Origin of the sequence: Caballeronia ptereochthonis, from assembly GCF_001545075.1 — a bacterium.
Lineage (GTDB): Bacteria > Pseudomonadota > Gammaproteobacteria > Burkholderiales > Burkholderiaceae > Caballeronia > Caballeronia ptereochthonis.
Genome location: NZ_FCOB02000003.1, coordinates 1 through 57671 on the forward strand (window position 1 = coordinate 1; position 57671 = coordinate 57671).

Annotated in this window: 49 protein-coding genes and 1 pseudogene (1 of these 50 running past the window's edge); 14 read left to right on the forward strand and 36 right to left on the reverse strand. The window is 64.2% G+C overall.

The genetic code is table 11. From position 1 onward, the window contains the following. Positions 1-227, reverse strand: a pseudogene (locus tag AWB83_RS03490) (class II aldolase/adducin family protein); the annotation flags it as partial. Between the two features lie 146 nt (positions 228-373). Between AWB83_RS03490 and AWB83_RS03495 the strand changes: the two are divergent. After that, a complete protein-coding gene (locus AWB83_RS03495) occupies positions 374-1285 on the forward strand; it encodes a LysR substrate-binding domain-containing protein (protein ID WP_087042877.1) in 912 nt (303 codons plus the stop codon). Positions 1286-1298: 13 nt separating this feature from the next. Here AWB83_RS03495 and AWB83_RS03500 read toward each other — a convergent pair whose 3' ends face one another. The 3 genes from AWB83_RS03500 to AWB83_RS03510 all read right to left on the reverse strand — a co-directional run bounded on the left by AWB83_RS03500 (position 1299) and on the right by AWB83_RS03510 (position 5001). Next, complete coding sequence (locus AWB83_RS03500; RefSeq protein ID WP_087042878.1) at positions 1299-1694, reverse strand: hypothetical protein; 396 nt, start codon at positions 1692-1694, stop codon at positions 1299-1301. 1034 nt (positions 1695-2728) lie between these two features. Continuing rightward, positions 2729-4273 (reverse strand): sensor histidine kinase, encoded by a 1545-nt coding sequence (locus AWB83_RS03505; protein WP_087042879.1) that lies wholly within the window; start codon positions 4271-4273, stop codon positions 2729-2731. Beyond that, a complete protein-coding gene (locus AWB83_RS03510) occupies positions 4270-5001 on the reverse strand; it encodes a response regulator transcription factor (RefSeq protein WP_087042880.1) in 732 nt (243 codons plus the stop codon). Before AWB83_RS03510 ends, AWB83_RS03505 begins: the two co-directional genes overlap by 4 nt. A gap of 219 nt (positions 5002-5220) precedes the next feature. Here AWB83_RS03510 and msrB point away from each other — a divergent pair, with 219 nt between their 5' ends. Genes msrB through msrA form a run of 3 tightly spaced genes read left to right on the forward strand, consistent with a single transcriptional unit; the run spans position 5221 to position 8346 of the window. Beyond that, complete coding sequence (gene msrB, locus AWB83_RS03515) at positions 5221-5736, forward strand: peptide-methionine (R)-S-oxide reductase MsrB (RefSeq protein ID WP_087042881.1); 516 nt, start codon at positions 5221-5223, stop codon at positions 5734-5736. Between the two features lie 38 nt (positions 5737-5774). After that, on the forward strand, positions 5775-7601 hold the full coding sequence (locus AWB83_RS03520; RefSeq protein WP_087043118.1) for a cytochrome c biogenesis protein DipZ: 1827 nt from the start codon (positions 5775-5777) through the stop codon (positions 7599-7601). A 31-nt stretch (positions 7602-7632) separates the two neighbouring features. After that, positions 7633-8346: a peptide-methionine (S)-S-oxide reductase MsrA gene (gene msrA, locus AWB83_RS03525; protein WP_087042882.1), complete on the forward strand. Its 714-nt coding sequence runs from the start codon at positions 7633-7635 to the stop codon at positions 8344-8346. Here the strand turns inward: msrA and AWB83_RS03530 are convergent. After that, entirely contained in the window at positions 8310-9437 is a 1128-nt protein-coding gene (locus tag AWB83_RS03530) for an aminotransferase class I/II-fold pyridoxal phosphate-dependent enzyme (protein WP_087042883.1), read from the reverse strand. The genes msrA and AWB83_RS03530 overlap by 37 nt on opposite strands. Positions 9438-9533: 96 nt before the next feature. On the opposite strand from AWB83_RS03530, the gene AWB83_RS03535 reads away from it, so the two are divergent. After that, a complete protein-coding gene (locus AWB83_RS03535) occupies positions 9534-10427 on the forward strand; it encodes a LysR family transcriptional regulator ArgP (RefSeq protein WP_087042884.1) in 894 nt (297 codons plus the stop codon). Between the two features lie 15 nt (positions 10428-10442). Here the strand turns inward: AWB83_RS03535 and AWB83_RS03540 are convergent, their stop codons facing one another. From AWB83_RS03540 to AWB83_RS03550, 3 genes are all read right to left on the reverse strand, one after another. Continuing rightward, the gene (locus AWB83_RS03540; protein ID WP_087042885.1) at positions 10443-10820 is read right to left on the reverse strand and encodes a DUF427 domain-containing protein; all 378 of its coding nucleotides are present in this window, start codon (positions 10818-10820) and stop codon (positions 10443-10445) included. Positions 10821-10982: 162 nt separating this feature from the next. Beyond that, the gene (locus AWB83_RS03545) at positions 10983-11336 is read right to left on the reverse strand and encodes a DUF4148 domain-containing protein (protein WP_087042886.1); all 354 of its coding nucleotides are present in this window, start codon (positions 11334-11336) and stop codon (positions 10983-10985) included. A gap of 104 nt (positions 11337-11440) precedes the next feature. Beyond that, positions 11441-12334: a ketopantoate reductase family protein gene (locus tag AWB83_RS03550; protein WP_087042887.1), complete on the reverse strand. Its 894-nt coding sequence runs from the start codon at positions 12332-12334 to the stop codon at positions 11441-11443. A gap of 477 nt (positions 12335-12811) precedes the next feature. Between AWB83_RS03550 and AWB83_RS03555 the strand changes: the two genes are divergently transcribed. Next, positions 12812-13522 carry a FadR/GntR family transcriptional regulator gene (locus AWB83_RS03555; protein WP_087042888.1) on the forward strand — a complete coding sequence of 237 codons (711 nt, stop codon included), beginning with the start codon at positions 12812-12814 and terminating at the stop codon, positions 13520-13522. Positions 13523-13733: 211 nt separating this feature from the next. Further along, complete coding sequence (locus AWB83_RS03560) at positions 13734-14207, forward strand: ferritin-like domain-containing protein (protein WP_087042889.1); 474 nt, start codon at positions 13734-13736, stop codon at positions 14205-14207. Positions 14208-14283: 76 nt separating this feature from the next. On the opposite strand, the gene AWB83_RS03565 is transcribed toward AWB83_RS03560, so the two are convergent. Further along, entirely contained in the window at positions 14284-14940 is a 657-nt protein-coding gene (locus AWB83_RS03565; RefSeq protein ID WP_087042890.1) for a peroxiredoxin, read from the reverse strand. Between the two features lie 456 nt (positions 14941-15396). Between AWB83_RS03565 and AWB83_RS03570 the strand changes: the two genes are divergently transcribed. Continuing rightward, positions 15397-16905 carry an amino acid permease gene (locus AWB83_RS03570; protein ID WP_087043119.1) on the forward strand — a complete coding sequence of 503 codons (1509 nt, stop codon included), beginning with the start codon at positions 15397-15399 and terminating at the stop codon, positions 16903-16905. A gap of 68 nt (positions 16906-16973) precedes the next feature. Here AWB83_RS03570 and AWB83_RS03575 read toward each other — a convergent pair whose 3' ends face one another. From AWB83_RS03575 to AWB83_RS03640, 13 genes are all read right to left on the reverse strand, one after another. Further along, complete coding sequence (locus AWB83_RS03575; RefSeq protein WP_143750005.1) at positions 16974-17276, reverse strand: hypothetical protein; 303 nt, start codon at positions 17274-17276, stop codon at positions 16974-16976. Then, positions 17269-19101: a carbamoyltransferase family protein gene (locus tag AWB83_RS03580; protein ID WP_087042892.1), complete on the reverse strand. Its 1833-nt coding sequence runs from the start codon at positions 19099-19101 to the stop codon at positions 17269-17271. Before AWB83_RS03580 ends, AWB83_RS03575 begins: the two co-directional genes overlap by 8 nt. Positions 19102-19106: 5 nt before the next feature. After that, positions 19107-20108, reverse strand: coding sequence for an SGNH/GDSL hydrolase family protein (locus AWB83_RS03585; protein ID WP_087042893.1), 1002 nt, complete (start codon positions 20106-20108; stop codon positions 19107-19109). A 54-nt stretch (positions 20109-20162) separates the two neighbouring features. Then, positions 20163-21293 carry an amidohydrolase family protein gene (locus tag AWB83_RS03590; RefSeq protein ID WP_087042894.1) on the reverse strand — a complete coding sequence of 377 codons (1131 nt, stop codon included), beginning with the start codon at positions 21291-21293 and terminating at the stop codon, positions 20163-20165. Positions 21294-21835: 542 nt separating this feature from the next. Further along, positions 21836-23860 (reverse strand): acyl CoA:acetate/3-ketoacid CoA transferase, encoded by a 2025-nt coding sequence (locus tag AWB83_RS03595; RefSeq protein ID WP_087043120.1) that lies wholly within the window; start codon positions 23858-23860, stop codon positions 21836-21838. Between the two features lie 113 nt (positions 23861-23973). Next, the gene (locus AWB83_RS03600) at positions 23974-25899 is read right to left on the reverse strand and encodes a potassium transporter Kup (RefSeq protein ID WP_208636694.1); all 1926 of its coding nucleotides are present in this window, start codon (positions 25897-25899) and stop codon (positions 23974-23976) included. Positions 25900-26026: 127 nt separating this feature from the next. Further along, the gene (locus AWB83_RS03605) at positions 26027-26863 is read right to left on the reverse strand and encodes a shikimate dehydrogenase family protein (RefSeq protein WP_087042895.1); all 837 of its coding nucleotides are present in this window, start codon (positions 26861-26863) and stop codon (positions 26027-26029) included. Positions 26864-26975: 112 nt separating this feature from the next. Further along, entirely contained in the window at positions 26976-27710 is a 735-nt protein-coding gene (locus tag AWB83_RS03610) for an ABC transporter ATP-binding protein (protein ID WP_087042896.1), read from the reverse strand. A 146-nt stretch (positions 27711-27856) separates the two neighbouring features. After that, the gene (locus tag AWB83_RS03615) at positions 27857-29800 is read right to left on the reverse strand and encodes a branched-chain amino acid ABC transporter ATP-binding protein/permease (protein ID WP_087042897.1); all 1944 of its coding nucleotides are present in this window, start codon (positions 29798-29800) and stop codon (positions 27857-27859) included. A 10-nt stretch (positions 29801-29810) separates the two neighbouring features. Further along, entirely contained in the window at positions 29811-30683 is an 873-nt protein-coding gene (locus AWB83_RS03620) for a branched-chain amino acid ABC transporter permease (RefSeq protein WP_087042898.1), read from the reverse strand. 732 nt (positions 30684-31415) lie between these two features. Further along, complete coding sequence (locus tag AWB83_RS03630; RefSeq protein WP_374729084.1) at positions 31416-32627, reverse strand: ABC transporter substrate-binding protein; 1212 nt, start codon at positions 32625-32627, stop codon at positions 31416-31418. Positions 32628-33062: 435 nt separating this feature from the next. Next, positions 33063-33803, reverse strand: coding sequence for an anti-sigma factor family protein (locus AWB83_RS03635; protein ID WP_087042901.1), 741 nt, complete (start codon positions 33801-33803; stop codon positions 33063-33065). Continuing rightward, positions 33793-34464: an RNA polymerase sigma factor gene (locus AWB83_RS03640; RefSeq protein ID WP_087042902.1), complete on the reverse strand. Its 672-nt coding sequence runs from the start codon at positions 34462-34464 to the stop codon at positions 33793-33795. The genes AWB83_RS03635 and AWB83_RS03640 overlap by 11 nt, the downstream gene beginning before the upstream one ends. Positions 34465-34784: 320 nt before the next feature. Here AWB83_RS03640 and AWB83_RS03645 point away from each other — a divergent pair, with 320 nt between their 5' ends. Both AWB83_RS03645 and AWB83_RS03650 read left to right on the forward strand, forming a co-directional pair. Continuing rightward, a complete protein-coding gene (locus AWB83_RS03645) occupies positions 34785-35774 on the forward strand; it encodes a metallophosphoesterase family protein (RefSeq protein WP_087043122.1) in 990 nt (329 codons plus the stop codon). Further along, positions 35771-36193 (forward strand): cupredoxin domain-containing protein, encoded by a 423-nt coding sequence (locus tag AWB83_RS03650; RefSeq protein ID WP_087042903.1) that lies wholly within the window; start codon positions 35771-35773, stop codon positions 36191-36193. The genes AWB83_RS03645 and AWB83_RS03650 overlap by 4 nt, the downstream gene beginning before the upstream one ends. A gap of 31 nt (positions 36194-36224) precedes the next feature. On the opposite strand, the gene AWB83_RS03655 is transcribed toward AWB83_RS03650, so the two are convergent. From AWB83_RS03655 to AWB83_RS03665, 3 genes are all read right to left on the reverse strand, one after another. Next, a complete protein-coding gene (locus AWB83_RS03655; RefSeq protein ID WP_087042904.1) occupies positions 36225-37319 on the reverse strand; it encodes a 4-hydroxyphenylpyruvate dioxygenase family protein in 1095 nt (364 codons plus the stop codon). A gap of 180 nt (positions 37320-37499) precedes the next feature. Beyond that, a complete protein-coding gene (locus AWB83_RS03660; protein WP_087043123.1) occupies positions 37500-37748 on the reverse strand; it encodes a hypothetical protein in 249 nt (82 codons plus the stop codon). A gap of 37 nt (positions 37749-37785) precedes the next feature. Then, positions 37786-38289 carry a lecithin retinol acyltransferase family protein gene (locus AWB83_RS03665; RefSeq protein ID WP_087042905.1) on the reverse strand — a complete coding sequence of 168 codons (504 nt, stop codon included), beginning with the start codon at positions 38287-38289 and terminating at the stop codon, positions 37786-37788. Between the two features lie 473 nt (positions 38290-38762). Between AWB83_RS03665 and AWB83_RS03670 the strand changes: the two genes are divergently transcribed. Then, positions 38763-39086: a hypothetical protein gene (locus tag AWB83_RS03670; protein ID WP_087042906.1), complete on the forward strand. Its 324-nt coding sequence runs from the start codon at positions 38763-38765 to the stop codon at positions 39084-39086. A gap of 104 nt (positions 39087-39190) precedes the next feature. Beyond that, positions 39191-39961: a PP2C family protein-serine/threonine phosphatase gene (locus AWB83_RS03675; protein ID WP_087043124.1), complete on the forward strand. Its 771-nt coding sequence runs from the start codon at positions 39191-39193 to the stop codon at positions 39959-39961. 6 nt (positions 39962-39967) lie between these two features. On the opposite strand, the gene AWB83_RS37590 is transcribed toward AWB83_RS03675, so the two are convergent. From AWB83_RS37590 to AWB83_RS03725, 10 genes are all read right to left on the reverse strand, one after another. Further along, complete coding sequence (locus AWB83_RS37590; protein WP_341866675.1) at positions 39968-40129, reverse strand: BrnA antitoxin family protein; 162 nt, start codon at positions 40127-40129, stop codon at positions 39968-39970. Next, positions 40126-41436 carry a sigma-54 interaction domain-containing protein gene (locus AWB83_RS03685; RefSeq protein ID WP_087042907.1) on the reverse strand — a complete coding sequence of 437 codons (1311 nt, stop codon included), beginning with the start codon at positions 41434-41436 and terminating at the stop codon, positions 40126-40128. The genes AWB83_RS37590 and AWB83_RS03685 overlap by 4 nt, the downstream gene beginning before the upstream one ends. Beyond that, positions 41433-44492, reverse strand: a complete 3060-nt coding sequence (locus AWB83_RS03690; protein WP_087042908.1) for a peptidase domain-containing ABC transporter — start codon at positions 44490-44492, stop codon at positions 41433-41435. Before AWB83_RS03690 ends, AWB83_RS03685 begins: the two co-directional genes overlap by 4 nt. 31 nt (positions 44493-44523) lie before the next feature. Then, positions 44524-45276, reverse strand: coding sequence for a peptidylprolyl isomerase (locus tag AWB83_RS03695; RefSeq protein WP_087042909.1), 753 nt, complete (start codon positions 45274-45276; stop codon positions 44524-44526). A gap of 73 nt (positions 45277-45349) precedes the next feature. Next, a complete protein-coding gene (locus AWB83_RS03700) occupies positions 45350-46723 on the reverse strand; it encodes a beta-barrel domain-containing protein (RefSeq protein ID WP_087042910.1) in 1374 nt (457 codons plus the stop codon). Beyond that, positions 46701-49208 carry an FHA domain-containing protein gene (locus AWB83_RS03705; protein ID WP_167389067.1) on the reverse strand — a complete coding sequence of 836 codons (2508 nt, stop codon included), beginning with the start codon at positions 49206-49208 and terminating at the stop codon, positions 46701-46703. Before AWB83_RS03705 ends, AWB83_RS03700 begins: the two co-directional genes overlap by 23 nt. Before the next feature lie 274 nt (positions 49209-49482). Continuing rightward, positions 49483-50958: an efflux transporter outer membrane subunit gene (locus AWB83_RS03710; protein ID WP_244197558.1), complete on the reverse strand. Its 1476-nt coding sequence runs from the start codon at positions 50956-50958 to the stop codon at positions 49483-49485. 317 nt (positions 50959-51275) lie between these two features. Further along, a complete protein-coding gene (locus AWB83_RS03715) occupies positions 51276-51578 on the reverse strand; it encodes a hypothetical protein (protein ID WP_087042912.1) in 303 nt (100 codons plus the stop codon). Positions 51579-51920: 342 nt separating this feature from the next. Further along, the gene (locus tag AWB83_RS03720; protein WP_087042913.1) at positions 51921-52379 is read right to left on the reverse strand and encodes a DUF4399 domain-containing protein; all 459 of its coding nucleotides are present in this window, start codon (positions 52377-52379) and stop codon (positions 51921-51923) included. A gap of 48 nt (positions 52380-52427) precedes the next feature. After that, a complete protein-coding gene (locus AWB83_RS03725) occupies positions 52428-52865 on the reverse strand; it encodes a DUF4399 domain-containing protein (protein WP_087042914.1) in 438 nt (145 codons plus the stop codon). 374 nt (positions 52866-53239) lie between these two features. Between AWB83_RS03725 and AWB83_RS03730 the strand changes: the two genes are divergently transcribed. After that, complete coding sequence (locus AWB83_RS03730; protein WP_087042915.1) at positions 53240-55156, forward strand: SUMF1/EgtB/PvdO family nonheme iron enzyme; 1917 nt, start codon at positions 53240-53242, stop codon at positions 55154-55156. A gap of 6 nt (positions 55157-55162) precedes the next feature. Here AWB83_RS03730 and AWB83_RS03735 read toward each other — a convergent pair whose 3' ends face one another. Next, the gene (locus tag AWB83_RS03735; RefSeq protein WP_374729057.1) at positions 55163-57064 is read right to left on the reverse strand and encodes a DUF3857 domain-containing transglutaminase family protein; all 1902 of its coding nucleotides are present in this window, start codon (positions 57062-57064) and stop codon (positions 55163-55165) included. Between the two features lie 233 nt (positions 57065-57297). On the opposite strand from AWB83_RS03735, the gene AWB83_RS03740 reads away from it, so the two are divergent. Further along, on the forward strand, positions 57298-57671 hold the 5' end (the start) of the coding sequence (locus AWB83_RS03740; RefSeq protein ID WP_087042916.1) for an HPP family protein. 781 nt of this gene lie beyond the right edge of the window; only the first 374 of its 1155 coding nucleotides appear in the window; it begins with the start codon at positions 57298-57300; its stop codon lies off the right edge, out of view.

The window sequence follows — 57671 nt, forward strand, 5'->3', positions numbered from 1 at the left end:
TCGGGATCGCGCACGGTGAGGTGACCGGCGAAACCGTAATCGAAACCTTGCTGCGCGAACGCGCGGCACGCGCCGACAAGGCGCTCCTTCAGATGCTGACGATGCGCGGCTGCGCTCGTGAACCCGGGGATTTCGGGAAAGATCAGCCCCTCCTGCTCGGGCTGATAGATCGACACCTTGCCTTCCTTGACGATCGACGGGGGGCTCTGTTCGAGAACTTCGGACATGCGCGGACTCCTTTGCTGGAACGGGTGAACGAAAGCGACGAATACGGATGTGTCTCGATCGTTGTCATGTTCGTAGCCCGCCACACGAAACACAAACGATGCCTGTTCATAGAACCATGACAGGCATTCATGCATGAGGTATCACCATGAGGCGCATCCCCAACTTCGTTCTCCTGCGCGCATTCGAAGCCGCCGCGCGTCTGGAGAGCTTCACGCTCGCCGCAAGCGAGCTTCATCTGACGCAATCGGCGATCAGTCATCAGGTAAAGGAACTCGAGCAGTATTTCGGCAGGCCCCTCTTTCACCGGCGCAATCGGCGTGTGGAGACGACGTCCGAGGGCCGCCGTCTGCATGAAAGCCTGGGACGCGTGTTCGATGTGATCGAAGCCGCCTGCGCCGAAGTCGCGCTGGAGCCGCAGGCGCAAGTGCTCGCCGTCCACTGCGCGCCGAGCTTTGCGGCGAAGTGGCTCGGGCCGCGCCTGCCCGAATTCATGCAGGCGCATCCGAACGTGACGATCCGCCTCTCCTCGGACGCGGAGCCCGCGGACCTCGCACGCGTGCGCGAAGTCGATGTCGCGGTGTCGTATGGGTTCGCGCATGAGCGCCCGGGCGTCGCCACGCGCGCGCTCGGCGCCGAGCAGATCATCCCGATGTGCTCGCCGTCGCTATTGCGCGAAGACGTGCTGGTTCAGGACCAGATCAGCACGATGACACTCATCGACTCGCAACTGAGCCGCGTGACCTGGCCCGGCTGGTTCGCGCTCAATGGACTGGAAATGCCGCGCGGGCCGCGCCCTTCGTTCGACCGCGCGGCGCTCGCGATATCGGCGGCGGTGGACGGCATGGGCGTCGCGCTGGAAACGACGCGGCTCGCCGAACGCGAGCTCGCGCGCGGCGATCTGGTCGAGTTGGGCGCGGGGGTGTTCGCGCCGCTCGAAAGGGAGACGCACTTTCTTTCCTATCGCGTCAACGAACGCAATGTCGAGAAAGTGAAGTGCTTCTGCGACTGGCTGCTGGCGAAGGCCGGCCTCGACGAAACCGCCGAGGCCAGCGCGTGAGCCGCTCGTGGATTCAGGCCGCCTGTTTCGCGCGCTCCTCCCCGATCACGCGCGCATGCTCATAGACGCGGTCGCGTTCGCGCGCGACGAGCGTCCGCTTGCGCGCGAGCGTCTGTCGGTGGTATTTCGGGTCCCCCATCTGCATCACATAATCGCTGTGACGGTGGCGCAGGTAACGCTGGAAGAATTCCGCGCCGGGCAAGCCGCTGTCGAGCGCCATCAACACGCCGTAATCGATGTCGCGCACGTCGCCGAGCGTCTCGACCGCCGATTCCAGCGCCGCATAGCGCTGCGGCAACGGCACCCCCTTGTCGCACAGCGCGTGAAAGCGCTGATAAGTAAGCACCTGACCATGCGATGCACAACGCCATAATGCCTTCGCGAGCCGTCGACTGAGTTCCGTTTCCACGTTCCCTCCCGCATGTTGCTCGGATCAAATGCGTGAGACATCCCGCCGTCATCGACGCAAATCGATGTCGGTAACCGACTGCCTGGAAATCACCTGCAACGCCAAGAGCGGTGCGCGACATTCATGAGTGCTGTGAACCCTGCTTCGCGCACATTGCTTTAATACCGTCGTGTAAATGCGCTCTGTGTAACACCGGCAATAATTAAGCCGAGTCTCGCCATGAATGCGGCCTGACAAGCTTTATGAGTTCGCGTGTTTTTTATTTCTCGCGTTGAAAGAAACGACGCGAATGACCAAAAATACGAAATACGCCAATCGTCTGTGCTTATCTCCTCGCCTTGCGTCACGCCACTGCGACACCGCGCGCAAGCGCCGACAGGCGCCTCGTGCGGCAGCAATTCGGATAATGCGGTTGTCACGCGCGGTCGGCGCAAGGCGCCATATCGCGCGTTCAGCTTATGATCGGCCACGAAAGACCGTTTGGATTCCCACGCCGCAGCGTCGTACTTTCTGACAGAAAACCCGACGCGACGGTTGCGGCTCGATTACATGCTAGCAAACATATTGCGGGAAACCAAGGAACGTTTTCCGCATGGAAGAACACCAGGTACTTTCACTGCACTGTCATTCGGCATATTTTCCCGAGGCGCTTCGCCATTTAATGATGCATGCGGTTTCGCATCGCCCGGCGTAGTGCGTCCGCTAAAGAAATCACTATCCCCATAAACACGCGTGCCAGGGCAGCCCTTAAGTACGCTGGAGAAAATCTGCTTGTCTTGAACGCGTTGCAAGGGGACAGCCTGATGCGTCGTGGGCTCTTAAGACTGGTTTAAGCATAGGCGGCTAAAACGTGTCACATGACGCGGGCAAAATGTCCCTCCGACGCATTTGCCTTGCATGTCATTGCAATTCCGCTTTCACTCGGACGTCCACGCGGATGGTCAGACCGGGCAACGCTTCACGTGCATCCCAACGGCGCGCAAGCGAGGCGATGACCATCCCATTCAGCCCGGCGGCAATGCCGGGCTTTTTTTTCAGCCGTGCCGGCCGCGCTCTTGCAGAGCGCCATTGCCTGTCTGCGCGACTGCGGCGGGCAAGTCGAAGCGGAACGTCGTGCCTTGCCGCTCCGTATCGATCAGGCGGATCTGACTGCCGTTCAATTGCAGCATGCGCTGCACGATGAGCAGGCCGAGGCCGCCGCGATGCGCGCCGCCCGACGTGAACGGGCGCTGAAAGAGCGCCTCGCGCATCGCGGGCGCAATGCCCGGGCCCGTGTCGCTTACGGTGACTTCGACCCTGTCGCTCTTCTCGTCGGCGTTCGCGAGCGTGACTTCGACCGAGCCTTGCTCGGGTGTATGGCGAATCGCGTTGTCCAGCAGATTCGTGAGCACGCGCTCGATCATGCCCAGGTCCGCGAGCACGCTCGGCAGGCGCGGCGCGATATGCGCGTTCAGTCGCACGCCGCGCGATTGCGCGGGCAGATCGAACTTCTCGAAGACATCCTGCACGAGATCGGCGAGGGAGAACGGTTCGGCTTCCGGCGCCACCATCCCGTGTTCGAGCCTCGCAAGCTCGAAGAGCGATTGCGCGAGATGGCCGACCTTGGCGCTTTGCGCAAGCGCGATCGACAGATAGCGGCGGCGCTCCGCGTCGGCGAGAGAATCGGCCTTGAGTGAAAGCGTCTCGAGATAGCCGTGCAGCGACGAAAGCGGCGTGCGCAGATCGTGCGAAATATTGGCGACCATCTCGCGCCGCTCGCGGTCCTGCTGTCCGAGCGCGCGCCATTGCTCGCCGATGCGCTCGGCCATCTGCGCGAACGCGCTTTCCAGCACGACGATCTCGTCGCGCTCGTTCTTCCGCGCATCCGGCTCGTCGATCTCGCGCTTCGAAGACACGACCGGCAGCGAAGCCCCGGCAGGCTCGCCGCGCGCGTCGAACCTGCGCATCGCTTCGGTCAGGCGTCGCAGCGGACGCGTGACGAGCCCGAAGGCGACCACGCCCGCGACCAGCCCGAGCAGCGTGACGAGGCCCATCGACGCCAGCGTGGTGCGCAACACGGCGCTCGCCGATGCCTTCGCGGCCAGCGCGTCGTGCTCCTCGCCGAGCAGCACGACATAGACATAGCCGAACGGCGGCTGTCCGGGAGCGGCGAGCGGCGCGGCACTGAAGACCTTGCGCTTGTCGTCGCTGCGCGGATCGTCGCCGAGGATGGGCAAGGCCTCGCCGTTCAGAAAGCGGCGCACCGGCGCGAGATCGATCCGGTCGCGTTTCAGATGGCCCGGCGGTGCATCGTCGGCGCGAATGCGGCCGGTGTTGTCGAGCAGATAGACCTCGACGCTCGGATTCACCACCATCAGCTGGCTGAAGAGCCGGCGCACGGCGGGCGCGTCGGTGTCCTTGGCGTCGGCGAGCGCGCCGTCACGCGCGATATGCGCCGCGAGCCCGCGCGACAGGCTCTGAATGACTTCCTTCTCGCGCAGATCGCTCGCGCGGATCTGCAGCCATGCCGACGCGCCGCAGCAAGCGAGCAGCAGCACGCAGAACACGGCGAAGAGCCGTTGCGACAGCGTGAGCTTCACGATGCGGCACCCTCGCCTTCGGGCGCTTGCACCGCGAGCTTGTAGCCGTGGCCCCATACCGTGAGAATGCGCCTGGGGTCGGACGCGTCCTTCTCCACTTTCGCGCGCAGGCGGTTGATGTGCGTGTTGACGGTGTGCTCGTAACCCTCGTGCCGATAGCCCCATACCGCATTGAGCAGATCCATGCGGGAAAACACCTTCCCCGGATGACGCGCGAAATGATAAAGCAGATCGAACTCGCGCGGCGTCAGTTCGATGCGCGCGCCGTCGACCCACGCTTCACGCGCGAGCGGATCCATTGCGATGCCCGCAACCTCGATGCGCCCGGCATCGAGCCGCGAATCCTTCGCCACCGCATCGACGCGGCGCAGCAGCGCCTTGACGCGCGCGACGAGTTCGAGCACCGAGAAAGGCTTGGCGAGATAGTCGTCCGCGCCGAGCTCGAGACCGAGAATCCGGTGCACCTCGCTCGAGCGCGCGCTCGTGATGATGATCGGCGTATAGCGCGTCATCGCCCGCGCGCGGCGACAGATCTCGAGACCATCGACGCCGGGCAGCATCAGGTCGAGAATCAGCGCATCCCAGCCGCCTTGCTCGAGCAGCCGCAGCCCTTCGGCCCCGTCGGCGGAGTGCACGACTTCATAGCGTTCGTCGCGCAGGTTGAGACTCAGCACATCGGCGATGTGCATGTCGTCTTCGACGATCAGAATGCGTTTCGGATGATCCATGAGTGAGTGTCATCGGCGAGCCGCGATAAATGCGCGCCAAATCAGCAGATCAAATAGCGGCAACGAATACACGAAAAAACCAAAAAAAGCGGGGCCGCCCCGCCATTGTGCAGAAAAGCGCGCGGCCAAGTATCACATTTAATTTAACTTTCGGTGAGGACTCGGGGATACGCGCGCGGCTACGATGCGCCTATCCCACACGATTACGAGGAGCGCATCATGCCAACCCGCCGCCGCTTTCTCCTGACGGGCGCCGCGGCCGCCACCGCAGCGTTCGCCTTGTCCGGGCGCCTGCGCGCGCGCGCCGCTGGCGCCGCGCCGCAAGCATCATCGCAGGAGCACTTCGAGATCGTCCATAGCGACGACGAATGGCGCCGCCTGCTCGATCCCGCGCAATTCGAAGTGCTGCGCCGCGAAGGCACCGAGCGCCCTTACACGAGTCCGCTGAACGACGAGCATCGCGCGGGCACGTTCAGCTGCGCGGGCTGCAAGCTCGCTCTGTTCTCGTCGAGCACCAAGTTCGACAGCCACACCGGCTGGCCGAGCTTCTGGGCGCCGCTCGAACACGCGGTCGCGACGCGCGAGGACGGCTCCTTCGGCATGTTGCGCACCGAAGTGCATTGCCGCCGCTGCGGCGGTCATCTGGGCCACGTTTTCGAGGACGGACCGAAGCCCACCGGCCTGCGCTACTGCATGAACGGCGTGGCGATGAATTTCACACCGGGCGCGGCGTGACGCGCGCGAACATCCAACAACTTCGACTCGACATCATCATGTTGCTCATCGTCTTGGCCTATCTCGGCGGTGCGCTGACGATCCTCAGTCCGTGCATCCTGCCCGTTCTTCCCTTCGTGTTCTCGCGGGCGGACCAGCCGTTCGTGAAGAGCGGCCTGCCGCTTCTCGCCGGCATGGGCCTGACGTTCGCCGCCGTCGCGACGCTCGCGGCCGTCGGCGGCGGCTGGGTCACGCAGGCCAATCAGTATGGCCGCTGGGCCGCCATCGTGCTGCTCGCCGTGTTCGGTCTCACGCTGCTGCTGCCGAGCTTCGCGGAACGCGTGATGCATCCGTTCGTCACCGCGGGCAATCGCCTGACCGCATTCGCGCAGCGCGGCGACGGCAAGCCGAGCGCCGGCGGATCGTTCGTGCTCGGCATCGCGACGGGCCTCTTGTGGGCGCCCTGCGCGGGCCCGATCCTCGGCCTCGTGCTGACGGGCGCGGCGCTCAACGGCGCGAGCGTCGGCACGACGCTGCTTCTGCTCGCCTATGCGGCGGGCGCGGCGACTTCGCTCGCTGTCGCGCTGCTGATCGGCGGACGCGTGTTCACGGCGATGAAGCGCTCGCTCGGCGCGGGCGAATGGGTGCGGCGCGGCATCGGCGCGGCGATGCTCCTGGGCGTCGTGGCGATCGCGCTCGGGCTCGACACCGGCGTGCTTGCCCGCGTGTCGACGGTGGCGACGTCGGGCATCGAGCAGCATCTCGTCGACAGTCTCTCGAATCGCAACGGCGCGATGATGTCCGCGCAAAACGCGATGAAGCCGGCGAATGCGAACCACGATTCGCCCGCCATGATGCGCGCGAGCACCGAACCGCCGACGTCCGCGCATCCCGCGCCGTTGCCGGTCGAAGGCACGCTGCCGCCGCTCGACGGCGCGGTGCAGTGGCTCAACTCGCCGCCGCTCACGAAGGACGCGCTGCGCGGCAAGGTCGTGCTCGTCGACGTGTGGACCTATTCATGCATCAACTGCCTGCGCACGCTGCCGTATCTGAAGAGCTGGGCGCAGAAGTATCGCGATCAGGGACTCGTCGTGATCGGCGTGCATGCGCCTGAGTTCGCGTTCGAGCGCAACATCGACAACGTGAAGAAGGCGATTCACGATCTCGGCATCGACTATCCCGTCGCCATCGACAACAACTATGCGATCTGGCGCGCGCTGAACAATCAGTACTGGCCGGCGCACTATTTCGTCGATGCGCAGGGCAGGATCCGCTATCACCATTTCGGCGAAGGCGACTACGCGCATTCCGAGCATGTGATCCAGGAACTCCTCGCGGAAGCGGGTCATGGCGCCGCGCCCGCGCCTGCGATAACCGGCAGAAGCAGCGATGAAGGAACCGGCGGTGGCGCGATGATGCAGGCCGACAATGCGGACATGCGCTCGCCCGAGACGTATATCGGTTATGAGCGCGCCGAGCAGTTCATGTCGCCGGGCGGGCAGACGCCCGACCGCATCCACGACTATGCCGCACCGAAGGCGCTCGATGTCAACGACTGGGGTCTCGCCGGAGCATGGAAAGTCGGCGCCGAGCACGCCACGCTCGAAAGCGCGTCGGGACGCATCGTCTATCGCTTCCATGCGCGCGATCTGCATCTCGTGCTTGGACCGTCGAAGGATGGCAAGCCGGTGCGCTTTCGCGTGAGCATCGACGGCGCGGCGCCCGGCGCCTCGCACGGCAGCGATGTGCAAGCCGACGGCAGCGGTACCGTGAAGGAAGAGCGCCTCTATCAGCTCGTGCGGCAAACGGGCCCGATCGCGGACCGCACGTTCACCATCGAATTTCTCGATCCTGGCGTCGAAGCCTATGCCTTCACGTTCGGTTGAGCCCCGGCCAGCGATTCAGCAAGGAGCAGTCATGTCGAAAACCACCAGCAGGACTTTCAAGGCCGCGAGCGTGGCCGTGCTGTTCGCGGGCGCGTTCGCATTGCAGCGCGTCGCGCATTCGAGCGAGGAGGCGGTGAAGATCCCGCCGCCCGCGCACGACGAAGCAGCCGGCGCGGTCCACACTGAAACCGCCGTGTTCGCGGGCGGCTGTTTCTGGGGCGTGCAAGGCGTCTTTCAGCACGTGCGCGGCGTGAAGGAGGTGATGTCCGGCTACGCGGGCGGCGCGGAGAACACTGCGCAATACGAGCGCGTGAGCGAAGGCGATACCGGACACGCGGAATCGGTGCGCATCACCTACGATCCGACCCGGATCACGTACGGCAAGCTGCTGCAGATCTTCTTCTCGGTCGCGCACAATCCGACCGAGCTGAATTACCAGGGCCCGGATCACGGCACGCAATATCGCTCGGCCGTGTTTCCGACCAACGCCGCGCAGCGCGATATCGTCACCGCTTATATCGCACAGCTCGACAAGGCGCATGTCTACGGCGGCAAGATCGTCACCAAGGTCGAGGATTACAAGGGCTTTTATCCGGCCGAAGGCTATCACCAGAACTACCTGACCGAGCATCCGGAAAGCCCGTATATCGCGATCAACGATCTCCCCAAGATCGGCAATCTCAAGCAGATGTTTCCGGATGCATACCGTCAGGATGCGGTGCTCGTCGCGGTCGCATCCAAATGAGCATCGAGGATCGCGAGCACGTCGGGCATGTTGCGCCTGCCGAAGCCAAGGCGGAAATGCGCGTCGCCGTAGTCGATCAGAGTGGAAGGAAGCAGCAGCACGCCCGTGCGTTCGAGCAGTTCCGCGCAGAACTGCTCGGCGTGCCCGTGCTTCAGTCGCACGAAACCGATCGTGCCTGCGCGCGGACGATGCCACTCGAAACGGTCCGCGCGCCGCGTGAAGAAGTCATCGAGCAGACACAGGTTGGAACGCACGATGTCGATACTGCGGGCGATCAGCGCATCGGTGTGACGTACCGCAATGGCCGCAAGATATTCGCCCGGCGCGCTATTGCTGATGGTCAGATAGTCCTTGAACGTGCTCATGCGCCGGAGCACTTCCGCGCTCTTCGTCGCGATCCAGCCCAGTCTCAGGCCTGCCAATCCATGTGTCTTCGACAGCGCGCCGAGCGAAATCGCGCGTTCGTACACATCGCACGCGGCGGGCAGGCGATCAGCGGGATCGTGTTCGAGGCCCCGATACACCTCGTCGCTGAACAGCCATAATTCGTGCCTGCGCGCAAACGCAACGATCGCGTCGAACACGTCGCGCGACGGCAGATAGCCTGTCGGATTGTGCGGAGCGCAGATCACGAGCGCGCGCGTCGCGGGCGTGACGAGCGCTTCGAGCTCGTCGGGATCGACCGCCCAGCCGGCTTGCTCGCGCGCCTTCCACGGCGATACTTTCACGCCCATCGCCTCCGCCACCGAATAGTGGGACTGATATCCCGGCATGTGGACGATCACATGATCGCCCGGCGCGAGCATCGAGCTCATGAACGAATAGATCGCTTCCTGCGCGCCCGTGTGGACGATGATCTCGTCATCGCGGACGTTCTCGCAGAGCGTCGCCAACTCGCGGCGCAGCGCGGGCGCGCCCGGGTGCTCCGTATAGCCGAGCCAGGTCTCGCGCAATCCGTCGATCGAACCGGGTTCGAAGGCGAGCAGCTCGCCGATCGACATCGATTCGGGATCGGAGCTGCAAAGCAGATGACGTGCGGTAAATTCGTGCTGCGCGAAGTAGCGCTCCAGTTTGAAGGGAGTCGGTTGCATGGCGTGTCGCTTGATCGGAGTCGAGGAAAGCCCTAGTCTCCGCTTTCTCCCTTCGATCAAAAAGCTAAACTTTCTAATTCCGATTAAGGAACGCTAATGCTCGACTATGCCCTTCTCGACGCGCTGCTCGCAGTCGTGCGCACCGGATCCTTCGAGCGCGCCTCGCGCGAGCTCAATGTCACGCCTTCGGCCGTGTCGCAGCGTGTGAAGCTTCTGGAGGAGCGCGTGGGAAGCCTGCTCGTCAAGCGCGGGCAGCCGTGCGAAGCGACGGCATCGGGTGCGCTGCTGTGCCGCCACACGGAACGGGTTCAACTGCTCGAAGCGGAACTCGGCGGACGCATGCCCACCCTGCCCGGCATGCCGAGCGAGCGCCGCGCGAAACTGCGCATCGCGGTGAACGACGACAGCATGAGCACCTGGTTCATGGATGTTGTCGCCGACTTTTGCGTCGAACGCGCGCTGCTTCTTGATCTCGTCGTGGACGATCAGGATCACACCGCCCGGCGCATCCGCGAGGGCGACGTGCAAGGCGCGATCACCACGTTGTCGGAGCCCGTGCCCGGCTGGCGTTCGGTGAAGCTCGGGCGCATGCGCTATCGCGCGGTATGCTCGCCGGCGTATTTCGTGCGTCATTTTGCGGACGGTCTCACGCGTGACGCGCTGCGCGGCGCGCCCTGCGTGAACTTCAACGAGAAGGACGAACTGCAAAGGCGTTTTGTCAGGCGCGTGAGCCGCACGGACATCGAGCCACCCGCGCATTTCGTGCCACATGGCGCGCCCTTCGTAGGCGCGTGCACCTCGGGCCTCGCCTGGGGCATGTGCCCGCAGCGGCTCGTCGCGCGCGAACTCGAAAGCGGCGAGCTGGTGGAGGTGCTGCCCCGTTCGCGCTTCGATGTGGATCTCTACTGGCAGAGCTGGCGTCTTTCGCTCGGCTGGCTCGACGATTTCAGCGCCATGTTGAAGAGCCGTGCCAGGTCGTCCCTCGACTGAACTTCAAACGCGCATTTAGGCCTCGCGCGTCTCGAAGGAATCCACGCGATCGCGATAGAACGCCAGATGCTCCTTGATCGCCGCAACCGATTCGTAAGGCATCTCGTAGGTCCAGACCGCGTTGGTTGCCTTTTGTCCACCCGCGGGAATGCTGTAATAGCTGCATTCGCCCTTGTAAGGACAATACGTGGTGTGCGAGCTGCGTTCGAGCTGCGACATGTCCACGTCCTTGCGCGGCACATAGAGCACTTCGGGATACGACGCCTCGCGTAGCGAAAGCGCCTCCGTCGTATCGGCGATGACGCGCCCGTCAACCTTCACGATCACGCGCAAGGGACTGCGCTCGATCGTGATCGGATGATCGGGCCCGGGAATCTTCACGGCTTTGTCCATGAGTGTCTGCCTGCTGATGCGCCATTGAAGCGCGCGGAACAATCATGGTAGCGCCCCTGCGCGGGATGCGCACGAATCGGCATCGCGCCGCATTCGATCTGCCGAACGAGGTATTCGCCGCACGCGATGCGCTCGCATGGCTTGGCGCTGCTTCACGCGGCATCAATGACCGAAGTAGACGGGCTTGGTGCCGTCATTGTTCATCGGTTGCGTCATGCGCATCCCGGAAGCCGACGTGCCGCCGGCTACGCCGCCATACGAGTTCATGTTGGCGTGGTAGGCATTGTCGGAGGCGGACGCCGCACCATTCTGGCGCGACGCGCGGCTTTCCGCCGCCTGGATGTCGGAAGGATACGAGGTCTGGTCGGAGCGCGACGGATCGTAGCCCGCGGCTTCGACCTGCCGCAGATCCTGCTTCACCTGGTCGCGCGTGAGCGACGAACCGGCTTGCGCGAAGGAAAGGGCCGGCGCCACCGCTACGGCGGCGACGGCCATGGCTTTGACGAACGATTTCATGGTGAACCTCCGGTTTGTAGGCGACGCGCAAAGTCTTCTGCACGTACTGCATAATCAGCATCGGCCGTGCCCACCTCTGTCCGGTTTCACCGCGAAAGCCCTGCCTATCCCGCCTTGTTTTCGATCAGCCTGACGAGCACGTGCAGCATGCGGTTCGCGGGGGTCGGCACACCGAGCGCTTCGCCGCGCCGCACGATCAGCCCGTTCAGGTGATCGATCTCGCTCGTCTTGCCGCGCGCCAGATCCTGCGCCGTCGACGAATACTGGTTCGGCATCGTCTCGGCGATGCGACGCACGGCGGCGTCCACGTCGCCGGGAATCGTCACGCCATCGGCCTTCGCGACCGCGAGGCATTCGTCGACGACATCGCGCATCGCGCGCGTGACGCCCTCGCCTTGCACGAGCTTGCCGTACGGCGTCTGCGTGATCGCGGAGAGTGCGTTGTACGCGCAGTTCAACACGAGCTTGGCCCATAGCGCGCCGCGCACGTTGTCGGAGATCTCGGTCGGCACGCCCGCTTGGGCGAACGCGCGCGCCACTTCCGCGCTCTTCGTCGACGGCTCGATCACGAGCTCCCCGCGGCCGTGATGCCGGATGTGTCCCGGTCCCGCCATTTCGGAGGCGACATAGACCACGGCCGCCGCCGTTTCCTGCGGCAGCAGTTCGCGCAGGCGCGCGGCATTCTCCACGCCGTTTTGCAGCGACAGAACGAGCGCGTCGCGTTCGAGATGCGGCGCGAGGGCCTGCGCCGCGCTGTCGGTATCGGTCGACTTCACGCAGAAGAGCACGAGCTGCGCGCCCTTCGCCGCGCTCGCCTCGGTGCTTGCGGCCACGCGCACACGCTCGTCGAAATGTTGCGTGTCGAGCCGCAGGCCTTCGCGCACGATCGCCTCGACGTGCTGCGGCCGCGCGATCAGCACGACCTCGTGACCCGCGCGCGCAAGCATCCCGCCGTAGTAGCAACCGACCGCGCCCGCGCCCATGACGGCGACTTTCATGATTCCCTTCTCCTCGTTGCGTTGGACTGGCTCGCCAAGGTAACACATGGGAACGGCATCGACTGAACCGGCTGATGCTTCGCATAACCGACCACGCGCAAACGCTTGCGCGCGGCGAACGGAATCACACCACGTGCCACGCCCGCGAAACTTTGTGGGCGGACGCACGATAGTCAGTCGAATTCGCGGTGAACCATATTGTTAAACCGGGCCACACGGATATACGCTTCTTTTCAGCGGATCGACGATGCTGTCCAGAAAAGAGGCCGACCGCTATGGGGTGGGTGCGGTTCAGTCCGCATCGCAATAGCTGAAACCTGGGGACCGATATACGGCATGCCGGAGGGCAAGCGCGTCGCGAACACATTCGTCGGTGCGGTGCACCGGCGCGCCGTAACAGACCATGCGCGGGCTGTTCCGTTCGGCGACGAGCGGCGAGCAGCCTGAAGCGCGGGCGTCATCACGAGAAAAAGAAATATGAATCATGGATATGAAACATCGCTCGTCAAGCGCGTAGTGAATCAACTCGTCGCGGGCATCGTGAGCGGCGAATACCAGGACAACGTGCTACCACCACAAGTGATTCTTTCCAAGAAGCACGGGGTGAGCCGCACCATCATGCGCGAGGCATTGAGCATTCTCATCTCGCGCCGCATGCTCGACGTACGGCCGAAAACGGGCACACGCATCAAGCCCGCGCGCGAGTGGCTCATCATGGATCCGGAAGTCGCCGAGTGGCGCCTGCGTGCGCTGCCCGATCCGGACTGCATACGCAGGCTGATGGAGTTCCGCTCGCTCGTCGATCCGCCGGCCGCCGCGCTCGCCGCGACGCTCGCGAACAGGCATCAGCGCATCGCGATCAATGCGGCTTATCAGCGGCTCGTGCATGCGAGCCCGTCGGAAGCGCTGCAGTCAGCGGCCGAGGATGCGTTGCAGGCCGCCATCGTCGAGGCGAGCGGCGACGAATTGCTGCGGCAGATGGGCAGCGTCGTTCGCGTCGGCATCAGGACGATGAAAGCCGCCCTGCGCACGCAGCCGCACGCACTGCCGCGCGTGCCGGAATCGCAGCTCGGCGATTACGGCCGGGTCGTGCGCGCCATCGAGACGAGCGACGCCAGCGGCGCGCGCGCGGCGATGTCGCAGGTTCTCGCGCGAACCGCATCGCTCTGGATCGAGGAAACCGTTTAAGCACCCTTCCCGTACTTCCATTCTCTTGTGCGGCCGCGAGGCCGTCGCACCGCCGCTTCTTCGCGCCGGGAGCGTATCTTCCGCGCCCCGACGCCGCAGTTTCGCCTCGCATGCGCCGCGCGCGTGACTACAATGTGTGAAGCCCCGCATGCGATGAGTCATGGCCCATCCGTCCCACGGAGCGCTTGGCGTTGGAAACACGGAGGCAAGAATGGCAGAGCTCGAAAAGGAAAAGGTCGTCGACGTCCTGAACCGGATTCTCGAATCCGAACTGGCGGGCGTCGTGCGTTACACCCATTATTCGTTTCTCGTGTTCGGCTTCGGCCGCATTCCGATCGTGTCGTGGCTGCGGGCGCAGGCCGACGAGTCGCTAACGCACGCGCATCAGGCCGGCGAGTGGATCACCACGCTCGGTGCGTATCCATCGCTGGAAATCGGCCCGCTGCTCGACAATCACACTTTCGACATTGCGACGATCCTGCGTGAATCGCTGCAAGCCGAGGAAGTCGCGCTGAATCTCTATCGCGACTTGCTGAAGCTCGTCGAGACCCGTTCCGTCGCGCTGGAGGAATATGCGCGGCAGATGATCCAGGTCGAGGAAATGCACGCGGGCGAGGTGGACAAGATGCTGCGCCGGCCGGGTGAAGTGGATACGCCGCCGGAGCGCCGCACGGGTCACCGCTGAATCTCCGGCTGCGGAATGAAAAACGCCGGCCCGCGTCGAGCGGGCCGGCGCCTGTCCGCCTGAAAAAGCGCGAGAGTTATTTCGGCTGCGCCACCGTGCGCAGATAGGGTTTCAGCGTCTTGAAGCCCTCCGGATATTTCTTCTTCGCATCCTCGTCCGATACGGAGGTGGGGATGATCACATCGTCGCCCGGCCGCCAGTTCACCGGCGTCGCGACCGTGTGCTTCGCGTTCAGTTGCAGCGCGTCGAGCAGGCGCAGCACCTCGTCGAAGTTGCGGCCCGCGCTCATCGGATACGTGAAGGTGGCCTTCACCTTCTTGTCGGGGCCGATCAGGAACACGGCGCGAATGGTCGCGTTGTCGTTCGCGGTGCGCGGGCTGGCGCCGCTCGCGTTCGGATGGATCATGTCGTAGAGCTTCGCGACGTTCAGATCCGAATCGCCGATCATCGGATAATTGACCGCGGTGCCCTGCGTTTCCTCGATATCCTTCGCCCACTGCGAGTGATTCGTGACCGGATCGATCGAGAGGCCGATCACCTTCGTGTTGCGCTTGTCGAATTCGGGCTTCAGCTTCGCCATGTAGCCGAGTTCGGTCGTGCAGACAGGCGTGAAGTCCTTGGGGTGCGAGAACAAGATCGCCCACTGGTCGCCGATCCACTCATGGAAGCGGATCGTGCCTTCGGTCGTTTCGGCCGTGAAATCGGGAGCTTCATCACCAATGCGTATAGCCATATCAAATCTCCATATAAGGAAGGATCCGGCGAACGGTCCGCGTGTCGAAGCGGAACGGTTTCCGGGCCAAAAACGTAACTTTCAAGCCGATTATAGTGCGCGGCGCACCCACCGCGTTCGCGTCAGGGAAAGTCCCCGTGCACCGTGGGGCCTTGCGCCACGTCGAATGAAATCCGCTCACCAGCCGTGCGGCACGCTTCCTGCTGCGGGCCGCAGGGCGTGAACGAGCGTGCCCCGCCATACCGGACCGACATCGGTGCCGCGCGCATTTCACATGAGCCCTTGCTCGAATTCCCCGGCAAAATCTGCTATCACGGAACGACAAGACGTCAGAACGAACGTGCAGGCGTGAAGCGGCAGGAACGCGGAACATCCCGCACTCGAACGGGCGACAGACTTCGCCGCGCCAACTGGCGCGGCCGCGCTGCCGCCGCACAGGAGGCGATCGTGACCGTCATGCAAAGAAAGAGCGTCGCTGCACTGCAAAGCGAAGCGGCCGAGACCGAAGAAGTTCTACAGGAACACGGCGGCCACGCGCTGAAACGCTCGCTCACCGCACTCGATGTCACCATGCTCGGCATAGGCTGCATCATCGGCGCGGGTATTTTCGTGCTGACCGGCCACGCGGCGGCGACCAACGCGGGGCCCGCCATTGTGCTCTCGTTCGTGCTCGGCGCGATCGTCTGCGCGCTCGCGGGCCTCTGCTATGCCGAAATGGCCTCCACCGTGCCGGTCTCGGGCAGCGCGTACACGTATGCGTATGCGACGATGGGCGAACTGGTCGCCTGGCTCATCGGCTGGGATCTGATTCTCGAATACGCGGTCGGCGCAACGACGGTCGCGATCGGCTGGTCCGGCTATGTGGTGAGCTTTCTGCATTCCATCGGCATCGACATACCCGAGCGGCTCTCGAAAGCGCCCTTCGCCTACGAGCCCGGCCACGGCTGGAGCCATGCGGGCGCGGTGCTCAACGTCCCCGCGATGGTGATCGTCGGGCTCATCACGATCCTGCTCGTCATCGGCATACGCGAGTCGGCGCGCGTGAACAGCGTCATCGTGATCATCAAGGTGCTGATCGTGCTGGCGTTCATCGGCGCGGGCATCGCGTATGTCGACACGGGCCACTGGGTCACGGCAAAGAACCCGACGGGCGCGTTCATTCCACCCAACACGGGCGAGTCGGGCGTGTTCGGCATGAGCGGTGTGCTGCGCGGCGCGGCGGTCGTGTTCTTTGCATATATCGGTTTCGATTCGGTGTCGTGCGTGGCGCAGGAGACCCGGAACCCGAGACGCGACATGCCGATCGGGCTGCTCGGCTCGCTCACGATCTGCACGATTCTCTACGTGCTCGTGTCGTACGTGCTGACGGGTATCGTGCCCTACGACCAGCTCAACGTATCGGACCCGATCGCGGTCGGCGTCGATGCGATCGGCATGCGCTGGCTCTCGCCCATCGTGAAGCTCGGCGCGATCTTCGGCCTCACTTCGGTGATTCTCGTGCTGTTGCTCTCGCAGCCGCGCATCTTCTATTCGATGGCGAAGGACGGCCTGCTGCCGCCGTTCGCATCGAAGATTCACGCGCGCTTTCATACGCCGTACATCACGACCATCATCACCGGCGTCATCGTGATGATCCTCGCGGGGCTTTTGCCGATCGGGCTCGTCGGCGAGCTGGTGAGCATCGGCACGCTGTTCGCGTTCACGGTCGTGTGCATCGGCGTGCTCGTGCTGCGCATCACGCAGCCGAATCTGGAGCGCGCATTCAAGACGCCCGCCGTGTTCGTCGTGGCTCCCCTGGGGGCGCTCTCCTCGCTCTTCCTCATGTCCGGCCTGCCCGCCGATACGTGGATACGGCTCGTCGTGTGGATGTTGATCGGCGTCGTGATCTACTTAGTGTACGGCATCCGCCACAGCAGGCTGCGCAATCAACGCGAGTCCGCGCGGGCTCAGGCGGCGCGCGGTTGAAATGCACAGGGGCCGCATTTTCGTGCGGCCCCTTCGTCATTTCGTCACTTCGTCATCGAAGCGTTACGTCAATACATCGCGTAGATGAAGTTCGAGACCTGCTGGGTTTCCTGATCGGTCGCGCGCAACGCCTTTGCGATGCGGCGAAACTCCGGTTCCAGCGCCGCGAGCGAATCGAGCCCCTCGCGCTTCCAGATCCCGACGAGCGACGTGATCATATCGTCCTGGCTCACGACCGGCGCGGGTTCGAACACGTCCTGCAGATACGACTCGCAGTTCGCGTCCAGTTGAGTCGGGATGAAGCCCTGAACCTCGGGCTTCAGATTCGCGAGCTGCGACGCGAAGAATTGGTTCAGGTCGGCATCAGTCAAGTTCATACTCCTTCTTCCAGGATTCATCCATTTCGACGGCGGGCTGCTCGTCGCGATAGAGGATGTAATCCCCCAGCACGAGCGCGTCGATCTCGGTTCGCATGAAGCAGCGGTAGGCATCCTCGGGCGTGCACACGATCGGCTCGCCGCGCACGTTGAACGACGTGTTGACGAGCACCGGGCAGCCGGTCAGTTCGTCGAACGCCTTCAGCACCGAGAACATGCGCGGGTTGACGTCCTGCGTCACGGTCTGAATGCGCGCGCTGTAGTCGACGTGCGTGATCGCGGGCACGTCGCTGCGCACGGCGTTCACGATTTCGAGCATGTCTTCCGGGTCCGCCGCCTCCTTCGGCGTCAGGCGCCGCTCTTCCTTCACGGGCGCGACGAGCAGCATGTAGGGGCTGTCAGCGTCGATGTCGAAGTAGTCGGATGCGCGCTCCTTCAGCACGATCGGCGCGAAAGGCCGGAACGATTCGCGGAACTTGATCTTCAGGTTCATGCGCGACTGCGTGTCGGCCGCGCGCGGGTCGCCGAGAATCGAGCGCGCGCCGAGCGAGCGCGGGCCGAACTCCATGCGCCCCGAGAACATGCCGACGATCTTCTCCTGGGCGAGAATCGACGCCACATGCTTCGCGCCCTCTTCGCCGTGCGGCAGCGTGTGGAAGACCGCACCCTGACGCCGCATGAACGAGAGGATTTCATCGTCGCGATACGCAGGCCCGATGAAGCTGCCGCTTTGCGAATCGCTCTGCGGCACGACTTCGCGGCGCTTGCCGCCGAGCACGTTGAAGTCCGCGAGATAGGCCGCGCCGATCGCGCCGCCCGCATCGCCCGCGGCGGGCTGAATCCAGATTTCGTCGAAGATGCCTTCGCGCAGGATCTTGCCGTTGGCGACGCAGTTGAGCGCGACTCCACCCGCGAGGCACAGCCTGGTCGCGCCGGTGAGTTTCCTGAGGCCATAGCAAAGCTTGACCATCACCTCTTCGGTGACGGCCTGGATCGATGCGGCGAGGTCCATCTCGCGCCGCGTGATACGTGTCTCGGGCGTGCGCGGAAGTCCGCCGAAGAGTTCGTGGAAGCCATCGTTCGTGAGCACGAGCCCGCGATGGAAGTCGAAGTAATCGAGATTCAGGCGAAACGAGCCGTCGGCCTTGATATCGATGAGATGCTGTTTGATCTTGTCCGCATAGACCGGCCTGCCGTAAGGCGCGAGGCCCATCAGCTTGTATTCGCCGCTGTTGACCTTGAAGCCGCAATAGAACGTGAAGGCGCTATAGAGCAAGCCGAGCGAATGCGGATAGCGAATCTCCTTGAGGATATCGAGCTTCGAGCCGCTGCCGAATGCGAGGCTCGTCGTGGACCATTCGCCGACGCCGTCGACGCATAGCACCGCCGCCTCCTGGAACGGCGACGGAAAGAACGCCGACGCCGCATGCGAATAGTGATGCCGCGAGAAGTAGATCGGCACGTCGTCGCACGCGAGCATCTCGCGGATCTGCTCCTTGAAATAGGGCTTCACGCCGAAGAACGACTTCACCGCCTTGGTGAAGAACGCCTGCGACTCCGGCGCGAACGCGATCGACGAGCGAATGATGCGATCGGCCGTCAGCGCGGGATCGTCATAGAACGCGATGGCCGAGAGATCGCTGCCGTCGATCTCCGCTTCCTCCAGACAATAGTTGATCGCGCCGGCCGGAAAGCCCGGATCGTGGCGCTTGCGCGTGAAGCGCTCTTCCTGCGCGGCCGCGATGATCTCGCCGTCCTTCAGGATGGCCGCCGCCGAGTCGTGATAGAAGGCCGAAATGCCGAGTACGTACCGTGCCATTATCGTTATCCAATGAGAGGTCGAAGATAGTGAGCCATTGCGTCGCCGACGGCCCGATGCGCGGGTGGCGTCATGTGCACGTCGCTGCGGAAACGGAAGCCGCGGCGTTCCTCGTCGCCGAACTTCCAGAGATCGTCCACGATGTGATGCACTGGCGCGCCGCATTCCGCCGCGAGCTCGTCGAAACGCTTGCGCACGTTCGCATAGCTCGCGGTCTTTTCGACGTACTGATACACGGGCAGCACGGCGATCATCACGGGCACCTTCACCTCCGCTGTCCAGTGCAGCAGGATCGCGCGCAGGAGCTGCCATGCGCGGCTGTCGGCCGAGTCGTATTCGGGCAAGGGCTGAAAGCGCGTGAGCTTCTGCACCTTGTCCTTGAACTCCGGCCCCATGCCGTTGACCATCTTGCGCGCCTTGGAGAGCAGGCCGCCCGCTTCGGGCGCGGGCTCATCCGCGTCGCGATGGAACGGCTGCGGAACGGGCACGCCCTGCAGCGCGATCGCGCCGCTGTCCGACAACTCGAACCAGGGCTTCGGAACATGGAGCGCCGCGCCTTCGCGATCCGCCCATTCCCGATGCTTCACCACGTTGCGCTGGATGTTCTCGACGAGCACGCTGATGACGACCGCATCGAAGTCGATCTTCTGCGCGAACTCGCGATAGATGAGGTATTGCTGATCCGTGCCGCTACCGGACAGGCCGAAGTTGAGCACCTCGGTATCGGACAGGTTTTCCTCGAGCACGTCGGAATAGCGCTTGCCGTTGCTCACGCCGTCGCCGGCCGTGTACGAATCGCCGAACACCAGCACGCGGCGCGCGCGGTTCTTCTGCGGCGTCGCTTCGTGATTGCAGCGGAAGCCGGCGCCATTCGTCTTGACGAGATAACCGCCGCCCTCGTGCGGGATCCGCACCTTCAGCCCCGGCACGAACCGGTAGCCCAGCAACTCGTCGTATTGCATGAGTTGCCGGTGCAGCGGCGGCGGCGCTTCTGCGCGTGCATTCATCGATCTCTCCAGTCCGCCCTGCGGGCGTTATCCGTTTTTTGATTGGCGATGCAACTATCCGGCTACAGCAAGCTCTCCCGCCACCATGCCGTTCATGACTTCCGCGACGCCGTCGACGTACACGTGACGGGGCTTCGCCATCGCGAGCAGGTCGGCGAATGCGGCGCTGCCTTCGCCGCCGCTCCATGAGGCAGGCTTGTCGTACAGGCACAGATCCGCGCGCATGCCCGATGCGATCGAGCCCAGATCACGCAAGCCGAGCGCGCGGGCCGCGCCGTGGGTGAGCGAATCGATCCACGCATCGCATGCGTCGGACGTGCAAGCCCCGACTTCGGCTGCGGCTTGCGCGAGCGCGTGGCACGCGCTCGCATCGAACGAATAGGCGAGCGCCCGGCCGTTGAGCCAGTGCGCCCACTGACGATGCTCGACGAGCGACGCGTGCATGAGCGAATGCCCGCACACGAGATTCACGTCCGTTTCCGCGATGAACGCTGCGTCCTGGCGCGACACGTCGGCGGGGCCGAAGAGCGTCGCCTCGCCGCCCAGGATCGACAGATAGGACAGCAGGCCGATTTCGGTGAAGAAGCGGGTTTGCAGGTATTCACGCTCGTCGTCATGCGTCGCGCAGAGCCTCACGCACAGGCGCCTGCGCATTCGTTCCGCCTCGGACGCGATGGCAAGCAGCGACGAAGCCGACCAGATATGCGCGGGCACTACTGCCGGCAGCAGCACGCAGCGCGGGTTCGGCGTATGGAACGATTCGAACGGATGCGCGTCGATGCCCGCCTCGGTCGTCTCGTCCAGTTCGACGTAGATCAGTCGGCGCACGCTGCTGCATTCGTCGAGCGCGTCGGCTTCGGACAAGCCGCGCTGGAACGAGCCCGCAGTCGTGATGCCATGTTTGACGAGATCGTCCGAGCGCGCATGCCATTCGCCCTGTGCGATCGACGCGTCCGCGTCGATGAGACCGGGCACGCAAACGAGTTCGCCGGCATCGAGACGGTCGTCGAGAACGGATGCATGCGGCGCAAGAATGCGTTCGATGCGCTCGCCTTCTATTTCCAGATCGCCGCGCACGAAACGATGGGTCAGCGAATCGAAATAAAGAGCATTGGCCATCACCCACTGATTCGAACCGCACGCAAGCTGATCCAGCGCATTCATCTCGGCCCCCGTGTGCGTCATGCCGCGCCTTTAAGTCGATTTCGAAGGCGTGAATCGGCACGCACGACGACTGTTCTCGCGCGACGCGCAGCATGCATCCAAGCGCTGCGCCAAGGCGCGATTGCTTTAGTCCAGAAAGAAAGTCCCGACCGGTGCGCCACTCGAACGGCATGGAGCGGCGAACGCGATCGTCGTCGATCAAGCGGCCCGCGCATCGGCATTTTTTCGTTTGCGCACCGAGCGGCTTTCCGGCGTGAAAACATTTTCTTCAGCGCCTCGAACTACCGATGTGCGGAAAGCCACAGAACTGAAAGTGGGAATATTTGCCGCAACGCCGTGAGTGCGTTGCGCAATGATCGAGCAGAGCGCCTGTTCGTGGGGCTTCGGCGCTCATTCAGCGTGCTTTTGACGGGCCATTTTTGTGCATCGCGCCACTTGCGCGTGGCCGATAGGCGCTAGGCAATGGCCGCCGCGTAAGGTGCCCGGCAGATCGGTTTTGGGGGGAATTCCGGGCCGTCAGAGACAGGACGCGGCATGCGCGGTCATGTGCGGATGCAGCATGCTCACTCCGCCGCGCGCTTCGATTCATGCTCGCGCGCTTCTTCCGGACTTTCGTAGATATACGGCGCGACGCCGCGACGCTTGAGCGCATCGCCCAGTTTGAGGCGTAAGAAGCTGCTGGTCGTATAACGTGTCACGCGGTCGTAATGTCCGCTTACGAGCTTCGTGACCATTTCCGAATAAGCGTCGAGCATTTCGGGGCGAATCGAGAAATTGTCGTAGTTCACGATCGCGTGCGGGCGCGTCTTCGCATTCGCGAGTTGCTTTTCCACTTCGCGGCGGATCGCTTCGACATCGCTCAGGCTCGTCACCTCGTGTCCTTCGAAGTTGATGAAGAAGAGATTCTTCTCCGGGTCGTAGCTGAAGCGCTCCGACAAGTCGAGCCTCAACAGGATGGCGCGCAAGCCCATGGGAGGATCGCGGAAAATGCGTTCGTCCATCAGGCGCGGCGGCGTGTCCATGATGGGCGCGAAACCCATCTGCGCGACGATGTCCCGCTCGATATCGATGCCCGGCGCCACTTCCGTCAGCACGAGGCCATTTTCCGTGAGCTCGAACACGCAGCGTTCGGTGATGTAGAGCACCGTCTGGCCGCGCTCGGCTGCATAGCGTCCGCTGAACGTGCGATGCTCGACCGCATCGACGAACTTGCGGCAATCGCCTTCGCGGCGGATTTTCAGCTTGCCGTCCTCGATCGCCAGATCCAGCTTGCCCGCGTTGAACGTGCCGACGAACACGACCTTCTTCGCCGCCTGGCTGATGTTGATGAAGCCGCCCGCGCCCGCGAGCTTAGGACCGAACTTGCTCACGTTGAGATTGCCTTCACGGTCGGCCTGCGCGAGTCCGAGGAACGCGATGTCGAGGCCGCCGCCATCGTAGAAATCGAACTGATACGGCTGATCGATGATCGCCTGCGTGTTCGTCGCCGCGCCGAAATTGAGCCCGCCCGCCGGAATGCCGCCGATCACGCCGGGCTCGGTCGTCATCGTGAAGAGATCGATCACCTGTTCTTCGTTCGCGACGCTCGCGATGCCTTCCGGCATGCCGATGCCGAGATTCACGACGCTATTGGCCATCAGCTCGAACGCGGCGCGCCGCGCGATGATCTTGCGCTCGGTGAGCGGCATCGGCGGCACGGAGCTCGCCGCCACGCGCAGTTCGCTGGAAAACGCCGCGCTGTATTGCTCGCCGAAGGTCTGCCAATGGTTGTCGGGCTGCGCGAGCACGACGCAATCGACCATCACGCCCGGAATCTTCACCTGACGCGAGTTGAGCGTGTTCGATTCCGCCAGCCGCTCGACCTGCGCGATCACGATGCCGCCGGAATTGCGCGCGGCCATTGCGATGGAAAGCGCCTCGAGCGTCAGCGCTTCCTTTTCCATCGTCACGTTGCCGTTCAGATCGGCCGTGGTGCCGCGCACGATCGCGACATCGATCGGGAAGGTCTTGTAGTAGAGATACTCCGCGCCGTCGATGTGCATGAGCCGCACGAGGTCCTCGGTCGTGCGCGCGTTGAGCCTGCCGCCGCCGTTGCGCGGATCGACGAAGGTGCCGAGACCGACGGTCGAGAGCTGCCCGGGCCGATGCGCGGCGATGTCGCGAAAGAGCTGTGAGATCACGCCTTGCGGCAGGTTGTACGCTTCGATGAGATTCCCGATCGCCATCTTCTGCAGACCCGGCACGAGACCCCAGTGGCCGCCGATCACGCGCTTGATCAAGCCTTCGTGCGCGAGGTGGTTGAGGCCCTTGGCGCGGCCGTCGCCTTGGCCCGCCGCGTAGACGAGCGTCAGATCGGCGATCGGCTCCTGTCCGTCACCGCTGCCGTCCGACTTGCCTTCGAGAAAGCGCTCCTCGAGCGCGATCGCCACTTCCTCCGCGAAGCCGATGCCGACGAAACCGCTCGTCGCGACGGTATCGCCCGAACGAATGAGACGCACGGCCTCAGGCGCGGACACGATCTTGCCGCGCTCGACGAGGCGCGCGGTGGAAGGAAACGGGTGGCGGGTCGGCGTGCTGCTGGCGGTCATGGCGTCTCCTTCGCGCTGCGTTGTCTTGTCGTGAGTCTCGCTCTGTTTTGCGCCGCAAGCCTGCGCCAATTGCACGCACTTCTGCCGATTTGCGCCTTTTCAAAGGCCCGCATTCATATTTCGACGCGCGCTCCCAGTTCGATGACGCGATCGGCAGGCAGGCGCAAATAGGCCGCGACGTTCCCCACATTGTGAAGCATGACCGCGAAGAGTCGTTCGCGCCACAGCGCCATGCCCGTGCCTGGCGTGGGCACGACGGTCGCCCGCGAGAGGAAATACGAAATCGTCGCACGATCGAACTTGAGCCCCGATGAGCGGCATTTCTCCAGCGCGGCGGGCAGGTCGACTTCATCCTTGAAGCCGTATTTCACCGTCACCTGAAAACAGCCGTCGCCGAGCGTCTCCAACGACACGCGACGCGCTTCCTCCACCCACGGCACGGGCTCCGTCGCAACCGTCAGAAACACCGTATGTTCGTGCAGCACGCGGTTGTGCATGAGGTTGTTGAGGAGCGAATGCGGCACGCCGTCGGGATCGTTCGACATGAAGATCGCCGTGCCGTCCACGCGCGCGGGCGAACGCGCGAGCAGGGTCGCGAGAAACGGCCTGAGCGGCGTCGTGCCGGCGCGCACGCGCGCTTCCTGGATCATCATCTGCGCGCCGCGACCCCACGTCGCCATGATGGTGAACATCACAAGGCCGATCGCGACCGGGAACCAGCCGCCTTCCGCGATCTTCAGCAGGTTCGCGGAGAAGAACATCGCGTCGATCACGAAGAAGAACGCCGTCGCGAAGAGGCACAGCGCCCAGTTGTAATGCCACGCGTAGCGGATCACGAAGAAGGTCAGCACCGTCGTGATGAGCATCGTGCCGGTCACGGCGATGCCGTAGGCGGAGCCGAGCGCCGTCGACGAGCCGAAGCCGAGCACGGCGGCGACGACCGCGAGCAGCAGCGTCCAGTTGATGCCCGGCACATAGATCTGCCCGATCTCCTTCTCCGAGGTATAGACCACGCTCATCCGCGGCAGGAAGCTGAGCTGCATCGCCTGCTTGGTCATCGAGTATGTGCCGGAGATCACCGCCTGCGAGGCGATGACCGTGGCGATGGTCGAGAGCACGACCATCGGGTAAAGCATCCAGGACGGAAAGAGCCGGTAGAACGGGTTCTGCAGCGCACCCGGATCGGCGATCAGGAGCGCGCCCTGCCCGAGATAGTTGAGCGCGAGCGCGGGAAAGACGATCGCGAACCACGTGAGGCGAATCGGCCGCGAGCCGAAATGGCCCATGTCGGCATAGAGCGCTTCCGCGCCCGTCAGCGAGAGCACGACCGCACCGAGCGCGACGAACGCGAGCCAGCGATGATGCAGGCAGAATGCAAGCCCCTGCAGCGGATTGAGCGCCGCGAGAATATGCGGCGCATCCTTGATGTTCATGACGCCGGACACGGCGAGCACGACGAACCACAGGACCATCACCGGACCGAACACCGCGCCGATTCCGGATGTGCCGTACTTCTGCATCAGAAACAGCGCGATCAGCGCGACGAGCGTCACCGGCACGACATAGGGCTGCAACATCGGCGCGGCCACTTCGAGCCCTTCGACCGCGCTCAGCACGGAAATGGCCGGCGTGATGATGCCATCGCCGTAGAAGAGCGCGGCGCCCATCACGCCAACGAGCAACAGCACGTGCTTGAGCCGCTTCTTCGATTCGACCGATGATGCCGCGAGCGCGAGCAGCGCCATGATGCCGCCTTCGCCATGATTGTTCGCGCGCAGGATCAGCGTCACGTACTTGAGCGAGACGATCACCGTGAGCGACCAGAAGATCAGCGACACGATGCCGATCACGTTCGCGGGCTGCAAAGGCAGGCCGCCCGCGGGATCGAACACCGTTTTGAGGGTATACAGCGGGCTCGTGCCGATATCGCCGTAGACGACGCCGAGCGCCGCGAGCGACAGAGACAACAATGCCGGATGGCCGTGCGGCTCCGGCGTGTGGTGGTCGTCGGCCGGAATTCCGGGTGCAGTCGATCCCATGAGTCCTCCCTGCCCTTGTCCGGTCCGCTCCTTCGGGGGGCGGCCCATTTGTCAGAGGATGAGCGTCTGCCTTGCTGTGTCGATAGAAGTATAGGAACCGATCGCCGTTATGTGCGTGTAAGCGTCGTCAGGCGTATTTGATCTGCGCGACCGCGCGCAATTCGTCGGCGGTGGCGGTGCCGTAGCCGAAAAACTCCAGATACGCCGGGATCATTTCGAAAAGCATGTCGGTACCGACCTGCACCGCGCAGCCCTTGTCCTTCGCCGCGCGCAGAAGCGGCGTGTACTCCGACTTCATCACCACTTCGCCGACGAAGGTGGAGGGCGCGATGCGATCGATATCGAACGGCAGCGGATCGCTGTCCTTCATGCCGAGCGGTGTCGCGTTCACGATCACGTCGAAGCCGGCGGGGTCTTTCGTATCGGTTCTGACGACGAGCTGCGGATAGTGCTCGCGCAGGCGCGACGCGAGGCCCTCGACGGATGCCGTATTGGTGTCGAAGATCGCGAGTTCGGCGACGCCCGCCGCCGCGAGCGATGCCGCGATCGGCGAGCCGACGCCGCCGCTGCCGAGCACCAGCACGCGCGCGCCCGCGAGCTTGCGGCCCTTGCGCTCGACGCCGCGCACGAAGCCCGCGCCGTCGAACTGGTCGCCGACGAGCGTGCCGTCCGGGCGCTTCAGGATTGCGTTGCAGGCCCCGGCGATGCGTGCGGTCGGGGTCACTTCGTCCATCAGGCCGACTGTCGTGATCTTGTGCGGCATCGTGACGAGCGCGCCGCGGATGTTCGTGAGCTTGAACAGGTGGGGCAGGAAGGCGACGTAATCCTCGGGCTTGACGCCCATCGGCACGACGACCGCATCGATGCCCTGCTTGTCGAACCAGGGGTTGTAGATCATCGGCGCCTTGAACGCCTCGGTCGGGTAGCCGAGATGGGCGATGAGCGTGGTCTTGCCGCTGATCATGGCTGCTCCTTGTGGATGTCGGGGGCGCGCGAGTTCGCGCGCGCCGTAACCATGATAGTGCGGCTTGCCGGGCTTAGGCGTGTTTCGTTCGTTTTGCGCAGTGCGGCATGCTTCAGTGGCTCGCGCCCAGATACGCCGCTTTCACGGAAGGATCGTTGCGCAACTGCTCCGCCGGGCCGTGCGTCGCGACGCGGCCGTTCTCCAGCACGTAGCCGTAATCCGCGACATTGAGCGCGGCCGCCGCGAACTGCTCGACGAGCAGCATCGTCACGCCGTCGGCCTTCAGGCGCTCGATGATGCGGAAGACTTCGTCGACAAGAATGGGCGCGAGGCCCATCGACGGCTCGTCGAGCAACACGAGGTCCGGATTGAGCATGATGGCGCGGGCCATCGCGAGCATTTGCTGTTCGCCGCCGGAGAGCGTGCCCGCGAGTTGATTGCGGCGCTCTTTCAGGCGCGGAAAGAGTTCGATCGCGCGTTCGAGATCGGCGTTGACGTCGCCTTTGGGCCGCGACCAAGTGAGGCGCGGGAAGGCTCCGAGCAGCAGGTTGTCGGTGACGGACATGGTCGCGAACACGCGGCGTCCTTCCGGGGAATGGGCGAGGCCCAGGCGCGCGATCTTGTGTGAATCCAGTGAGTCGATGCGCTTTGCGTTGCTGCCTACGCCCATTGTGATTTCGCCTTCGGTCGGCTTGATCATGCCGGAGATCGCGCGCATGGTTGTGGTCTTGCCTGCGCCGTTCGAGCCGATCAATGTCACTACTTTTGCCTTCGGCACGTTCAGTGAGATGCCGTGGAGGACTTTGACTTTGCCGTAGCCGGCGTGGAGGTTTTTGATCGTCAGCATTTCTTTGGGTTCGTTTCGGCGGGTTTTTGTCTTCTGCTTGGGCTTTTGTGAAATCCTGAATTCTTACTGGTCTATTAGCGTTGCCCCTGTGCTAATAGACCACCGCGAATACGGGATCCAGCGAGAAACCTCCAACCATAAAAAAATCAAGCAACCTGAGCAGCCTGCCCCCCCAAATAAGCCTCGATGACTTTCTCATTGGCCTGAATCTCGGAAGGCCTCCCCTCCGCGATTTTCTGCCCGAAATCCAGCACCGAAACGGTGTCACACACACTCATCACCACATCCATGTGGTGCTCGATCAGCACCACCGTGATGCCGTGATTGCGCACCTTGCGAATGATCGCCACCAGCTCGCGAATATCCGGCGCCGTCAACCCCGCCGCAGGTTCGTCGAGCAAAAGCAGTTGCGGATCGAGTGCGAGCGCTCGCGCGATTTCCAGCAGACGTTGCTTACCGTAAGGCAGATTGCGCGCCTCCTCGCCCGCGACATGCTCCAGTCCGACGAAGCGCAGCATGTTGAAAGCACGCTCGCGCGCCGCGCGCTCCTCACGCCGGTAGCGCGCGCTCATCGCGCCCACATCCGCGAAATTCGACCTGAACGTGTGATGCAACCCGACGAGCACATTCTCCAGCGCCGTCATCTCGCCGAAGAGCTGCACATTCTGGAACGTCCGCGCAATGCCCGAAAGCGCAATCTTCGACGACGTGCGTCCCGCAAGCGATTGCCCCTCGTATTCGATCGCGCCCGCCGTCGGCACGTAAATGCCCGTCAGCACGTTCATCATCGTGCTCTTGCCCGATCCGTTCGGGCCGATCAAACCATGGATCGTGCCGCGCCTGACCGTCAGGTTCACGTCGTTCAACGCCTTCAGCCCGCTGAACTGCATCAGCACGCCGCGCACGTCAAGGATCGTGTCCGCGCCTTCGGTCGCGACCGCCGCAACGGCATCGTCCTGGCGCGTGTGGCTCGCGAGCTCCTCGGTATCGACCTTCGTCACGCGCACGCGGCCGAGGTTGAGCGTCTTGCGCACGAACCCGACGATGCCGTCCTGCAGGTAATACACCACGAGCAGAATCATCAGACCGAAGATGGTCAGGCGCCAGTCGGTAAGCGCCTCGATCCAGAATGAGAACGCGGCGAGACCCGCCGTGCCGATGATCGGCACCGCGACGCGTTGCGGCGTCGTGGTCTTGCGTGCAAGCGCGAGCCCCGCACCCGCGACGACGATCACCGCGAGCGCAGTCGCGACCACGCGAAAGTTCGAGATGTCGTCGAGCAGCTTCGGCAACAGCACGATGACCGTCGAGCCGATGATCGCGCCCGTGCGCGTCTTGCGCCCGCCCATGATGATCGCGAGCAGGAACAGAATGGTCAACTCGAAGTTGTACGTGTTCGGCGAGATGTACTGCTCCGAATACGAATACAGACAGCCCGCGAGTCCAGCGAAGCCCGCGCTGATGACGAACGCATACACCTTGTAGCGATACACCGACACGCCCATGCAGTCCGATGCGATCGGGCTGTCGCGCAGCGCCTCGAACGCCCGCCCGAGGTGCGACTTCAGCACGCGATGCACGACGATCAGCGAGACGACGAGCAATGCCGCGACGAGCCAGTAGTACTGCACTTCATCGAGCCTGTGACCGGCGAACATCGGCTTGGGGACCTTGAGGCCCATCGGGCCGTTCGTCAGGAAGTCCATCTCGTTGATGAGAATCTGGATGATCGTGCCGAACGCGAGCGTCACCATCGCGAGATACGGACCCGACACGCGCAGCGCGGGCAGCGCAAGGATCGCGCCGAAGCCGGCCGTCACCAGAATGGCAAGCGGCGCGGTCACGTAGAACGGCATGCCGAGCTTCACGAAGAGCACGCCCGCCGTGTATGCGCCCACGCCGAACAGGCCTGCGTGACCGAGCGATACCTGGCCCGTGTAGCCCACCACGATATCGAGCCCGAACAGCAGGATCGCGTAGATCATGATGGTCTCGACGAGGTGGATGTAGTACGGATTGCCCGACACCACCGGAAAAATCGCGAGTGCGGCGAGTCCGACGAGCGCCGCAATCCAGTTCTTTGCTTTCATCGTCGCCGCCTCAGACTTTCTTGATCGCCGTCTTGCCGAACAGACCTGCGGGCTTGACCGCGAGCACGATCAAGAGCAGCACGAGCCCCGGCACGTCCTTGTATCCGGTGGAAATGTAGAAGCCGGTCGTCGTCTCGGCGATGCCGAGGATCATCCCGCCGACGATGATGCCCATGCCGCTCGACAGGCCGCCGATGATGGCCACCGCAAACGCCTTGAGGCCGAGCACTGCGCCCATCGTCGCACCGGTGAGCGTGAGCGGCGCGATCAGCACGCCCCCGAACGCGGCCGTCAGCGACGAGAGCGCATACGAGAACGTGATGACGAGGCCCGTGTTGATGCCCATGAGTGCGGCGGCATCGCGATCGTTGGCGGTGGCGACCACTGCCTTGCCGAAGATCGTCTTGCGGTTGAAGAACTCGACCGCGAGCATCATGACGAGCGCGCCGCCGACGACGAGCAGTTCCATCGGCAGGACATTCGCGCCGAACACCTTGAGCGGCGCTTCGGGCAGTGGCGAGGGAAAGCGCAGATCGTCGCGGCCCCAAACGTTCTCGGCGACGTTCTTGAAGATGATGCCGAGCGCGATCGTCGACATGATCCAGCCGAATTCGGACTTGATCTTGATCGCGGGTCGCACGCCGATGCGCTCGACGAACGAGCCCTGCGCGAGCCCGAAGAGACATACGAGCGGAATCATCAGCCAGTAGTTCACGCCGGCCGATACGAGCGTCAAGCCGACGAGCGCGCCGAGCATCAGTGCATCGCCCTGACCGAAGTTCAGCGTGCCCGATGTTGCGAATGTGAGTTGATAGCCGAACGCGATCACGGCGTAGATCATGCCGAGTGCGATGCCGCTGTAGATGAGTTGGAGGAGGATCATCGTCGGGCGTTTGGTTTTTTTAAGGGTTTTTTTTGGGTCTCTTTTTTGCGGCTGGGTGGGGTTGTTTGGTATGCCTGTGCTTTTCGTGGAATCCTGATTTCTTGGCGGTCTATTAGCGTTGCCCCTGTGCGGGGCGGCAGTCACTTTCTTTGCTGCTGCAAAGAAAGTAACCAAAGAAAGCAGCTTTGGGCCCAGGCAGACTCGTCATCATGGTTCGGCGTGGCCCAGCCCCTAAGTGTCGCCCTCAAAGGACTGAGGCGCCGTGGCTCGCGCACGGTCTGCCACCTCGCACTACATGACAGACTGGTTCAGCACCCAAGAGCGCCGGCCCGCTTCGCGGCCGCAGGGGAAAGCGGGTACGCGCGCGCTTCTCTACTAACGCTTCCATCTCTCCGCTTCTGCCTAACGACGGTTTCCCTCGCATACCCTGCGGCAGCGCGTAGCGCTGTGCCGGAACTGTCAGGTGCTGAACCAGCACCCTAAATGGACTAGCTCGTCAGACCGTGCGCGAGCCAAGCCCCGTTAGTCGTTTGAGGGCGACACTTAGGGGCTGGGCCACTCCGAACGATGACGACGAGTCTGCCTCCAGCACTCCGGGCCCAAAGCTGCTTTCTTTGGTTACTTTCTTTGCAGCAGCAAAGAAAGTGACTGCCGCCCCGCACAGGGGCAACGCTAATAGACCACTAAGAACGCAGGTTCCGCGAAAGCGCAAGCAAGCAAACCCAATCACCCTCAATTAGAAGCCGTAGTCGTCTGCTTCACCCGCAGCGTCCCCCCGCCTTTCCTGTCGGCGTCATACGCATAAACAACCTTCCCGCTCTTCACCTCGCCAATCACCGGCACGTTCGGGCTGATCGCTTCGTGATCGACCTTCGTGAAAGGCCTGTCGTAGACCATCACCACGCCTTCCACCTTCGTGTTCAGGTTCTCCAGCGCTTCCTTGACCTTCGGACCATCCGTCGTGCCGGCCTGCTTGATCGCCGCCGCCAGCAGATAAACCGAGTCATAACCCTGCGCCGCCGACACCGGCGAATCGATGCGGTCGTTCTTCGGTTTGAATTCCTTCACGTACGCTTCGATGAAGGCCTTGCGCTTCGGCGTGTTCGCTTCCTGGATGAAGGTCTGCGGCATGCGCGCACCCTCGCCGTTCGCGCCCGCGTTGTCGATGTAATTCGCCATCGAAAGCGTCCAGCTCCCAATCAACGGCACCTTCCAGCCGAGCTTCGCCATGCCGTTGGCAATCTGCGCAAGCTCAGGTCCAATGCCATAGGTCAAAACCGCTTCGGCGCCCGCTTCCTTCGCCTTCAGCAACTGGGCCGTCATGTCGACGTCCTTGATGTTGAATTTCTCGACGGCAACTGGCTTCACACCCTTCGCAGCAAGCGCCTTCTCCAGATCCTCGCGGCCAAGCTGGCCGTAGTTGGTCGAATCGGCGAGAATCGCAACCTTCTTGAAGCCCCGCTTCGTCACCGCTTCCTCGACGATCATCGGCGCCTGAATGCGGTCGGCAGCCGCGTTGCGGAACACATAGTTGTCAGGCTGATCGTCGAATTGCTTCGTCACCACCGTGCCGGTCGCGACGTTGTTGAACACCGGAATCTTCGCTTCCTGGAAGAAGCGCTGCGACGCGAGCGCCACACCCGTGTTGATGTAGCCGACCACCGCGACAACCTTCTCCTTGTTGATGAGCTCCTGCGCAATCTGCACGCCGCGCTCGTTCTTGGCCTCGTCATCGCGTTCGACCAGCACGATCTGGCGCCCCAGCACGCCGCCCGACTTGTTGATCTCGGCAGTGGCAAGGCGCACGCCATCACGCATGCTGACACCCATGGAAGACGAACCGCCCGTGAACGGGCCATCGACGCCGATCTTGATCGGGTCAGCCGCGTGGGCCAACGAAAAAACGCCGAACGCGAGCGCGCTCGCGATGAGCTTCATCTGCATACCCATGTGTGTCTCCGTCGCTTGAATCGTTATGTGAAGGTCCGCTCGCCAAAACGTCAGCGCCCACGCCCGGTCCCGCTTGGCGCCTTGAGCAATGCTTTTAAGCGCAGTGTGCGTTATCGATTACATAGGCGGTGACCGAGTTTAGAAAAATGTAAGGATATGACCATATTCGGACATACCCGAAGAGCACGAGCGTTAGCACACACCTGACGCACCGTAAGCGTGCAAGGCATGGAATAAACGCGAAAACATGGAATCGCACGGACGGATTCGACAGCATCCCAAAGCGTTTCTTCAGCCGCCGCACGACAGCGGGAATACACGTACAGTCGAACGCAAAAAAAGCGCGCGGCATCCCTGAGGATCACCGCGCGCAACCTTGCGCACCCTTCACGATTCTTTAACGATGAAAGCGTTTGCGGGATGCACCCTTTAGCGCGGCGCGCCGGTTTCGATGGCTTGCGCGAACTGACGCAGCACCGCGCCCGATGCATCGGTGACGGCCCAGAATGTCATGCCGTCGTGGTTCCAGCGCGCGAGCGCATAGCCGTCGTCGGATTGCGTGACGACCGGCGAGAACGCCTTGTCGTTCGCCTCGCTCTTCACCTCGCCCTTGCGTTCGGGAAACACGTACACGTCGATCGGATGCTTGAGGTAGCGGTAGACCACGACCGCCACCGGCCGATGATCGATGTAATCCAGCCGCCCGCCGACGAGCGCGAAACCCGGTCCCGCCGGATCGATCACCGGCGGCGCGTAGTCGATGCGGCCGTTGAACCACGGCTTGACCGTATGCTTGTCGCTCGAGAGCACGTCGATCGGACGGTCCGACATCAGCGCCCTTACGTGGCTCGACACGATCTCCTGCGCAATCGGCGAGCCGGCCGGAACGTTCGACACGAGCGGCACCGCCTGGAACCACAGCATCGTGCCGAGCACGAGCGCGGACAGCGTCGCGCCCGCGAACGCGCCGCCGAAGAACGGCCAGGGCGCCGCGAACGGATTGCTCCAGCCGCGCCTCGCGCGGCGCGCCGGCGCGCGCTCGCGCGCTTCTTCTTCGGCCGCCGCCCGCACGCGGGCCAGCACCTGCGCCCGCAGGTGCACGGGTGCGCGCTGATAGAGCGAACCATCGGCGAGCCTCGTGTCGAGCGAGGCGGTATCGTTATTTTCCATTTCCCGACTCCTCTGAATGACCCGGTCCGGCACGGCGCACGAGCCGCACGCTCGGCCGGTCCTGCCCGCCCTGGGCCGCGCGCACCGCCCCCGCCAGCATCTTGCGGCCGCGCGCGAGCCGCGACATCACCGTGCCGATCGGCACGCCGGTCACGGACGCAACTTCCTTGTAGCTCATGTCTTCCAACTCACGTAACACCAGCACCTCGCGGAAGGCAATCGGCAGCGCCTCCAGCGCGCGGTGCACCAGATGAATCTCGTCGCGGCGCACGGCGAGCGTCTCCGGGTCGGCCGCGCCTTCCTCCGACCAGCCCGGCAGCGCTTCGTCGCCGCCCAGCTCCTCGTCGTAGGGCGTCGCGTCCGCCAGTTGCACGCGCCGCCGCCACTCCGTAAACCACGTGTTGCGCACGATCGCGAGCAGCCACGCCCGCGCGTTCCCCGCCTCGCCGCCCTCGAATCCGCCAAAAAAACGGAATGCGCGCAGATATGCTTCCTGAACGACGTCGTCGGCGTCGTTCGCATTGCCGGACAGCCAGCGTGCGAGGTTGTACGCGGCGTCCAGATGCGGCATCACGGTCGCCTCGAAGCGCGCGTGGGCCGCCTGTGCGTCCGCGCGCTCGCCACGCCCGGACTCGTCCTGTCTCGACCTGCCTCGCCACATCGCGCGGGTCTCCTTTCGCCAGCCACGTTCGGGAAACTTCAGTCCGGGCTGCGGCAATATCGCTTTCTCGCGCCCTCACCCTCCCTTACTCCCTACCCATCCGCTTTATTCCCGTTTATACCGCCGCCTTAAAAAAAATATAGCGGGAATATCGCGCCGCTTTCGCCGGTTCGATGGACAGATGCCGCAGCGAACCTGCTCATCGAGCGGAAGTCGCCGGCCTCGCGCACATGTATCGAGCCGCCATGCGCGTGCGAGTTTGCCCCATGTTCGCCGATTCGAACGACAAGATCCGCGGCCACAACTCAAAAGGAACCGCCATGAAACCCGACTTGACCGCCCTGCCGCCCGCGCAGGAACGCGACGAACTCGACGACCACGGCAAGCGCCGCCGCACCGCACTCTCCTGCATGGCCTGGGCCGGCGCCGGCGTGATCTGGACCGTGAGCGGCGGCGTGCCCGCGTCGCGCCTGATCTCGTCCGCCGAAGCCGCCGAGAAGACGAGCTCGTTCAGTTTCGTGCAGATCAGCGACAGCCATATCGGCTTCAACAAGGACCCGAACACCGAACCGGCGAGCACGCTAGAAGAAGCCGTCGGCCGCGTGAGCGCGATGGGCGGGCGCCCCGCCTTCATGATCCACACCGGCGACATCACGCATCTCTCGAAACCCGCCGAATTCGATACGGCGACGCAGATCATCGGCCGCGCAGGCATGGACGTGCATTACGTGCCGGGCGAGCACGACGTGCTCGTCGAGGACGGCAATCCGTTCTTCGAGCGTTTTTCCGGGCAATACGGCAAGGGCAGCAATCGTCACTGGTACAGCTTCGACCAGGGGGGCGTGCATTTCATCGGCCTGACCAACGTGATCGACCTGAAGGGCGGCGGCCTCGGCTTTCTCGGCGATGCGCAGCTCGCGTGGCTCAAGGCCGACCTGCAGGGCAAATCGAGCAGCACGCCGATCGTCGTGTTCGCGCACATCCCGCTGTGGGCGCTCTATCCGCAGTGGGGCTGGGGCACCGACGACAGCGCGCAGGCGCTCGCGCTGCTGAAGCGCTTCGGCTCGGTGACGGTATTGAACGGCCACGTCCATCAGGTGGCGCAAAAAGTGGAGGGAGAGATGCGTTTCTATTCGGCAATGTCCACCGCCTTCCCGCAGCCCGCGCCGGGCGCGGCAGCCGGCCCCGGACCGATGAAGGTCCCCTCGGAGCAGTTGCGCACGATGCTCGGCCTGCGCGAAGTCAGGCACATCGCGGGACGCGGGCAACTGGCGGTCACGGACACGGCGCTCGCCGCGGCGCAATCATGAGCGCCGCCACCCTCGCGAGCGCTGCCTCGAGCATGATCTCGCCCGCCAATCTCCGCCCGCTCGCCGGCAAGTTCCTGCGCAAGGCCGCGCTCGCGCTCGTCGTGAAGGGCGTGATCGGCGCGATTCCGACCGCCTGCGCGCAGGAACCCGCGCAACAGGTCGCCGCGGCGGCCGCGCCGAGCATCTCCATCGACAACTTCGCGTTCAGCAAGCCGACGATCACCGTGCCGGCCGGAACGAAGGTGACGTGGGTGAATCACGACGACATGCTGCACACCGTCACCGACGAGGGCAAGACCTTCAAGTCCGACCCGCTCGACAACGGCGACAGCTTCTCGCACGTGTTCGACAAGCCGGGCACGTACAAGTACTTCTGCTCGCTGCATCCGCACATGACGGGGACGGTCGTCGTGCAATGAGCTTCGGTCGCAAAGGCGCGGGCTTGCCTGCCTATCCCCGCGCCTTCGCGATCGCGCCCAGATTGCCTTCACCGAAGCCGTGATGCCCGCGCCGCTCGACGATCTCGAAAAACATGTCGCCGGGCTTGCGCTCGACGAAAGTCTGCAGGAAAAGCTGCGGCGTGCCGTCGGGGAGGATCTCGCCGTCGACGAGAATGCCGCGTGAGCGCAGGCGGTCGATGTCGAGCCCGTGGCCGGGAAGCCGCTCGTCGATCTCGTCGTAGTAGCGCGGCGGCGGCTGCAGGAAGCGCACGCCCCGCGCTATCAGCGCATCGACGGAAGCGAAGATATCCGCCGACGCGACCGCGATATGCTGCACGCCCTCGCCTTCGTGATCGGGCAGGTACTGCTGCATGAGGTCCGTGCGATAGGTGCCTTCCTCGTACACCGGAATGCGGATCGAGCCGCACGGCGACAGCGTGACGGCGGAATCCTGCGAGACGTGCCAGTCCGGGTGCACCTGATGGATCTCGGAGAAGTGCAGCACTTCGCGGTAGAAGTCGAGCCATTCCTGGATGCGGCCGGCGCCGACCGTCTGCGTGAAGTGATCGACTTCGAGCAGACCCGTGCCCGTCAGGTCCGCGCTCGCCCCCGGAATCGGGCGAAAGTCGATGTCATAGATCGACGCCTCCCCGCTGTTCTTGCCCGGCCAGTGATCGACGAAATAAATATGCGAGTCGCCGATGCCCTGAATGGCCGGAATCGCGAGCTCGTTCGGACCGATCTTCTCGCCCTCGAAATCCCACGCGCCGTATTCGAGCGCGCGCTCGTGGGCGATCTGCGCATCGAGCACGCGAATGCCGATCGCGGCGATGCCGACGCCGTACGACTCGGCGAAGCGCGACGCAAAAGAATCCGGCTCCGCGTTCAGGAGGAAATTCATGCTGCCCTGGCGGAAGAGCGTCACCGCCTTGCTGACGTGCCGAGCCACGGGCACGAACCCCAGGCGGGCGAACAGCGCGGCGAGCCCCTCGGGATCGGGACTGGAAAACTCGACGAACTCCAGCCCCGCGATGCCGAGCGGATTGTCGCCGACCTGGGAATCGGGCGTCGCGCAGGCGGAGGAAGTGGAGTCGGGCTGGGTCATCGGCAATACCTCGAAAATGTACGATCTGGTTCACGGACGCAAAACTACCACGACCTGCCGCATCCGTGCGACCCGGCGACTTCATCGAATGGCCGGAATCGGTGCAGCTAGAGTAGCGGCAGCGGGATTGCCGTGTCAAAGCCGGGGCCGCCCGACGCGCCCCGGCCATTCTCGAGGGGTTCAGGCGGCGAGGCGCTCCGCGCTCATCGACGGGCGCTTCGCCTGCGGCGGAAACACGTTCCAGGAGCCGTCATCGTGCCTGAAGAAGATGATCGCGAGGGGGCCGCCGGGATGCTGCGCCTCGATGCAGACATAGCGCGCGCCGGTGACATGCGAACGGCACAGCCGCACGACGCGCGCCGGATGCGCGGGAGTCGGGGCGAGCCACTTGTCGACGGCCCAGTGCAGCGAATTTTCGGCGGTTTGCATGATGGTCTCCTCGGAAGGCATCGACGAAGCGTGGGGTTCAGGCCGCGAGCGCGGCGTTCATGCGGCGGCGGCGCTCGGCGGCGACATAGGCGCGAAAGAGTCCCGTGACGGCCCGCAGCGCCGCGCGCGGATGCGCGAAGCACGCCTGCACCTGACGGCTGCGTTCGCGGCCGTCGAGGCACCACGTGACGAAGTGCTCGCAGTTGTTGGTGAGCAGGCGATACTGGTCTTCGCCGAGACGGCTGCGCGCGCGGCGCACCGCTTCCATGCCGACGAACTTCGCGGCCGGGTTCTGGCGGATCGTCACTTCATGGCCGGCCGCGAACTGCTCGACGGTGACTTCCTCGACCGGGCCGCGATGCAGCGACTTCGCGAAGCCGGCATAGTGGATGACCATGCCGTTGCCCGCGTAGATGCCGTGGTGTTCGTAGCCGGAGCGGCGCGTGATGAGTTCGGTGCCGAGAGCCGGTTCGTCGCCGAGCGAGAAGCCGCTGGCGGCGGCTTGCTGTTCGTTCAGTCCGAATTGTTGGTTGGTTGACATGGCTGGCTCCGGTTCTTTTTTGCCTGGCGCCATGTGTTTGTTTGGCGCCGGGTTGCCATGTCCTTTGCATCATCCTTGCCAGCTTATCCAAGTCTTTGATTTACAAATATAAAGATAGATTTTCGAGGATTCGTTCCAAGCCGGGTGTTCTGACCGAGCCAACAGTCACGCGACCTGATTGTTGGGCTATGAGTGTCAGAATCGCGGGTGGGAAAACACGGTTTCAGACCCCTGAGAAAGGCATCCGCGCGTGCACGTCGATGTGTTGGATGTTCGCCGCTGCGCCAACGCATGATGTTGGCGGTGATCCAACTCATTCGCGCGCCGCACCGGGAACCCGCCGGTGGGGCAATGCCGACAGAGCCCCACCGACCGGCCACTTGACGAAAAGCGCCGGTCGGACATGCTGGCCGGCACGGGCCTTGCATTGACTGCGTGCGTCGTGATTTCAAAGCCATCCACGGAGAGCCGACATGAGCGTCATCACCGTCACCGATCTCGAATACGAGCGCGAACTCGATCACGCGGCGATGTCGGCCATCAGCGGCGGAGGCGGCGCGCCGTGGATATACGGCTGGATCACGCCGTTTTCGGACCGCCAGCAGACCCTGGGCGGCGCCGTGAATATCATCGATGTCACCAACAACATCTACGATGTGACCAACAACATCACCAACAACACGGTCACGGTCGGCCAGATGGTCAATCAGTTTCAGAGCGTCAACGTCAGCAACACGGGGAATGGCGCGACGCTCACCGTCAATCCGAATTCGATTGCGGGAAATCGCGCGGGTTGAGCGGTGCACGTCGACGTTCGTTTCAGCGCGCGTTGGCGCACAATGAGCGGGGCCATCCGCTTCGCCCGTTCGACGACACGCCATCCAGGATTGCGGAGGTTGCCGTGACCTTCACCGCCGAGTTTCGATGGACTTCCGCCGCCCGCACCGATACCGGCTGCGTGCGGCAGATCAACGAAGACGCGCTGCTCGATGCGCCCGAGCGCGGCCTGTGGGCCGTCGCCGACGGCATGGGCGGGCACGCGGTCGGCGATCTGGCGAGCCGGATGGTGATCGAGAGCCTCGCGAAAGTGCCGGGCATGAACGGGCTCGCGAACGTCGTCGCCGATGCGCGCGCGCGGCTCCTCGACGTGAACGAGCGCTTGCGCGCGGAAGCGGCGCGGCGCCTGGTGTCGCGCATCGGCAGCACGGTGGTGCTGCTCGCTGCGTGCGACGGCACATGCGGATACGTCTGGGCGGGCGACAGCCGCATCTATCTGTTCCGGCACGGGCGGCTCGTGCAGTTGACGCGCGATCACAGTCATGTCGAGGAGATGAAGGCGCGCGGCCAGCTGACGGCCGAGGAAGCGCTGAATCATCCGGCGCAGCATCTGATCACGCGTGCGGTCGGCGCGCTCGACGTGCTCGAGCTCGACGAGAACACGCTCGAGCTCAACGACGGCGACACGTTCCTGTTATGCAGCGACGGGCTGTCGAACGAAGTGAGCGAGGCCGAGATGGCGAGCGAACTCGCGCCGGGGAACTGCGAAATGGCGGCGCAACGGCTGCTGGAAATCGCGCTGGCGCGCGGCGGGCGCGACAATATCTCGGTCGTCGTCGCGCATGCGGAGGATGTGATGGCGTCGGATAAGACGCAGGTGAATCCGGGGGTTTGAGATCTGTCAGCAGTGACGGCGCTGCTGATTCAGCATATACGCGCGCAGAAGCCGGTTGATCCGTGTCTGATAACCCTTGCCTTGCTGGCGAAACCATTCCAGCACGGGTTTCGCATGCGACGTCAAGACCTGCCGTCGCGTGGGGATGCAATCACCGAAGTCCCTCACTCCCCCGCCTCCCTGCTCTTCTGCGCCGCCAGCCTGAACTCCTTCGAATGCAGCCCGTGCTTCTTCAGAAGCATCTGCAGATGCGACCGGTTCATTTCATACCGCCGCGCGAGCTCCGCCACCGTGCCGCCGGTTTCCTGCAGGCCGCGTTCGAGAAACGCGCGCTCGGCCTCATCGCTCGCGACGCGCTTCGCTTCCGCGAGTGAACTCGCCGTCGCGATGCCGTTCCCGCCCGCCGCCGGCCCGCTGATCGCCAGCGACAGCGACGACTTCGGCCGGATGTCCACCGGCAGGTGCTCGACGTCGGCCATATCGGCGGCGAGACAAGTCAGCCGATACACCACGTTCCGCAACTCGCGGATATTGCCGGGATAGTCGTAATTACGCAGAAAATCCCGCAGGCGCGGCGACATCCTGACCGGCCGGCGCTTCAACGTCGCCGCGGCTTCATCGCCGAAATAGGCGAGCAGGAGCGGAATTTCATCGCGCCGCTCGCGCAACGCAGGCAGCGTCAGATGGATCACGCTGAGCCGGTAGAACAGGTCCTCGCGAAAACGCCCTTCATCGCAGCATTGCCGCAGATTGCGATTGGTCGCCGCGACGATGCGCGTATCCACCGCGATCGGCTCGTCCGAACCCACGCGCTGAATCTCGTGCGCCTCCAGCACGCGCAGCAGTTTCACCTGCCCCGAAAGCGGCAACTCGCCGATTTCGTCGAGAAAGATCGTGCCGGTATGCGCGCTTTCGAACTTGCCCTTGCGATCGTTGGTCGCGCCGGTGAACGCGCCCTTGCGATGTCCGAACAATTCCGACTCCAGCAGGTTGTCCGGAATCGCGCCGCAATTCACGGAGATATATGGCTTGTCCGCGCGCGAGCCGTTCGCGTGAATGACCTTCGCCATCAGTTCCTTGCCCGTGCCGCTTTCTCCGTCGATCAATACGGGAAGATCGGTCGGCGCCGCTTTCTCGGCGATTTCCAGCGCCTCCAGCAGCTTGGGGTTATCGCCGAACGTGCCTTCGAACACGAAGCTGCGTTCGAGCAGAGCCTTGCGCCGCGCACCCGGCGAAAGATCGCGCTTCGGCTCCGCGGCGGCCGCCTGCACGAAGCGCTCCTTGTGCGACATCTGCATGACTTCATCGCGCAAGGCGCTCGCCTGCCGCAGGAGCTTTTCGATCTCGGGCCGTTCGAGACGCGAGGTCCATCGCAGCGTCGAGCGCAGAATCTCGATCTTCTCGATGAGCCCCGCATAGGAAATCGCCGATGTCGGCGCGCTGATGTCGCTTTCCGGTTGGTCGAGTATTTTCATGCTGCGCTCAGTTGCTTCTGCACGAGTTGGTAGTACATGCCTTTTCTCGCGACGAGCTCGTCGTGCTTGCCCTGCTCGACGATGCCGCCTTCGTACAGCACGAGAATCTTGTCGGCACGCATGATGGTGGACAGCCGGTGCGCGATGATGACCGCCGTGCGCCCCTTCAGAATCTCCTGCATGTTGCCCAGGATATTGCTCTCCGATTGCGTATCGAGCGCGGACGTCGCTTCGTCGAACACGAGCAGGCGCGGATCGTGATAGAGCGCCCGCGCGATGCATAGCCGCTGAATCTGCCCGCCCGACAAACCCACGCCACGCTCGCCCACCACCTGCTCGTAACCGAGCGGCATCTTGACGATGAACGGGTGTGCATCGGCCATCTTCGCGACCTCCTCGATGCGCCGCCTGTCGGGCGCATCATCGCCGCTCGCGATGTTCTCCGCGATCGTCCCCGAGAACAGCAGATTGCTCTGCATCACATAGCCGATCTGGGCGCGATAGAAGCCCTTGTCGATCACCTTGATATCGTATCCGTCGACCGTCATCTTGCCTTCGCTCGGCGCGTAGAAGCCGACGAGCAGCTTCGCGAGCGTCGTCTTGCCCGAGCCGCTGCGCCCCACGATCGCGATGAGCTCCCCCGGCTTGACGTCGAAGCTGATGTTCTCCAGCACATAGGGCGTCTCGCCGTCGCCATAGCGGAAGTACACGCCGTTGAAGCTGATATCGCCCTGCAGGTCGGGCAGCATCACGCGCTGCTGCATGTCTTCGGGCTTCTGCTCCGGTTCGATGTCGAGCACGTCGCCCAGGCGCTCCATCGCCACGCCCGCGTCGTTCAGCAGGCTCCACAGGTTGATGAGGCCCATCAGCGGCGAGAGCACGCTGCCCATGAACGCATTGAACGCGATCAGCTGCCCGATGGTCAGCTCACGCGCGAGCACGAGATTCGCGCCGACCCAGAGCACGCCGATGGTCGTCGCCGCATTCAGCAACTGGCTGCACAAGCCCACCGCGATATTGAAGCGCTGAGACTTGTATTGCACCTCCAGCGACTTCGCATACTTCTTCTCCCACTTCAGGCGCACGGGGCGCTCGATGCCCATGCCCTTCACGGTCTCCACGCCGCCCAGCGCTTCCATCAGGTACGAACGCGCGTCGGTCGACGAGGCGAACGCCTCGCGCGCGTTCTGCTTGATGCGCGGCGTCGCGAGTACCGTCAGCGCCGTCATCGGGATCACGAACGCGATGAGCAGCAAGGTCAGCTTCACGTTGTAGAGAAACATGATCGTGAAGTAGATGAAGATCATCAGCAGGTTCAGCACGGTCGAGACCGTCGATTCCGTGAGGAACGCGCGGATCGTGTGATTCTCCTGGAAGCGCGCGAACACGTCGCCGGTCTTGCGCTTCGCGAAGAAGCCGAACGGCAGCGAGAACGTGTGCTTGAAGAACTGCGACATCATCGCGAAGTCCATGTTGCGGACCATGAAGTTCGCGAGATACGCGCGTATCGTCGACATCAGTTGCGTAAACAGACTCGAGATGATGAGACCGGCAATCAGCACATGCAGCAGCCCGACGTTCTGATGCACGATCACGCCGTCGAGAATGTTCTGGATGATGAGCGGCGGAATCACCCCCAGCACCTGAATGACGAAGGTCGCGAGAAAGAGGTGCAGCAGGATCCGCTTGTACGGCTTCAGATAGCCGACGAAGCGCAGCCACGGCGAGCGCGACACGGCCTTCTGGGTCAGGTCCTGCCCGGGCGCGAAGAGCAGGCACGTGCCGCTCCAGCCGCGCTCGAACTCGCCGACCGTCATCTTCTTGAAACCGATCGCCGGGTCCGCCACCCACACGTTGTCCTTCGAGACGCCATAGACGATGATGTAGTGGTAACCCTCCCAGTGCGCGATGAACGGCATCTCGAAGCCGCGCAGCGATTCGAACGTGCACTGCACGCCGCGCGTCGTGAAGCCGAGCGACTCGCCCGCGCGCGCGAGCGAGTCGAGCGTCGCGCCCTGCGTCGTCACGTTGGCGAGCTCGCGCAGCTTGCCGAGCGTCATGTTGATGCCGTAGTGGCGGCAGATCATCGCCAGGCACGCGGCGCCGCAATCCATCTCCTCCGCCTGCTCGACCCACGCGAAGCGCTTGATCACGCGCTCGCCCAGTTCTGGCTTCGTGTGCAGATCGAGCATCGCGGGCAGCTTGCGGCGCTCGGTGAGCTTCTTCTGCCGCTGCAGTTCGCGCTCGGTGAAGCGGATGCGCTCTTCCAGCACCTCGCGCAGCTTCACGTTGCGCTCGATGATGAAGTGCACCGTCTTCTCGGGTATCACGAGCAGGCGCGTGTCGGCGCTCGCGATGGCGGACGCCATCTGCTCCTGGCGCATTACGCAGGCCTTCTCCCCGAAGATCTCGCCGGGACCGAGCGTCGCGAGCAGATGCCGTTCCCCGCCCTCCTCGCGCACGATCCGCACCTCGCCCTGGCGCACCACGTAGAGACGCCGATCGTCGCGCGAGTCCTGCTTCAGAATCTCCTTGCCCTCGCCGACGCGCTTCACGCCGACGCTGCGCACGCACTCCTCCAGCTCGGCACGGTCGAGCTTGCCGCGCAAGTCGAAGAGCTTCGCGACGAAGCCGCCCGCCGAATTGATCGCGACATAGCTCGTGACGAACGCGAGCGCGGCGGGATTCTTCGCGATGACGGGCTCGATCGCGAGGCGCGGAATATAGAGCAGCTCGGTCTTGCCGGAGGAGCGCACCGACGATTCATGGCGGTAGTCGCGCAGCATCGCGATATCCGCGAAGGTCTCGCGCTCCTTCTTCACCCCCATGCTGATTTCCTTGCCGTGCTCCTCGGTGAAGATGCGCACCGAGCCCGCCTTGACGATATAGAGCCCGTCGGCCGCATCGCCCGCGTTGCACACGGTCTCGCCGAAGCCGAAACGGCGCGACTCGGCATGCGCGGCGAGTTGCTCGATCTCCTCGCGCGAAAACGGCGAGAGAATCTCCACCGACGAGAGAAAGTCGGCGGGCGAATCAAGGCTCGATGGGGCGTCCATGTCTGATCAGGGTCGGCTTATCGTGATTGACTCAGCGTGCTTCGATGACATGCTCTTGCGCACGCGCCATCATCCATTCCTCGCGCAGGAGACGGCGGATTTCGCCGGACACGTCCTCGTCGAGCTTGGCGGGATACTTCGCCGTCACCGCGAAAATCTCGTAGGACGTTCCGTCCGCGGACACGAATGGCCCAAGCAAATCGCCGACCTCCGCGTTGAACACCTTCGCCTCGATATCCGGCTTCAGTTGACCGCGCATCACGCGCCCGATCACGCCGCCCGCGTCGCGCGTGTCGGCGAGCGAGTGCTCGCGCGCCATGTCGGCGAAGCTGTCGGGATCGTCGTTGAGATACGAGATCATTTCCTTCGCGCTGCCTTCGGTATCGAGCAGGATATGGCTCACCTCGATGCTGTCGAACTTCGGCGAATTGAGCTGGAAATACTCCTCGATCTCGCGCTCGGTGCCGACCTTCTCCAGCATCTTCTCCTGATAGAGCGTGTCGGTGATGTAGACCTCGAACTCGTCTAGGCTCACGTGCAGCGCGTCGAGATAGTTGTTCATGTCCGCCGCGCGATGCAGCCCGCGAATGCGGCGGAACTGGTCGGCGCGGTTCTGGACTTCATCGGCGCTGACATCGACGCCCGATTTCTTCGCCGCGCGCACGGTCAGCTTGTCGCGCACCAGTTGCTCGATGAGGCCGTCGAACTGGCCGTTCAATTTCAATAACCTGATGAATTCGCCGACGTCGACCAATTCGTCGTCGATACGCACAATCGCCGTCATGTCGTTCTCCGTTCGGTGTTATGTCGATCTCGTAGCCTGCCCAAACCCTGCCGTGCGTGAAACCCTCGACCTCTCATCCCGCCACATTGCGGAAGGGATCGAGCCCCAGGTCGATCAGGCGCCGCTCGCGCACCACGATCTCGGCGGTCGCCGTCATCCCGTAGCGCAGCGGATACTTCGTGTCCGCGATCTGATAGGAATCGCGATCGAGCGTCACGCGTCCCTCATAAACCGGTTGCTTGGTCGTCGGGCTCGGCTTGGTCGCGGGCGAAATGAACGCGAGCGTGCCGTCGATCACGCCGTAGCGCTGGTAAGGAAACGCGTTGAACTTGAGCTTCACGCGCTGCCCCTCGCGCAGGAATGCACGATCGTGCTCGGCAATCTCGATCTTCAGCACCGGCTTCGCATTCGCCGGCGCGATGCCGCCGAGCGGCGTGTTCGCCTGAATCTTGTCGCCGGGCTGCGTCGACGTGACATCGGTGATCACGCCCGACACCGGCGCGAGAATCAGCAGGAAGTTGTCCTTGTCGATGTTTTCGAACTTGATGCGCGCGGCGGCATCGGCGACGAGGCGCGCCGTCTGTAGTTGCAGACGCAACTTGTCTTCGGTGCTCGCGACCTCGCGCATCGCGGATTCGTATTGCAGCCGCAGGCTCGTCGCTTCCTGGCCGCTCGTTTCCAGTTGGCGCTTGGCCTGCGTGAAATCGTGGCTCAGGCGAAAGTCCAGCTCCGCCAGCCGCGATTGCTCGACGCGATAGGCGCCGTCCGCTTCCAGATACGCATTGCGCTTCGCATCGACCTGCGCCTGCGACACGCCGCCGCCGCCCGGCAGCGCGAACAGGCGCTGGAAGCGGTCGAGATCGACCTTGGCGGCATCGCGCGCGCGGCGCGCATTCTCCAGCGTGCTGCGCGCTTCCTGCAGCTGCGCCTTCTGGCCTTCCGCGAGCTTGCTCGTGCCTTCGGTCACGCGCTGCTGATGCTGATGCTCCTCGACATCCATCTGATCCTTGAGCGCGGCGATCTTGCGCTCCATCAGGAGCTTCTTCTCGGGGAACTGCTTCCATTCGCGCTCGGCGTCGTCGAGCTTCAGCTGCGCTTCGAGCGCGTTGGTCGCCGCCTCGATCGCGCCGCGCGCGTTCAGGCGCGCGACCACGTCGTCCTTGCGCACGGGCTGGCCTTCCGCGATATACAGATCGGCGAGCTCGCCGTCGATCGGCGCGTAGAAGCGGCGCACTTCCGATTCGGGCGCGAGCGTGCCCTGCGCCGTGACCATCACGTCCGCATGGCCGACGAACGACCACACGAGCGCGGAGCCGACGAGCGCCACCATCGCGAAGACGAGCGCCTGCGTGAGCTTGAGCGGCTCGGCCGTGAGTATCGCGATGCCTTCGGCGCCGTGCTCCCCGAGCGCCTCCGACAGCGGCTTAAGGTGTGCGTCTCTCTTCACTGCTCGTGCCTCCGCCGATCAAGCTCAGCTTGGTATTGAGAAGCCCTGGTTCGAGCACCATGCGCAAGTCCTGCAGCGAGCGCCGCTGCAGGTCCGCCTCGGTGTCGATCTCGCTGGCGAGCGCCGTCCACTTCGCCGTGGCGGCGTCCGCCTTCACCTGCCTGAAGATGCGCATGCCGCGCGTGGCGGCGTCCTGCGCGTCCGACAGCAGCTTCGCCTGCGTGCGGAACACATCCGACACGCCCGATTCGAGCCGCTGCGATCCGCCGATGCCGCCGTTCGTCCGATACTGCTGCCAGAGCGTCTGCGCCTGCGTCATGAGCGCCTGCGCACGGCCGATCGCCTTGTCCTTCAACGATGCGACTTCGGGCGCGACCGCCTTCGCGTAGTACGCGTCGCCGTCGAGGTCGAGCGTTTCGTAGAACGAGAGCAGCGCATCCTCATAGCCCTTGGAGCCGCGCGCCTTCTGCAAATCGGCGAACTGCGCGGCCACGGCCTTCTTGTGCGCGAGCTCCTTTTGCACCATCGCGGACCACGAGCCTTGCGGCAGCTTCTGCAGGCCGTCGATGGCCTGCGCGCCGCGGCCGTGGTTCCACGCATCGGAAACGGCCGCGTATTGCGCGAGCACGTCGGGCGGCGGCAGCTTGCTCGCGCTCATCTGACGAAACTTCTCCTGAAACGGCGGCGTGGAGAAATTCGCCTTCGTCAGCGATCCTGCGAGCGACGCGAGGCTCGCGCCGTTCAGATTGCGGCGCAGGCCGGAATAGGCGTCGAGATCGGCGCGCACGCGATCGAGCCCGGCAAGCCGCGGATACTTGTCGGCGTAGTCCTTGAGCGTCGCGCTGATCGAATCGGGATCGTCCTGAGCGAGGCTCTTGACGATGCTCGCATCGAGCCGGTCGATGGCCGCGAGATACACGGAATCGTCGCTTTGCAGCTTGCGCAGATGGCTGAGCGCGAGCGCGTACGGCTCCCGAAACTCGGGCACGTATTCCGCGATGCGGTCCAGATCGCGCTGATGTCCCGCCGCATCCGCTTCCCAGTGCTTCAGGATCGCGCCGATGCGCGACTCGTCGCCGTACATGCGAATCGGCGCATCGGTGCCGCCTCGACCCATCACGAAGCCTTCCAGCTTGCCGATCCATTCGAGCTCGTCCAGCAGCCCATGCACCTCGGCGTTGTGCTCGCTGAGCGCTCTCATCTGCGCGATGATCGCGTCCGCGCTCGCGAAATCGCCTTTTTTCAGCGCGACGAGCCAGCGCGGCACGTTCGACTTGAGCACCGCCTCGGTGTTCATCGACGCGAAATGCGTGTTCTGCGGATGTGACTTCAGATAGTCGTCCGTGACGGCGGCCGCTTCGCCATATTCGCCGTGCGCCATCAGCGACTTCGCCTGACGCTCGGACGAACCGCCATAGAAAAGCGCCGCGCCGCCCGCGACGAGCGCGGCCAGCACACCAGCCACCACGATGCGCGTGCGCCGCGTCGCGCGGGGGTCGTCGCTCGCGAGCGCCTTGCGCAACTCGGCAACGAAGAGCGCGAACTTGCCGCGCTTCGCGTGCCGCGCATCCTGACAGCTTTCCTCGGCGGGCAACGGCCGCGCGTCCTCGTTGATTTCGTCCTCGCGCGCCGCGGCCTGATCGACGCAGAAGATATCGAGAAACGAATGCGCCGAGCCGACGAAGGTCGTCTTGTCGCTGTCCAATTCGTCCTGATCGAGCGCGGCCATCTCGGTCAGCGTCGATTCGCCTTCGTCGCCGTGCACGTGAACCGTGTACGCGAAGTGCGTGCCGCCGAACGCGACCGTGTCGCCGTCCTTGAGCCCGACCGCGGATGCGCCGAGCCGCTCGCCATTGACGAACGTGCCGTTGGTGCTGCCGAGATCCTCGACGAAGGGCGCACCGCCCTTGACGAACACATGGGCGTGCCGGCGCGACACGTAGTTCACCTGATGCGGATACTGGTCGCGATAGCGCGAGAACGTGGCGTCGGTCTTGCTGACGAGAAACGGAAACTGCGCGAGCTCGATCGGCTGAAGCCCGAGATCGTCGCGCTGCGGTACGAGCGTGATGCCGACCTGCTTCGCCGCGCCGAGCCGCCGCGCGCGCGGCGCAAGCTGCACGCGATACGAAAGGCGGCTACCAAAGGAAATGACGTCGTCGTCGCGCACGCGCGCGGGCGTGTCGCGCACGGGCGCGCCGTTGACGGCCGTGCCGTTCTTGCTGCCGAGATCGGCGATATAGACGAGACCGTGCTCGATGAAGATGCGCGCATGCCGGCGCGAGAGCTGCGCCACCGCGTCGGGCGGGCTCGCGTCGAACGGCGCTTCGGCGCGGCCGATCGCGAAGAGATTTTCGTCGATGCGGATTTCGCTCAGCCTGTCGGCGTCGCTCCCGAGCTCGCGATTCGGCATGGGCTTCAGGATGACATCGAACGCCTCGCCCACGCTCGGCTGTTGTTCCGCAACGGAAAAGCCTTGAGCCATGTCCATGTCACGAGGTACGTCCAGCCGCTGCCGCCGATGCGCCAGGGGAAGGCCCGGCAAGCTCGGGCGCATGGACAGGTTGGAACGCGCCGTGATTGATGTCATTCGCCACCGGCGGCTGTTGAGAGTTTAAGTCACGCATCGTCGTAGTCAATCACGCAGCACTGGCGCATGACGCCATAAACCAGCGATTTATCCAGCCATTTAAGAACGATCGTTAGCTATCCTGCACGGCGTTCCTCAGATCATTGCGCGCCGCCGCTGATGTAACGGCTCACTTCAGCCCGTCCTTGCTCGCGCTCTGCACGTCGACCGTCGGCCAGCCGCCGCCGAGCGCCTTGTAGAGCGTCACGGTGTCGGAAAGAATCTGCTGATGGTTGGCGAGCAATGCGAGCTGTGCGGCGAGCAGCGTGCGCTCCGTCTCGAACACTTCGAGCTGCGAGATCACGCCTTCCTTCAGTTGCGCATCGATCTGCGCGGCGACCACCGTCAACTGATCCACTTCCTGCTGCAGCTCGCCGCGCTGCTTCATGTGCGAATCGAGGTTGACGAGCGCGTTCTCCACTTCCTCGAACGCGCTCATCACCGTGCTGCGGTACTGCTGTTCGGCGACGGTCGTCTGCGCCTCGGTGGTCTTGACGTGCGCGCGCACGCTCGGGTCGAGAATCGGGATATTGATGCTCGGCAGAAAGCTGAACGTGAACGTCTTCAACAGATCGGTGAGCGCGAAGCTCGCCGTGCCGCCGCGTCCGGTCAGGCTGATGGTCGGCAGCTGCGCGAGCTTCGCCTGGCCGACGAGATCGTAGGCTTCCAGCACGCGATACTCGGCCGCGATCAGATCCGGACGCCGCGCAAGCAGCTGCGAAGGCAGGCCGCTTGGTACCGGCGGAACCTGAACGCGCTTTTGCAGCTTGCCGGCGGGCACCTTGAATTCGCCGGCGGGTACGCCGGTCAGCGTCGCGAGCGCGTTGTCGGCGAGGTCGCGCGAGCGCTTCAGCTCCAGCAGCTCGCGCGTCAGGCGGTTGAGCTCGGCGCGCTGCGTGAGCACCTGCGTGTGCGGGACGAGGCCGTTCTTCTCCATGCCCTCGAAGATCGTCAGGATCTGCTGGTTCGTCGTGATGGTTCGCTTCTGCTGCTCGATCTGATCGTCGAACTGAAGAATCTGGAAGTACGTCGTCGAGACGCTGGAGACGAGTTCGAGATAGCCTGCCCGCCAGTCGGCCTCGGTCGCGCGGAACTCGGCCTTCTGCGCCTGCACGCCCTTCTCCACCGCGCCCCAGATGTCGATGTCCCAGTTGACCTGCGTCGCCAGGTTGTACTGCTTCGAGAACGGCTGGCCGGTGGTCTTCTCGAAGGCCGCGCCCGCGCCGAGATCCATCGAGGGCAGCGCGCCCGCGCGCGCCTCGCCGATCTGCGCGCCGGCCACCTGAATGCGCGCGGCCAGCACCTTGATGTCGAAGTTGCCGTTGATGGCCTTCTCCACCAGCGAGTCGAGGTAGGGGTCCTGGAATTGCTTCCACCAGTCGGGCTGGATGGTGTCGGACGCCGCGACCTTGGGTGCGTCGATCTTCGTGAAGGCGGTTTTTTCCGGCGTGTCGGGGCGCTGATACGTCGGCACCTTCACGTCGATGCAACCGGAAAGCAGCGCGGCGGCGCAGAGCCCGGCCGCGGCGGACGCGCGTCGAAGAGCCGGCAAGGCGCTCCACTCGCGCCCGACATATACGCGCAACGATGGCAACAAGGCACGCACGATCTCGCTCCCGGTGAACGCGCACCGACGGTCGGTGTTGGGTGTGAGAAGCGCGACGCCGACCGTTCGATACATCAAGTAAATCACACGGCGCACCGCGACTCCATACGGGTTAAGTCACGTGGCGCGCGCGTGTTCTGCGACACGTCGCGCGTCCGTGAGGCGGTCGGGCGCTGTCGATCCGGCGCTTCGACCGCGACGCCCTTCATGCGGGCGGTGTTGCAGCGGCGCGCCCCGTGCCCCGCTTTTGCTGCATGACTGCACCGATGCCTTGCCGCGTGACGGCTCGATCGATTCCCTGCACCGATCGCGATCGCTCAGGCCAGGTCGCCCGCCACGCCGAAGTTGACGTTGGCGATGTTCCTCGCGTCCTGCTTCGGCGCGACATTCGCCCGCGCCGTGAGGCCGTCGGCGAACGCGATGTTGCTGCCGTTCTCGGTCGTCGTGGTTTGCGTCTGGCCGATGAACTGCTGCGGGGCGAAGGTCATCGCTATCTTCGACACGTCGAATCCGGAGATGAAGCCGGGGTAGAGCAACGCATTGCCGCCGCGTACCGCGGACATTGCACGGCGATCGAGCTCTTCGGTGACGGGAAGGTCCTTGATGGTCAGCGTCTTCATTTCGATACCCCTTGGGTGCGCGTCGCGCATTCGGTGGCGGGCTGGAGCAACTTGTCTGCTCGCACCGGTTAAATGCATAGGGTGTGCCAAGCGGCCCGCCGCCTCGCTTCTTTTTGCCGGCGCCTTGCTGCGTATGGCTTTCTCCCCCGTCGGCCCGCCACCGTCAGTGCGCATCGCTTGCGGCGCATGACGCCTTGCGACCAACACTTCGGATTCCAACTGTCGTCCGCCGAACGACATCTCTTCGGAACGCGCGGACGAACGTCTCCATCCGCATGACGCATGCGGTTCCGAAGCCGAAAATTCGGGAAAGACGCCGCGCGAGTCGCGCGGCGCCCGGCCTCACTTGACGTAGATCGTTATCTTCTTGGAATAGACCGGCGGGTTGTGCGGTATGTGCTTGTCATCGCCCATCAGAAGCTGAAGCGTGTGCTTGCCCGGCGGCAGCTCGAGCATCGTTTCGGTTTCGCCGGCGCCGTAGTGCAGATGATTGCGATCCGATGGAATCTCCTGATCCATCGGCGGCAAGTCCACGTCGATCAACAAGTGATGATGTCCCGTGTTCGGAAACTTCACGCCGCGCGGCGCGACGCCCATGTAGCGCAGCCCGAACCAGACCTTGAACGGCTTGCCCGCGGGCAAGGTCTGGCCGTTGTTCGGATAGCCGATGTACGCGTAGGCATTGGCGGGCGCGGGCGTCGGCCCGGCGAGCGCGCAGGGCGCGGCGAACGCCGCCGCGAGCGTGGCGGCAGCGAGGATCGCACGCGAGAGCGCGAGCGCGTCAGCGGATCGTTTCTTCATGTCGTGTGCCCTCGGCAAGTGCGCGGGTTGCTCCGTTCGGTTCACCGCTCATTTCACGGTAATGGTGATCTTCTTCGAGTAGACCGGCGGATCATGCGGGACGTGGTTGTAGTCGCCCATCAGCAGCTGCAGCGTGTGCTTGCCCGGCGGAAGCTCGATGCGCGCATCGGTTTCGCCCGCGCCGTAGTGCAGATGATTGCGATCGGACGGAATCTCCTGATCGAGCGGCGGCAGGTCGGTGTCGATCAGCAGATGGTGATGCCCCACGTTCGGCAGATCGACACCCTTCGGACAGATGCCCATGTTGCGCAAGCCCATGCGCACCCAGAGCTTGCCGCCGGTGATCACGGCGCCGTCCGGAGGCCAGATGATGTACGCCTCGGCGTTCGGCGGCGCGGGCGTGCGCGCACGCGCGGCGGGAAACGACGAATCGGCGACGAGTGCGGCAAGCGAAGCCAGCGCGCCAAGCACGGTTCTTCTCAGCATGTTATGCACGCCTCTCTCGTTGAAAGGGCTCGCGAATGGGCCGGAAAAATTCGCCTCTCGCACGAGCGAACACAAGCGTACGCACGTGCTCGAAGCGTTGAAGTCGGTCTTCCTTCGGCTTTAGATTAGGACGTAACGTTTAAAAAAGATACGTACGCGCGTGGGCGCCTTGCACCTCTTTGCGGATACCTTCCTTCCGGGGATTAAGTGGCGCATGCGTGCGTGCTATCGTTGTCGTTGCTGCACTCGCACGGTCGCGCCAAGGCGCGCGACGTGGCGGATACAAGGGCGCAGACCTCGCCCGTGCAGCCACTGCGCAGAAACGCGAATGCAACGCTGCGCCTCACTCAAAGCCGAACGCACAGGGTGTGAATATGTGGCGAACTCTTCTTATCGCGGGCATGTTCGTAACGATCGGCGGCGGGCTCGCGCCCGCATGCGCGGCTCCGGCCGCATCGCCGCCCCTGGCGTCCGATTTGACGATGGCGCAGCATCGCGCCGCGCTCGTCATCGGCAATGCGGACTACGGCGATCATCCGCTCGCGGGCGCATCGCGCGATGCGAACGACATGAGCACCGCGCTCGCCGCGCTCGGTTTCGATGTCACGCGCCGCGCGAATCTCGACGAAGCGGCCATGCGCCAGGCCATCGATGCGTTCGCCGCCCGGCTCGGACCGCGCGACACCGGTCTCGTCTATTTCGCCGGTCATGGCGTGCAGGCGGGCGGCGATGCGCTGCTCCTGCCGCTCGATGCGCGCGAGGACGCGCCCGCGACGCTCGTCGGCAAGAGCATCGCGGCAAGGGAGATCGTCGAGCGCATGGCGCGCGCGAGGCCGGGCGCGGCGAATATCGTCGTGCTGGACATGTGCCTTTCCGGTCCTTTCGAGAAAACGGGCGATCGAGCGTGGCGGTTGCCGCCGCGCACGCTCATCGCCTATGCGGCCGCGCCGGGCGATGCGGCGGCCGAAAGCGGGCGCAACGGCCGCTACACGGCGGCGCTGCTGCGCGCGCTCGGCAAGCGCAGGTTCGTGACCGCCGATACGTTCGGCGCCGCCGCATCCGACGTCGCGCACGAATCGCGCGGCATTCAGCGGCCGTGGATCGCCTCGACGCTCGAACGCGCGTTCGCCATCGCCGATGCATCGCCGGTCATGCGCATGGCGGCTGCAAGCGCAGTCGATCAGGCCGAATCCTCCCGCTCGGACGCCATTCGCACGCGCGGCATCCTTCCGAAGGACAGCAACGAGCAGTACGAACTGACCTTCTGGGAATCCATCAAGGACAGCACGTATCCGAGCGATTACGAGGCGTATCTGAAGGCCTATCCGAACGGCCGTTTCGCGGCGCTGGCGAAGGCGCGCATCGAGCGCCTGCGCGCGGCGGGCAGCGCGAAGCCCGCGACGACGCCTCCGGCCACGCCCACGCCCGCCGCCCCCGCGCCGAAGCCGGCGCCGTCGACAGCCGCGACACCGGAGAAGCCGCGCCCGAGCGCATCGGCGGCGCCATCGACGGCCGCGCCCGCTGCGGCGGCCGCGGCGGCGAAGCCCGCCGCAAAAACCGCAGGCGGCGAAATCAAGGATTGCCCGTCATGCCCGGCGCTCATCCCGATCGCGCCCGGCAGCTTCACGATGGGCAGCAACAACGACGATCCCGCCGAGAAGCCGCCGCATCGCGTGACGATCGCGCATCCATACGCGATCGGCAAATACGAGGTGACGGTGGAGCAATGGAACGCTTGCGCCGACGCGGGCGCGTGCACCCGCGTCGCGCCGGACAGCGAGGCGACGACCGCGCCGCCCGGCAATTCGCCGATGCGCAACGTGAGCTGGGACGACGCCCAGGTGTACGTCAAATGGCTGAGCAAGGTGGGCGGCAAGTCGTATCGCCTGCCGACGGAAGCCGAATGGGAGTACGCCGCGCGCGGCGGCACCCAGTCGACGTACTGGTGGGGCGATCAGATGAGGAAAGGCACGGCCGATTGCAAGGACTGCGGCGATCCGTATCGTCCCGAAGCGCCGACGCCGGTCGGATCGTTCGCGCCGAATCCCTACGGTCTGTACGACATGAACGGCAGCGTCTGGGAATGGGTCGCCGATTGCTGGCATAGCTCGTACAAGGGCGCGCCCGCCGACGGCCGCACCTGGGACGATCCTTCCTGCTCCGTGCGCGTGATTCGCGGCGGCTCGTGGCGCGAAGGCGCGGGCTACATGCAGTCGGCGACGCGCTTCAAGTACAGCGCGAGCGTGCGGCAGTCGCAGAACGGGTTCCGCGTCGCGCGGGACATGGAGTGAGCGCCTTCATCGTCCCGCCGCCCTGACGATGATCTGCTCCTGCGTATCGCGCTCGATCCTCCTGAGCGCGGGCAGCGCCGCCTGAAAATCCTCGGGCGAACAGACCTGCTTGCCGAAGTCGGCCTCCAGCGTGCGCGAGATCTGAATCACGTTGGTGGCCGGATCGAGGAGATAACGCGAGCGGTAGCGAAAGAAGCCGCTAGTCAGATCCAGATCGTCCGGCATTCCGGCGACGCGCATGTGCTTCGGCAGTGCGATCTGCGATACCTCGTCGAAGCTCCCGCCGATGCAGATGTACGGCTGCGTGCGCGTGCGCTCGGCGAGCCAGTTGCGCGTCTGCGTCGCGATGCCGCCCGAAAGGCTCGTGAGCGCCGGCAGCGCCGTCGTGCCGGTCGGCCAGACGACGTCGTCCAGCGTGCCGCGCAAGGTCGTGGCGAACGGGCCGCCGGTGGCGTCGACGTCGCTCGTCGTCAGGGCGCCCGCACCGCGCAGGTTGGTGAAGCGCAGGCGGTCCGCCGCGATCTGGTCGCGCCGCTGCGCATTCGCGAGCCGCAGGTTCATCCGCTCGATTTCCGCGCTCCATCCGGCGTCCTCGACCCAATAGGCGAAGCTCGCCTCGCCCTGCGGCGCGACGTCGATCTGCAGCCGCGCCGTGCGCGCGAGCGCCTGCGTCGCGGGCGTGCGCGACAGCACGCCGGAATCGGCCCGCAGCGCGGGCCTGTCCATGTCGGCGAGCGGCAGAAAGCCGAACTCGACGCCCGACGCCGTGCTGTCCGCATACACGTTCAGATCCGGCAGCCACGTGATGACGTGATTGATCGCGCCCGAGCCGTAGCCCGGCACCGACGGCAGCGCATACACCGGGCCGAGCCCGATCAGCGCGGGCTCGCTGCGAATGCCGACGGCGGCGAGCAACGCGCCATAAAGCGCGACGTGATCCTTGCAATCGCCGTAGCGATTCGCGAGCACTTCGGTCACGCGATGCGGCACCGCGGGGCTCTGCCCGATGAACATCGCCACGTAGCGGATATTGCGGCGCACCCAGTCGTAGAGCGTCTTCGCTTTCGCGCGGTCGTCGGCGTCGTTCCGCGTGAGCGATTGCGCGAGCGCGCGCACGGCGGGATCGCTCGCGCCGGGGTCGACGGCCGCGTCGCGGTAGCTTTTCGCGAAGCTCGCGTAGTCGGGAAAGGTCGTGACCATCAGGCGGTCGCCGTACTGCGCATAGCCGACCGAGCCGCTCTCGATGCGCGCGAAGCGCTCACGCCGGTAGTCGAACGCGTAGCGCGTACGGCCGTTTTCCGTGACGGGCGGCTCGGCGACATAGCCGCGCGCGTCGGCATGAAGCGGCTTGTCGGCGGGCAGGTCGAAAACCAGCCGCTGATCCAGCACCGGCCGCTGTCCCGGATCGACGAAATAGTTGAATTCCCCGGGAATCACCGCGGCCGCCTGACTCTTGCGAAAGCGCAGATGCACCGTCGAGCCGATGCCCACCGCCGGAAAGATCACCGCGCGCAGTTTCGCGTCTTGAAACGTCGGCGCGCCCGCCGAGCGCGGCTCCTGAATGTCGCGCATCTGGTCGGGCGAGACGTCGTGGCGCACGCCGTTCGCATCGACGGAATACGCCTCGACGATCTCCACCTTCGAGACGCTCCTGTCGTACCAGACGTAGCGTTGCGCGATCTCGTCGACGCCCGCCGACGTATTCGCGCGCAGCACGGTGGCGTCGTCCTCGGTCAGCGAGCCGTCTTCCGCGACGACGAACGCATGGACGTCGCTGACGATGGTCGAGGGATCGTCGTCCTGTGCGGCATGCACGGCGACGAGGCAGGACCACGCCCACACGCCGGCCATCATCCGCAAAACGGCGCACGTCAAACGACAGACGAAACCGTCCGATAAACGAGCCATGTTCAGGTGCCGGGAAAGATCCGGCGATTCGCGCCCGCGCCGCGCAAGGGAAAGTTCATCGTACAGGAGGATGGCGCCGCTGCGCGCATGCCGCCGAACGTTCCGAACCAGGGGACGCGACAATTTGTATCATATTGAGATATAATTTCGCGCTTGTCGCACGCTCGCTTTCGCGCCATTCCCCGGCCAGCCAGTGTGTACTTCCACTGACTCTCCCCGGAACGCTGAAAAAAGTGTCGCGCATCGCATTGCTTCGCTGGTTGCATGGCTTTCTCCCCGCTCCCGTCACGCTGCGCTGGACCGAGCGCCTTCGCGCCGGCCTGGGCGCGCTGATCGGCATCGCGCTGACGGGCGGCCTCGCGCATCTGCTCATCGGCGACGCGTCCGCGATTCCCTTTCTCATCGCGCCGATGGGTGCGTCCGCCGTCCTGCTCTTCGCCGTGCCCGCGAGTCCGCTCGCGCAGCCGTGGTCGATCATCGGCGGGAATATCGTCTCGGCGACGGTCGGCGTGACCTGCGCGATACTCGTCCACGATCCGGTCGACGCCGCCGCGCTCGCCGTCGCGCTCGCCATCTGCGCAATGTTCGCGCTGCGCTGCGTGCATCC

Excerpts from the sequence above, each read along its gene's own strand:
- AWB83_RS03535 (WP_087042884.1), top strand. The coding sequence starts at position 9,534 with ATGCTCGACTATGCCCTTCTCGACGCGCTGCTCGCAGTCGTGCGCACC.
- AWB83_RS03570 (WP_087043119.1), top strand. The coding sequence starts at position 15,397 with ATGCAAAGAAAGAGCGTCGCTGCACTGCAAAGCGAAGCGGCCGAGACC.
- AWB83_RS03510 (WP_087042880.1), bottom strand. The coding sequence starts at position 5,001 with ATGGATCATCCGAAACGCATTCTGATCGTCGAAGACGACATGCACATC.
- AWB83_RS03665 (WP_087042905.1), bottom strand. The coding sequence starts at position 38,289 with ATGTCAACCAACCAACAATTCGGACTGAACGAACAGCAAGCCGCCGCC.
- AWB83_RS03620 (WP_087042898.1), bottom strand. The coding sequence starts at position 30,683 with ATGATCCTCCTCCAACTCATCTACAGCGGCATCGCACTCGGCATGATC.
- AWB83_RS03545 (WP_087042886.1), bottom strand. The coding sequence starts at position 11,336 with ATGAAATCGTTCGTCAAAGCCATGGCCGTCGCCGCCGTAGCGGTGGCG.
- AWB83_RS03495 (WP_087042877.1), top strand. The coding sequence starts at position 374 with ATGAGGCGCATCCCCAACTTCGTTCTCCTGCGCGCATTCGAAGCCGCC.
- AWB83_RS03615 (WP_087042897.1), bottom strand. The coding sequence starts at position 29,800 with ATGAAAGCAAAGAACTGGATTGCGGCGCTCGTCGGACTCGCCGCACTC.
- AWB83_RS03555 (WP_087042888.1), top strand. The coding sequence starts at position 12,812 with ATGAATCATGGATATGAAACATCGCTCGTCAAGCGCGTAGTGAATCAA.
- AWB83_RS03550 (WP_087042887.1), bottom strand. The coding sequence starts at position 12,334 with ATGAAAGTCGCCGTCATGGGCGCGGGCGCGGTCGGTTGCTACTACGGC.
- AWB83_RS03635 (WP_087042901.1), bottom strand. The coding sequence starts at position 33,803 with ATGGAAAATAACGATACCGCCTCGCTCGACACGAGGCTCGCCGATGGT.
- msrB (WP_087042881.1), top strand. The coding sequence starts at position 5,221 with ATGCCAACCCGCCGCCGCTTTCTCCTGACGGGCGCCGCGGCCGCCACC.
- AWB83_RS03605 (WP_087042895.1), bottom strand. The coding sequence starts at position 26,863 with ATGATCAGCGGCAAGACCACGCTCATCGCCCATCTCGGCTACCCGACC.
- AWB83_RS03610 (WP_087042896.1), bottom strand. The coding sequence starts at position 27,710 with ATGCTGACGATCAAAAACCTCCACGCCGGCTACGGCAAAGTCAAAGTC.
- AWB83_RS03590 (WP_087042894.1), bottom strand. The coding sequence starts at position 21,293 with ATGACGCACACGGGGGCCGAGATGAATGCGCTGGATCAGCTTGCGTGC.
- AWB83_RS03585 (WP_087042893.1), bottom strand. The coding sequence starts at position 20,108 with ATGAATGCACGCGCAGAAGCGCCGCCGCCGCTGCACCGGCAACTCATG.
- AWB83_RS03540 (WP_087042885.1), bottom strand. The coding sequence starts at position 10,820 with ATGGACAAAGCCGTGAAGATTCCCGGGCCCGATCATCCGATCACGATC.
- AWB83_RS03640 (WP_087042902.1), bottom strand. The coding sequence starts at position 34,464 with ATGTGGCGAGGCAGGTCGAGACAGGACGAGTCCGGGCGTGGCGAGCGC.
- AWB83_RS03685 (WP_087042907.1), bottom strand. The coding sequence starts at position 41,436 with ATGAAAATACTCGACCAACCGGAAAGCGACATCAGCGCGCCGACATCG.
- msrA (WP_087042882.1), top strand. The coding sequence starts at position 7,633 with ATGTCGAAAACCACCAGCAGGACTTTCAAGGCCGCGAGCGTGGCCGTG.
- AWB83_RS03725 (WP_087042914.1), bottom strand. The coding sequence starts at position 52,865 with ATGCTGAGAAGAACCGTGCTTGGCGCGCTGGCTTCGCTTGCCGCACTC.
- AWB83_RS03650 (WP_087042903.1), top strand. The coding sequence starts at position 35,771 with ATGAGCGCCGCCACCCTCGCGAGCGCTGCCTCGAGCATGATCTCGCCC.
- AWB83_RS03560 (WP_087042889.1), top strand. The coding sequence starts at position 13,734 with ATGGCAGAGCTCGAAAAGGAAAAGGTCGTCGACGTCCTGAACCGGATT.
- AWB83_RS03600 (WP_208636694.1), bottom strand. The coding sequence starts at position 25,899 with ATGGGATCGACTGCACCCGGAATTCCGGCCGACGACCACCACACGCCG.
- AWB83_RS03730 (WP_087042915.1), top strand. The coding sequence starts at position 53,240 with ATGTGGCGAACTCTTCTTATCGCGGGCATGTTCGTAACGATCGGCGGC.
- AWB83_RS03690 (WP_087042908.1), bottom strand. The coding sequence starts at position 44,492 with ATGGACGCCCCATCGAGCCTTGATTCGCCCGCCGACTTTCTCTCGTCG.
- AWB83_RS03720 (WP_087042913.1), bottom strand. The coding sequence starts at position 52,379 with ATGAAGAAACGATCCGCTGACGCGCTCGCGCTCTCGCGTGCGATCCTC.
- AWB83_RS03580 (WP_087042892.1), bottom strand. The coding sequence starts at position 19,101 with ATGGCACGGTACGTACTCGGCATTTCGGCCTTCTATCACGACTCGGCG.
- AWB83_RS03695 (WP_087042909.1), bottom strand. The coding sequence starts at position 45,276 with ATGACGGCGATTGTGCGTATCGACGACGAATTGGTCGACGTCGGCGAA.
- AWB83_RS03565 (WP_087042890.1), bottom strand. The coding sequence starts at position 14,940 with ATGGCTATACGCATTGGTGATGAAGCTCCCGATTTCACGGCCGAAACG.
- AWB83_RS03660 (WP_087043123.1), bottom strand. The coding sequence starts at position 37,748 with ATGCAAACCGCCGAAAATTCGCTGCACTGGGCCGTCGACAAGTGGCTC.
- AWB83_RS03520 (WP_087043118.1), top strand. The coding sequence starts at position 5,775 with ATGTTGCTCATCGTCTTGGCCTATCTCGGCGGTGCGCTGACGATCCTC.
- AWB83_RS03595 (WP_087043120.1), bottom strand. The coding sequence starts at position 23,860 with ATGACCGCCAGCAGCACGCCGACCCGCCACCCGTTTCCTTCCACCGCG.
- AWB83_RS03715 (WP_087042912.1), bottom strand. The coding sequence starts at position 51,578 with ATGAAGACGCTGACCATCAAGGACCTTCCCGTCACCGAAGAGCTCGAT.
- AWB83_RS03530 (WP_087042883.1), bottom strand. The coding sequence starts at position 9,437 with ATGCAACCGACTCCCTTCAAACTGGAGCGCTACTTCGCGCAGCACGAA.
- AWB83_RS03655 (WP_087042904.1), bottom strand. The coding sequence starts at position 37,319 with ATGACCCAGCCCGACTCCACTTCCTCCGCCTGCGCGACGCCCGATTCC.
- AWB83_RS03630 (WP_374729084.1), bottom strand. The coding sequence starts at position 32,627 with ATGCAGATGAAGCTCATCGCGAGCGCGCTCGCGTTCGGCGTTTTTTCG.
- AWB83_RS03645 (WP_087043122.1), top strand. The coding sequence starts at position 34,785 with ATGAAACCCGACTTGACCGCCCTGCCGCCCGCGCAGGAACGCGACGAA.
- AWB83_RS03735 (WP_374729057.1), bottom strand. The coding sequence starts at position 57,064 with ATGGCTCGTTTATCGGACGGTTTCGTCTGTCGTTTGACGTGCGCCGTT.
- AWB83_RS03705 (WP_167389067.1), bottom strand. The coding sequence starts at position 49,208 with ATGGCTCAAGGCTTTTCCGTTGCGGAACAACAGCCGAGCGTGGGCGAG.
- AWB83_RS03670 (WP_087042906.1), top strand. The coding sequence starts at position 38,763 with ATGAGCGTCATCACCGTCACCGATCTCGAATACGAGCGCGAACTCGAT.